This is a genomic window from Bradyrhizobium sp. CCBAU 53415 (genome assembly GCF_028128735.1).
GTDB lineage: Bacteria > Pseudomonadota > Alphaproteobacteria > Rhizobiales > Xanthobacteraceae > Bradyrhizobium.
Genome location: NZ_LBJF01000001.1, coordinates 570,268 through 627,938, shown reverse-complemented (window position 1 = coordinate 627,938; position 57,671 = coordinate 570,268). Strand labels below are relative to the sequence as shown.

General features: G+C 60.9%; 51 protein-coding genes, 1 tRNA gene and 1 riboswitch (1 of these 53 running past the window's edge). Of the genes, 28 read left to right on the top strand and 24 right to left on the bottom strand.

The annotated features are described in order from the left end of the window. Both XH87_RS02895 and XH87_RS02890 read left to right on the top strand, forming a co-directional pair. A protein-coding gene (locus XH87_RS02895) for a hypothetical protein (protein WP_271586093.1) crosses the window boundary here: on the top strand, positions 1-680 show its 3' portion. The gene continues 391 nt to the left of window position 1, outside the view; only the last 680 of its 1,071 coding nucleotides appear in the window; its start codon lies off the left edge, out of view; the stop codon is at positions 678-680. Positions 681-1,198: 518 nt separating this feature from the next. After that, entirely contained in the window at positions 1,199-2,296 is a 1,098-nt protein-coding gene (locus XH87_RS02890) for a hypothetical protein (RefSeq protein ID WP_271586092.1), read from the top strand. Positions 2,297-2,403: 107 nt separating this feature from the next. Here the strand turns inward: XH87_RS02890 and XH87_RS02885 are convergent, their stop codons facing one another. The 5 genes from XH87_RS02885 to XH87_RS02865 form a co-directional block, all read right to left on the bottom strand. Beyond that, entirely contained in the window at positions 2,404-3,435 is a 1,032-nt protein-coding gene (locus XH87_RS02885) for a glycosyltransferase family 2 protein (RefSeq protein WP_271586577.1), read from the bottom strand. Between the two features lie 83 nt (positions 3,436-3,518). After that, a complete protein-coding gene (locus XH87_RS02880) occupies positions 3,519-4,802 on the bottom strand; it encodes a glycosyltransferase family 4 protein (protein WP_271586091.1) in 1,284 nt (427 codons plus the stop codon). Between the two features lie 27 nt (positions 4,803-4,829). Beyond that, a complete protein-coding gene (locus tag XH87_RS02875; RefSeq protein ID WP_271586090.1) occupies positions 4,830-6,287 on the bottom strand; it encodes a lipopolysaccharide biosynthesis protein in 1,458 nt (485 codons plus the stop codon). Between the two features lie 39 nt (positions 6,288-6,326). Further along, on the bottom strand, positions 6,327-6,980 hold the full coding sequence (locus XH87_RS02870) for a PIG-L deacetylase family protein (protein WP_271586089.1): 654 nt from the start codon (positions 6,978-6,980) through the stop codon (positions 6,327-6,329). Continuing rightward, complete coding sequence (locus XH87_RS02865) at positions 6,977-7,774, bottom strand: sugar phosphate nucleotidyltransferase (RefSeq protein WP_271586088.1); 798 nt, start codon at positions 7,772-7,774, stop codon at positions 6,977-6,979. Before XH87_RS02865 ends, XH87_RS02870 begins: the two co-directional genes overlap by 4 nt. Before the next feature lie 242 nt (positions 7,775-8,016). Between XH87_RS02865 and rfbC (XH87_RS02860) the strand changes: the two genes are divergently transcribed. Together rfbC (XH87_RS02860) and XH87_RS02855 are read left to right on the top strand one after the other, a co-directional pair. Beyond that, positions 8,017-8,595, top strand: coding sequence for a dTDP-4-dehydrorhamnose 3,5-epimerase (gene rfbC / locus XH87_RS02860; protein ID WP_271586087.1), 579 nt, complete (start codon positions 8,017-8,019; stop codon positions 8,593-8,595). A 59-nt stretch (positions 8,596-8,654) separates the two neighbouring features. Continuing rightward, entirely contained in the window at positions 8,655-9,998 is a 1,344-nt protein-coding gene (locus tag XH87_RS02855) for an NAD(P)H-dependent oxidoreductase (RefSeq protein WP_271586086.1), read from the top strand. A gap of 621 nt (positions 9,999-10,619) precedes the next feature. Here the strand turns inward: XH87_RS02855 and XH87_RS02850 are convergent. The 5 genes from XH87_RS02850 to XH87_RS02830 all read right to left on the bottom strand — a co-directional run bounded on the left by XH87_RS02850 (position 10,620) and on the right by XH87_RS02830 (position 16,230). After that, positions 10,620-11,672 carry an NAD-dependent epimerase/dehydratase family protein gene (locus tag XH87_RS02850; protein WP_271586085.1) on the bottom strand — a complete coding sequence of 351 codons (1,053 nt, stop codon included), beginning with the start codon at positions 11,670-11,672 and terminating at the stop codon, positions 10,620-10,622. 188 nt (positions 11,673-11,860) lie between these two features. Beyond that, entirely contained in the window at positions 11,861-12,862 is a 1,002-nt protein-coding gene (locus XH87_RS02845) for an NAD-dependent epimerase/dehydratase family protein (RefSeq protein WP_271586084.1), read from the bottom strand. Between the two features lie 232 nt (positions 12,863-13,094). Then, positions 13,095-14,357 (bottom strand): UDP-N-acetyl-D-mannosamine dehydrogenase, encoded by a 1,263-nt coding sequence (gene wecC / locus XH87_RS02840; RefSeq protein ID WP_035711047.1) that lies wholly within the window; start codon positions 14,355-14,357, stop codon positions 13,095-13,097. Next, entirely contained in the window at positions 14,350-15,474 is a 1,125-nt protein-coding gene (gene wecB, locus XH87_RS02835; protein WP_271586083.1) for a non-hydrolyzing UDP-N-acetylglucosamine 2-epimerase, read from the bottom strand. The genes wecC and wecB overlap by 8 nt, the downstream gene beginning before the upstream one ends. Before the next feature lie 3 nt (positions 15,475-15,477). Beyond that, positions 15,478-16,230, bottom strand: a complete 753-nt coding sequence (locus XH87_RS02830; RefSeq protein ID WP_271586082.1) for a WecB/TagA/CpsF family glycosyltransferase — start codon at positions 16,228-16,230, stop codon at positions 15,478-15,480. 231 nt (positions 16,231-16,461) lie between these two features. On the opposite strand from XH87_RS02830, the gene XH87_RS02825 reads away from it, so the two are divergent. Next, a complete protein-coding gene (locus XH87_RS02825) occupies positions 16,462-17,367 on the top strand; it encodes a glycosyltransferase (RefSeq protein ID WP_271586081.1) in 906 nt (301 codons plus the stop codon). 22 nt (positions 17,368-17,389) lie between these two features. Here the strand turns inward: XH87_RS02825 and XH87_RS02820 are convergent, their stop codons facing one another. From XH87_RS02820 to rfbC (XH87_RS02800), 5 genes are read right to left on the bottom strand one after another with little or no spacing between them, the layout of a single operon-like run. Further along, positions 17,390-18,559: a hypothetical protein gene (locus XH87_RS02820; protein WP_271586080.1), complete on the bottom strand. Its 1,170-nt coding sequence runs from the start codon at positions 18,557-18,559 to the stop codon at positions 17,390-17,392. 54 nt (positions 18,560-18,613) lie between these two features. Further along, on the bottom strand, positions 18,614-19,489 hold the full coding sequence (gene rfbA / locus XH87_RS02815) for a glucose-1-phosphate thymidylyltransferase RfbA (protein ID WP_035711037.1): 876 nt from the start codon (positions 19,487-19,489) through the stop codon (positions 18,614-18,616). Further along, positions 19,398-20,384, bottom strand: coding sequence for a dTDP-4-dehydrorhamnose reductase (gene rfbD, locus XH87_RS02810; RefSeq protein WP_271586079.1), 987 nt, complete (start codon positions 20,382-20,384; stop codon positions 19,398-19,400). The genes rfbA and rfbD overlap by 92 nt, the downstream gene beginning before the upstream one ends. Positions 20,385-20,392: 8 nt before the next feature. Beyond that, on the bottom strand, positions 20,393-21,451 hold the full coding sequence (gene rfbB / locus XH87_RS02805) for a dTDP-glucose 4,6-dehydratase (protein WP_271586078.1): 1,059 nt from the start codon (positions 21,449-21,451) through the stop codon (positions 20,393-20,395). A gap of 14 nt (positions 21,452-21,465) precedes the next feature. Beyond that, positions 21,466-22,023 carry a dTDP-4-dehydrorhamnose 3,5-epimerase gene (gene rfbC / locus XH87_RS02800; RefSeq protein WP_271586077.1) on the bottom strand — a complete coding sequence of 186 codons (558 nt, stop codon included), beginning with the start codon at positions 22,021-22,023 and terminating at the stop codon, positions 21,466-21,468. A gap of 342 nt (positions 22,024-22,365) precedes the next feature. Between rfbC (XH87_RS02800) and XH87_RS02795 the strand changes: the two genes are divergently transcribed. The 3 genes from XH87_RS02795 to XH87_RS02785 all read left to right on the top strand — a co-directional run bounded on the left by XH87_RS02795 (position 22,366) and on the right by XH87_RS02785 (position 28,440). Continuing rightward, entirely contained in the window at positions 22,366-24,687 is a 2,322-nt protein-coding gene (locus XH87_RS02795) for a Wzz/FepE/Etk N-terminal domain-containing protein (RefSeq protein ID WP_271586076.1), read from the top strand. 100 nt (positions 24,688-24,787) lie between these two features. Then, positions 24,788-26,800, top strand: coding sequence for a hypothetical protein (locus XH87_RS02790; RefSeq protein WP_271586075.1), 2,013 nt, complete (start codon positions 24,788-24,790; stop codon positions 26,798-26,800). A 173-nt stretch (positions 26,801-26,973) separates the two neighbouring features. Then, positions 26,974-28,440 (top strand): exopolysaccharide biosynthesis polyprenyl glycosylphosphotransferase, encoded by a 1,467-nt coding sequence (locus tag XH87_RS02785; protein ID WP_271586074.1) that lies wholly within the window; start codon positions 26,974-26,976, stop codon positions 28,438-28,440. A gap of 70 nt (positions 28,441-28,510) precedes the next feature. Here the strand turns inward: XH87_RS02785 and XH87_RS02780 are convergent, their stop codons facing one another. Continuing rightward, positions 28,511-28,882 (bottom strand): H-NS histone family protein, encoded by a 372-nt coding sequence (locus XH87_RS02780; protein ID WP_271586073.1) that lies wholly within the window; start codon positions 28,880-28,882, stop codon positions 28,511-28,513. Positions 28,883-29,596: 714 nt separating this feature from the next. Here XH87_RS02780 and XH87_RS02775 point away from each other — a divergent pair. After that, entirely contained in the window at positions 29,597-29,986 is a 390-nt protein-coding gene (locus tag XH87_RS02775) for an H-NS histone family protein (RefSeq protein ID WP_035711021.1), read from the top strand. 884 nt (positions 29,987-30,870) lie between these two features. On the opposite strand, the gene XH87_RS02770 is transcribed toward XH87_RS02775, so the two are convergent. Then, positions 30,871-31,254 (bottom strand): hypothetical protein, encoded by a 384-nt coding sequence (locus tag XH87_RS02770; protein ID WP_271586072.1) that lies wholly within the window; start codon positions 31,252-31,254, stop codon positions 30,871-30,873. A gap of 1,289 nt (positions 31,255-32,543) precedes the next feature. Here XH87_RS02770 and XH87_RS02760 point away from each other — a divergent pair. Both XH87_RS02760 and XH87_RS02755 read left to right on the top strand, forming a co-directional pair. Then, a complete protein-coding gene (locus tag XH87_RS02760; protein ID WP_050991079.1) occupies positions 32,544-32,768 on the top strand; it encodes a hypothetical protein in 225 nt (74 codons plus the stop codon). A 1,150-nt stretch (positions 32,769-33,918) separates the two neighbouring features. Next, positions 33,919-34,077: a hypothetical protein gene (locus XH87_RS02755; protein ID WP_244429638.1), complete on the top strand. Its 159-nt coding sequence runs from the start codon at positions 33,919-33,921 to the stop codon at positions 34,075-34,077. Positions 34,078-35,016: 939 nt separating this feature from the next. On the opposite strand, the gene XH87_RS02750 is transcribed toward XH87_RS02755, so the two are convergent. Both XH87_RS02750 and XH87_RS02745 read right to left on the bottom strand, forming a co-directional pair. Then, positions 35,017-35,178 carry a hypothetical protein gene (locus tag XH87_RS02750; RefSeq protein WP_271586070.1) on the bottom strand — a complete coding sequence of 54 codons (162 nt, stop codon included), beginning with the start codon at positions 35,176-35,178 and terminating at the stop codon, positions 35,017-35,019. A gap of 387 nt (positions 35,179-35,565) precedes the next feature. Then, on the bottom strand, positions 35,566-35,709 hold the full coding sequence (locus XH87_RS02745; protein ID WP_193374155.1) for a hypothetical protein: 144 nt from the start codon (positions 35,707-35,709) through the stop codon (positions 35,566-35,568). A 501-nt stretch (positions 35,710-36,210) separates the two neighbouring features. Between XH87_RS02745 and XH87_RS02740 the strand changes: the two genes are divergently transcribed. After that, complete coding sequence (locus tag XH87_RS02740) at positions 36,211-36,918, top strand: hypothetical protein (protein WP_271586069.1); 708 nt, start codon at positions 36,211-36,213, stop codon at positions 36,916-36,918. A gap of 718 nt (positions 36,919-37,636) precedes the next feature. On the opposite strand, the gene XH87_RS02735 is transcribed toward XH87_RS02740, so the two are convergent. Beyond that, a tRNA-Gln gene (locus XH87_RS02735) sits at positions 37,637-37,711 on the bottom strand. A 259-nt stretch (positions 37,712-37,970) separates the two neighbouring features. Between XH87_RS02735 and XH87_RS02730 the strand changes: the two genes are divergently transcribed. Then, positions 37,971-39,749, top strand: coding sequence for an acyl-CoA dehydrogenase (locus XH87_RS02730; protein ID WP_271586068.1), 1,779 nt, complete (start codon positions 37,971-37,973; stop codon positions 39,747-39,749). A gap of 48 nt (positions 39,750-39,797) precedes the next feature. Here XH87_RS02730 and XH87_RS02725 read toward each other — a convergent pair whose 3' ends face one another. Then, positions 39,798-41,039 (bottom strand): MFS transporter, encoded by a 1,242-nt coding sequence (locus XH87_RS02725; protein WP_271586067.1) that lies wholly within the window; start codon positions 41,037-41,039, stop codon positions 39,798-39,800. A gap of 226 nt (positions 41,040-41,265) precedes the next feature. Between XH87_RS02725 and XH87_RS02720 the strand changes: the two genes are divergently transcribed. From XH87_RS02720 to XH87_RS02680, 9 genes are all read left to right on the top strand, one after another. Next, positions 41,266-42,024: an enoyl-CoA hydratase-related protein gene (locus XH87_RS02720; RefSeq protein WP_271586576.1), complete on the top strand. Its 759-nt coding sequence runs from the start codon at positions 41,266-41,268 to the stop codon at positions 42,022-42,024. A 291-nt stretch (positions 42,025-42,315) separates the two neighbouring features. Then, positions 42,316-43,977 carry a bifunctional metallophosphatase/5'-nucleotidase gene (locus XH87_RS02715; protein ID WP_271586066.1) on the top strand — a complete coding sequence of 554 codons (1,662 nt, stop codon included), beginning with the start codon at positions 42,316-42,318 and terminating at the stop codon, positions 43,975-43,977. A gap of 134 nt (positions 43,978-44,111) precedes the next feature. Next, a complete protein-coding gene (locus tag XH87_RS02710) occupies positions 44,112-45,041 on the top strand; it encodes a histone deacetylase family protein (protein ID WP_271586065.1) in 930 nt (309 codons plus the stop codon). Positions 45,042-45,114: 73 nt separating this feature from the next. Continuing rightward, positions 45,115-45,366, top strand: a complete 252-nt coding sequence (locus tag XH87_RS02705) for an exodeoxyribonuclease VII small subunit (RefSeq protein ID WP_271586064.1) — start codon at positions 45,115-45,117, stop codon at positions 45,364-45,366. 612 nt (positions 45,367-45,978) lie between these two features. Next, on the top strand, positions 45,979-47,907 hold the full coding sequence (gene dxs / locus XH87_RS02700; RefSeq protein ID WP_271586063.1) for a 1-deoxy-D-xylulose-5-phosphate synthase: 1,929 nt from the start codon (positions 45,979-45,981) through the stop codon (positions 47,905-47,907). A 196-nt stretch (positions 47,908-48,103) separates the two neighbouring features. Continuing rightward, on the top strand, positions 48,104-48,658 hold the full coding sequence (locus tag XH87_RS02695) for a nucleoside 2-deoxyribosyltransferase (protein ID WP_271586062.1): 555 nt from the start codon (positions 48,104-48,106) through the stop codon (positions 48,656-48,658). 27 nt (positions 48,659-48,685) lie between these two features. After that, positions 48,686-49,420, top strand: a complete 735-nt coding sequence (locus tag XH87_RS02690) for a TlyA family RNA methyltransferase (protein ID WP_271586061.1) — start codon at positions 48,686-48,688, stop codon at positions 49,418-49,420. Continuing rightward, the gene (locus XH87_RS02685) at positions 49,413-50,660 is read left to right on the top strand and encodes a class I SAM-dependent RNA methyltransferase (RefSeq protein ID WP_271586060.1); all 1,248 of its coding nucleotides are present in this window, start codon (positions 49,413-49,415) and stop codon (positions 50,658-50,660) included. Before XH87_RS02690 ends, XH87_RS02685 begins: the two co-directional genes overlap by 8 nt. 93 nt (positions 50,661-50,753) lie before the next feature. Then, positions 50,754-51,833 carry an Acg family FMN-binding oxidoreductase gene (locus XH87_RS02680; protein ID WP_333909165.1) on the top strand — a complete coding sequence of 360 codons (1,080 nt, stop codon included), beginning with the start codon at positions 50,754-50,756 and terminating at the stop codon, positions 51,831-51,833. Here the strand turns inward: XH87_RS02680 and XH87_RS02675 are convergent. Continuing rightward, positions 51,830-52,429 (bottom strand): hypothetical protein, encoded by a 600-nt coding sequence (locus tag XH87_RS02675; protein WP_271586059.1) that lies wholly within the window; start codon positions 52,427-52,429, stop codon positions 51,830-51,832. The two genes, XH87_RS02680 and XH87_RS02675, sit on opposite strands and share 4 nt — an antisense overlap. Positions 52,430-52,537: 108 nt before the next feature. Between XH87_RS02675 and XH87_RS02670 the strand changes: the two genes are divergently transcribed. Then, positions 52,538-52,753 (top strand): hypothetical protein, encoded by a 216-nt coding sequence (locus XH87_RS02670; protein ID WP_271586058.1) that lies wholly within the window; start codon positions 52,538-52,540, stop codon positions 52,751-52,753. Between the two features lie 4 nt (positions 52,754-52,757). On the opposite strand, the gene XH87_RS02665 is transcribed toward XH87_RS02670, so the two are convergent. Both XH87_RS02665 and XH87_RS02660 read right to left on the bottom strand, forming a co-directional pair. Beyond that, on the bottom strand, positions 52,758-53,393 hold the full coding sequence (locus tag XH87_RS02665) for a hypothetical protein (RefSeq protein WP_035710993.1): 636 nt from the start codon (positions 53,391-53,393) through the stop codon (positions 52,758-52,760). 165 nt (positions 53,394-53,558) lie between these two features. Next, complete coding sequence (locus XH87_RS02660; RefSeq protein WP_271586057.1) at positions 53,559-54,428, bottom strand: DUF1194 domain-containing protein; 870 nt, start codon at positions 54,426-54,428, stop codon at positions 53,559-53,561. Positions 54,429-54,704: 276 nt separating this feature from the next. Next, a riboswitch (Fluoride riboswitch) is annotated at positions 54,705-54,782 on the top strand. 109 nt (positions 54,783-54,891) lie between these two features. On the opposite strand from XH87_RS02660, the gene XH87_RS02655 reads away from it, so the two are divergent. Genes XH87_RS02655 through clpS form a run of 5 tightly spaced genes read left to right on the top strand, consistent with a single transcriptional unit; the run spans position 54,892 to position 57,638 of the window. Then, on the top strand, positions 54,892-56,100 hold the full coding sequence (locus XH87_RS02655) for an MFS transporter (RefSeq protein ID WP_271586056.1): 1,209 nt from the start codon (positions 54,892-54,894) through the stop codon (positions 56,098-56,100). 10 nt (positions 56,101-56,110) lie between these two features. Then, positions 56,111-56,509 (top strand): fluoride efflux transporter CrcB, encoded by a 399-nt coding sequence (gene crcB / locus XH87_RS02650; RefSeq protein ID WP_244429642.1) that lies wholly within the window; start codon positions 56,111-56,113, stop codon positions 56,507-56,509. A gap of 6 nt (positions 56,510-56,515) precedes the next feature. Continuing rightward, positions 56,516-56,944 (top strand): fluoride efflux transporter CrcB, encoded by a 429-nt coding sequence (gene crcB / locus XH87_RS02645; RefSeq protein WP_035710985.1) that lies wholly within the window; start codon positions 56,516-56,518, stop codon positions 56,942-56,944. Positions 56,945-56,946: 2 nt separating this feature from the next. Continuing rightward, positions 56,947-57,288, top strand: coding sequence for a DUF190 domain-containing protein (locus XH87_RS02640; protein ID WP_035710982.1), 342 nt, complete (start codon positions 56,947-56,949; stop codon positions 57,286-57,288). 44 nt (positions 57,289-57,332) lie between these two features. Beyond that, a complete protein-coding gene (clpS, locus tag XH87_RS02635) occupies positions 57,333-57,638 on the top strand; it encodes an ATP-dependent Clp protease adapter ClpS (RefSeq protein WP_035710980.1) in 306 nt (101 codons plus the stop codon). Positions 57,639-57,671 lie beyond the last annotated feature (33 nt).

The following is a 57,671-nucleotide window of genomic DNA, read 5'->3' as shown; positions in this document are numbered from 1 at the left end:
CAGCGAACACCAGCCTGATCAACTCGAAATTCGATGGTCTGAATCCAGGCGGTCCGCAAAATAGTGTCATCAGCGGTACACCGTCCTCCTCCAATCTGCGCATCGCCAATTGCATCATTGACGGCCTGAGCGGGGGCGGACGCGCAGAATTCCTGATCGAAATGGAAGGGCCCGGCCTCACGATCGAATATTCGTGGCTGAAGAATTCCAACTCCGACCTGATCGGCCGCCATGGTCGAAGCGGTGGCAATATCATCATTCGATACAGTGTTTTGGAACAGGCCGGCATGGGCGGCCCAAGCACCCACGGAGACTATCTGCAGGTTTACGGGCCGACCGTGGAAGAGACCCGCATCCTTTACAACACCGCGGTCCAGAATGGCGGCAGGACCCAGGGCTTCATTGCCGACAACACAAAGTCGGGCGAATTTGCCGGCAACACTCTGATCGGCAGCGTCAGCTATTGGATGTCCGTCTCCGGTCCGGAGACCGATGCCGCCAATCTGAGCGAGACTTTTTCCACGCACGACAACTATTTCGATGTGACCAAAGCCCTCGGCTTTAACTATCCGGCAGCGGGGCCGAACGACCGCTACCCAAAGACCGTCTTCATAAACAACGTGAACATGGTATCTGGGCAAATCCTACAGGATTCCACCAGATCGAAGTTGAGACCGTGACACCCGTGACTTCGGACGCCTCTTGGGCCATCGGATGTCGCGGCTAGGCCTTCAAAATGGGCTTCCGCTTAAGGCGGCGGAGCCAGCAATGATCGGCGCGGGACAGAGCGGGCAGCAGGCCGGCTCGCCATGCCGGTGAACGTGTCTTCTGCCCCGAAAGGCCGCCAGGGGTGCTCCGTGTGCGCATGCTTCTTCGGAGGCGTTCTGGCAACGTCTTCGCTTTGGCAAGATTATGGCGGCAGCAGCATCGCACCGCACCCGCTAAGAGCGAGATTAACTATCTAACTAATGATTTCCGGAATATTCATTTAAAGTGGACTCTTTTAAATAAGTTTATTAAATGGTATCGAGATTTACTGAATACCGGGAGTTCAGGAGCGATTCGACTCGGCTCGGCCTAGGCTCTGCTACCGAGACGTTGGTCGTCGCGACAGACGCGTCGTCAATGCATCCTACACGCAACCCGCAGCGCTCATCCAACGGCAGCGGCGGCTTATCGGAGCAAAGGAGCGGTTCCTATGACGTTGAGCGCTGACGACTGGGTGGAGGTCCGGAGCAAGGAAGAGATCCTGGCAACGCTGGACAAGAACGGCCGATTGGAAGAGATGCCATTCATGCCGCAGATGTTCCAGTATTGCGGTAAGCGCTTCAAGGTTTACAAACGTGCGCACAAGACGTGTGACACGGTCAACCCGGTCGCCGGGCGGCGGGTGCCCGATGCAGTTCATCTCAGTCTCCGTTGCGATGGCAAGGCATATGGTGGTTGCCAGGCGGCGTGCCTACTCTTCTGGAAGGAAGCATGGCTCAAGCCGATCAAGGAACGCACCACGTCCGCTATCCCTCGCAGTGAGGACGCCCGCAACGATCATGCGGCAGTGATCAGCGGCTGCTCGGAAGAGGATGTGTTGCGGGCAACACATGTTCAGCGGCCAGGCGAACCAACGATATATCGCTGTCAGGCGACTCAATTGCCCGATTTCACCGCGCCGCTCGCAAGCTGGGACGTCAGGCAGTATGTTGAAGACTATACGTCGGGAAACGCGGGGCTTGGGCGAATATTCGCTGGCTTCGCATACCTTGGCTGGTACCACCTTGCCTTGGCGAAACGGAGAAGGCTGGGACGGCCTGCGCGCTGGCTGTATGACCAATTCCAGAAGCTTGTGGGTGGTCTGCCCTACCCTCGAAAGCTCGGCACCATTCCCTACGGTCAACGAACACCGGTCGCCGACCTGAATCTCCAGCCCGGCGAACTTGTTCGGGTGAAATCGTATGATGAGATCCTGGCAACACTCGAAGGATCGAGAAACCGGGGCATGTTTTTCGATGCCGAGCTCGTCCCCTATTGCGGTGGCACCTATCGGGTCCTGGACCGGGTCAGCACCTTTATCGATGAGAAGACTGGTATACTGACGATGATGAAGACGCCTGCCGTCATTCTGGAAGGCGCGTGGTGTCAGTCACGTTTCAGCAACTGCCGTATGTTCTGCCCGAGAGCCATCTATTGCTGGTGGCGAGAGGTTTGGCTGGAACGCGTTGCCGAGCCACCGGCAGCGATCGCATCGCGAAGAGACGTCGGTAGCCAATCCGACGGGGCCAAAACCCTCGAAGGCGCTTGAAGAGGGTTCTCGGTGCAGCTTTCGAAACACTGCTCTGCCGCCTACATTCCGACGCGGCGGCGAGCGGACGTTGGGTCCGCTCACCCGCGGGAGGCCGGCGATCGATCCTACGATTCTGTCCGGCTGGAATATCCGCGGGTCTCGGGACGTCGCACAGAACTGGTCTTGATGCGCCTCAGAACCTTCTCGGCAGTTGCCTTTGGATTCAAAGCCAGATCAAGGAATTTGGCAGCAACCGCGCCGGCAAATCTCTGGCCATAGAGAGAATATCCCAGTTTCGCCAACCCTGCCTTATGCAGTTTCCAAAACTCGCTATCCCGTAAATTGAAGAACGACTCCGCGAGCACCTTGTAGTAGTCCGATAGCTGCTCCTCGGTCCTGCGTTCCAGTTCGGTCTGTCCCAGAAAGATCGGGCCGAATTCAAGCAAAATTCTGAGACGATCCAGGAGCTGGCTGTTCATCGCGCGAACTCTTGCAGTGATCGCTCCATCGTGGATTCGTTCGTAGGAGAGAATCTGGTGAACGAAACCGAGGTCGCTGCGTCTCAAGCAATTCAGGCACGCCTCGAGGTCGGCGCTCGGAGCCGCCCCCGGGAAGAATGCGGGTTCCGATCTAACGAGAGACGCACGATACAACACGAGTGAGGGCGTAAAGAACGCATCGATCGAACCAAGGAGGAATAGCCGGGCTGCCTCGTGACCATCGATGATCTCCTCGTCCAGAGGCATATGCCCCCAGCGGAGACCATCTGCGTTGATGGCATAGGAGCTCACAATGCCTGTCGATGGATGGCGCTCGGCGACATCGACCAGCTTCGAAATGCATTCGGGGTACATCCAGTCGTCGCTCGACAGCAACTTGCAATACTTCGCATCGGCCGAGATCGATCGGAATGCCCTGTTGTGGTTTTCTATGGCCCCGACAAACTCCTTGTTTGTCTGGACCCTGATCTGCGGGTGGTTCCGGGCGTACCCCAGCGCAATCTCGAGAGTTCTGTCCGTGCTGCAATTATCCACGATTGTGTAATCCCAATTTCGATAGGTTTGGGCCAATACACTCTCGATGCACGCATGTAGATACTTTGCCCCATTGAAAACAGGAGTGACGACACTCACGTGTGGTGGTAGAGACTGTTGCATCACCGGACTATCTATCACTCGGCGAGACTTAATAGAGCAACTGGCTCAGCGTGATTGCGCAGGCAACGGTCCGCGCCCACCGTTCATCGGGAAGCACTACGTTGTTGTTGATCGACCATCCGGGCACGAGCGGCATCGAGCGCCTGGCGCGCCCGCCTTGCTACGGCGGCCCAGGAGTGCTCGTCTCTAACGCGACGCTGCCCCATCGCACCCATCCGGCTGGCTTCGCCTGGGTTATTGATCAGATGCAACACACAGTCTGCCAACTCCGCCGCATCACCAGGCGAGATCAGAAGCCCCGTGACTCCGTCTTCGACAACATCGCGGATGGCGCCGATCCGACACCCGATAACTGGCGCGCCGGCCGACCACGCCTCGAGAAAAACGATGCCAAAGGACTCGGCACGGGATGGATACAAGACGACGGAGGCCGAAGCGAGTAATGCCTCCTTCTGTGCCTCAGTGACGTCTGGCAACCAACGCAGATCATACCCCTGCGTCGCCTGAAATGCAGCTCGGCGCAGATCGGGGGCCTCTTCGGTCGTCTTGCCAGCGATGACAACCTCAACCGAGGGATGGTGCGCCCAGATCGTCGGCAGTGCGGCAATCACTGTGTCGAGGCCCTTACGAGAAGTCAGATGTCCGAGGTAGACGATCCGCGGCTTCTGGCCATCGGCTCCCGATGCCTCCGTCCGCGCTGCGCAGGGTAGCTTGAGATCGACGCCGGCGCCGACAATGGTAATCCGATCGTGGGGTACACCCAGGCTTTGGACATATTTGGCTTCATAGGCGGTGTTGGCGGCGTAGCCGGCCGCCTGTCCGCATGACCTTGTAATGCTCGAACGATCGAACGCCCATCGGTCCTCAGGATGAATGGCTCCATGCAACACAACAGGCACGCGGTGCCTCTGCCCCCACCCCACGAGTTGATGCATGTGCCAGTATGGGAAGGAAGAGGCGTACACGCAGGTGGGAGCGATCTGTTTCAGGGTCTCGAGAAGTCCGCGCATCAGGGGACCCAGATAGAGATCCCCAATGCGCTCAGCGCCAGGAAGCCCTAAGCGGTGCCCGGCCGCCTGCGCGAACCGGCTGATGTTGCTTAGCCACCAATAAGTCGGAAGCCGATGCACGCGTACCCCTCGAATGTCTTCAATGGGCGGTGCACTCGTGCGCTCTGCATGCCAGTTCCGAAATCCCTTCGGACCGAGTGCATTAGTGGTGACGACATGAACTTCGTCACCGCTAGCCGCAAACTGTTCGGCCAGATTCTGAATTAGCACCGCCGTCCCGTCGATCGCGGGGAAGTAGGTCTGGGCAACGAAAACGATGCGCTCGGCCGGCGCGCTGCGGTCTGCTGAGGCAACCATCCTGCGGGATCCACCTTCAAAAACTGCTCACCTCATGGAATAGCCGCCCTTCAGCTCACGAAAGAGGCCGAAGTAGAGCGTCTTCTGTCCCATGAAAAACAAAAGCACCCAGGTATAAACGGCGGCAATAACGCCGCCTCCAATCAGAAGCCTCCAGAAATGCGAGTTCAATTCGTCGAGATAATACTGGACTGCGAAAGCGACCGCCGCTGCCACTGCGGCGGCGACCAGCGGACGGCCCGCCGCCACGAGTAGATCCCGTGGAGAGATCTGCGTTCCATGCAGGCACCAAATTATGTGTGGGACAAGCCACAACGTCATTGACGCCGAATACGCGAACGCCACGCCGCGAGGCCCGTACGGCAATCCGATGATGTAGGCCGCGATGACCAGCGGAGCAATCACGAGCGCGATCTTCAGGCTCCGCATCTGTAGCCCGATCGAATAGAGCAGCCATGCCATCGGGTTAATGATGCCGAAGATCAGTATAGTCGGTGTCAGAAACCGGAAGATGACCGCAACTTCCGTCCACTTCGGACCGAGAAGCAAGCCCACTATATCTTCGACGAAGACCGCGCAAAAAATGGTGATAGGTAAGGTGACTGATAGGACTAGGGTATATCCCTTTAGAAAGTAGTTCCTCAACCGCGCGGGCTCGTTCTGGATTCGAGACAATCCGGCAAATGCAACTCCCCCGATTGCCGCGTTGAGCTCTGCGGTGGGGAGATTCACGAGCCGGTAGCCCCGCTCATAAATGCCGAGGGCGTCGCCCCCCCAGTATCGGCCCAGCAGCAGCTTCTCGAAATTGTAGGCTACATAGACGACGAGACTGTTCAGCGTAACAATTCCGCCGAATCTCAGCATGCTGCCCACTCCCGGGGCTCGGCGGGGCAATCCCGGAATCCATCCGCCGGCCACCCAAACGCAGACGGCATAGACGGCAGTCGAAACCAACGTCATTCCCAGAATGGACCAATATGCCAGCCCGCCAATCGCCATGCCGATTCCGGCCGCAACGCTCACCAGTTGCGAAATCAATTCAATGATGGCCAGACTCGTGTACCGCAGCCGACGCTGCAGAAGCGCAGAATGCTGCACTGCTAGCGACGTCAAGACAAATCCCCCGCTCATTGCCACAGTCAGCCAGAGCAATCGGGGCTCGTGATAGAATATCACGAGAGCTGGTGCAGTCGCTGCGCAAAGCGCCGCGAGTATCGTTCCGACCAACAGGTTGATCCAGAACAGTGTGGAGATCTGGTCCTCCGTAATGCTGTCGCTTTGCACCGTCGCAGAGGATAGCCCGGCAGTCATGAGGAGCTGAAAGACTCCCGTGACGACGGCCGTCATGGCGACCAATCCAAAATCCTGCGGATCCAGCAGGCGCGCCAAGACAGCCATAGAACCAAGGCGAAGAACGAAATTCGCTGCTTGGCCGCCGAGCTTAGCCAGGCCACCACGAACGATCATCCCCTTCAAGTTCTGCATTTCAATCTCCGCAGACGCTCCAGCCCGGCAATGGATGATTCAGGCAAGTGCAAGCTTTCTCGCCACAAAAGCCTCTGCGTAACCGTCTGGCGCCCTGCACTCCATTCCCCTGAGACGCGCCAAGCCGCGAAAGGTCTCCGCATCGAACCACTGTTTGGAGCGCTGGGTACCGAAGTGAGAAATGAGCAGATCTATCTTGCGCTGAATTGCAGCCGCGGAGATGGGCACATAGAAGTTAGGCCTTCCCATATCGCCATCCCACTTCGGAATCTCGTACTCAAGAATGAGATGATCGCGAAATGTATTCCAGGTTAGATGGGCGACCTTGCGATGGTCCTGATGTGCGTCCTCCTGTCGGTGCGTGAGGATTACGTCGGGCCTGACGCGATCCTTCAACGCTTCGAACCAGTTCTTGATTTGCACGCCCTGCTCCGGAAAGAAACCATCGCGAAACTCCAGAGTTTCGATCCGATGAGTCGCGCCTGCAGCCAGAAAGTCGGCGGCAGAGGCTTTCGCTTCACGCTCGCGCTCACTCCCACCACTGAGCACGCACCAGTGAACATCAAGGCGAATGCCTTGATCCATCAAGCTCAGAAGTGTTCCTCCTGCACCAATCTCGATGTCATCTGAATGTGCGCCCAGACATAAGACTGACAGGCGCTCTCCGGCCGTCGCGAGCTGAAGTCCTTTCATGAAGCCGCCTGCGTGCGCGCTTCGGTAACAACCTTCCAGGGCATTTCGCCCCGCTCGATCATCTCCTCGAGAACCTGCCGGTCCCGCAGCGTATCCATCGCGCGCCAGAAACCTTCGTACTTGTAAGCCATGAGCTTTCCAGCTTCGATCAGGCGATTGAACGGCTCCAGTACGAGCTCCTCGCCCTCACGTATGTAGTCGAAGATCTCCTTCCGGAAAATGAAGTAGCCCCCGTTGATCCAGATCTCGGACTGCTGACTGGACCGCAGGCGCTTGACGGCGTCTCCGCCGTTGAATTCAGCAAGGTGAAAATTGAACGGCGGATGCACGGCAACGAAGCATCCGACCATCTTGCTCCTCTTGAACCGCTCGATTATTTCGGGCAACGGCGCGTCGGTCAGACCATCACTGTAGTTCGCGAGAAAGATGTCCTCGTTCTCGACGAGCGGGCGCACCGCCATCAAACGCTGACCGATGTTTCGCCAAATGCCGGTGTCGACCAGCGCCACCTGCCAGTCCGGCGGCTGCTCGCCGATGACCTCGACCTTCCTGCCGAAGTTGGAAACGACGCAATCGCTGTGAGCCCAGCGATCCGAGTTCAGGAAATACTCCTTGATCGCATTGGCCTTGTACCCGAGACACAGTACGAAATCGCGGTGACCATACTGACTGTAATATTGCATGACATGCCACAACATCGGGTGTTGGCCGACGGGCACCATGGGCTTCGGAATGCTTTCAGAATATTCCCGGATGCGGGTTCCGAGTCCCCCACAGAACAAGACAACCTTCATGGCCAGCGCTTCCCATCTTTCCGGCCGACCGTTTCGGTCGCCACAGATCGCCTAAAGCGGCTACTACAAGTCTCGCGGTTTAAATACATAAATCAAAATATTCAATAGCGCGCATTTTATATTGCGGGTATTATTAATCAATGATTTTTTTAAAACCGTTTTGAATTTATTCTCTTGCACGCTATCATTGCTGATATTGCAGCACATTCGAACGCCGGCGGCACGATTATGGAGGAACCCGGGTGATTATAACCGAAACCAGGCTTAAAGGAGCCTACATTATCGATATTGAACGCCGGGAGGATTCGCGCGGCTTTTTTGCGCGAGCTTTTTGCCAGCGAGAGTTCAGGGCCCTCGGCCTCAATCCAGTCATTGCGCAGGCGAATATCGCGTCAAATGTCCGGCGCGGAACCCTGCGCGGCATGCACTTTCAGTTTCCACCGGCCGCGGAGACGAAGCTGGTTCGTTGCACGCGGGGCGCGATCGTCGACATCATCGTCGACCTGCGACCGGAAAGCCCGACCTACCTGCAACATGTCGCCGTCGAACTGAACGAGACTAATCAGCGGGCACTCTACGTGCCGGAACGTTTTGCTCACGGTTATCAGACTCTCGTCGACAACACCGATACCAGCTACCAGGTGGGTGAGTTCTATGCTCCCGAGGCGGAGAGCGGGCTGATGTACAATGATCCCAAGCTTGGCTTGACCTGGCCGCTTCCGGTTTCCGTGATTTCGGAGAAGGATCAGCACTTCCGCTTGCTCAACGAGGTCGAACCCGAACTGAAAGGGCGGATGGAGCTCGCCGGCATCGAAGGTTGACGCCGACAGCGCGCTGCTCGCAGCCGTCTACCGATCCCCTCCAGTTGAAAGACGCCACGATGATACTTGTCGATCACGCACTGCAAGCCCGTCATGCAGCCGGAAAGCCGATCCGTGTCGGCCTGCTCGGCTCGGGCTTCATGGCTCAAGGGCTCACCAATCAGATCAACAACAGTGTTCCCGGAATGCGGGTGGTAGCCATCTACAGCCGAAAGCCTCGGCGCGGACATGACGTGTTCGGCTATTCCGGCCAGACCGGCGTGGTTGACGCGGACAGCCAGGGGCGGCTCGACAGAGCCATTGCCGCCGGCGTTCCGGCGGTCACCGAGGACGCGTTTCTGCTCGCCAGATCGGATCTGATCGACGTGATCGTCGACGTGACCGGATCGGTTGAGCTCGGGGCCCAGGTCGCGCTGGAGGCCTTCAAGCACCAGAAAACCGTCGTCCTCATGAACGCGGAGATCGACGCTACGATCGGACCGATCCTGCAGGTCTATGCAAGGAAGTACGGCGGCTTCCTGTCCGCATGCGATGGCGACGAGCCCGGCGTGCAGATGAACCTGGTTCGATGGGTTAAGGGGCTCGGCCTGATCCCGCGCGTTGTCGGCAACATCAAGGGACTGCAGGATCCGTATCGCAACCCCACCACGCAGAAGGGATTTGCCGAGCAATGGGGACAGAACCCGGCCATGGTGACCAGTTTCGCCGACGGATCCAAGATCAGCTTCGAGCAAACGATCGTGGCCAATGCCACTGGCTTCAAGGTGAGATCACGCGGCATGTCGCGCGGGCTGGAGTATCGCGGCGACGTCATGAAGATCGGCACACTCTACGACATAGACGAGGTCCGCGCCCTGGGCGGAATCATCGACTATCTCGTCGGCACACCGCTGACCAAGGTCTACGTACTGGCCGAGCACACCGATCCAAAGCAACAGAAGTATTTGAACCTGTATAAAATGGGCGAAGGCCCCCTGTATTCGTTCTTCACACCATATCACCTCGTTCATTTCGAAGTGCCGAACTCGATTGCCCGTGCGTTTCTGTTCAAGGATTTGGTCGCCCCTCCGATCGCCGGTCCGGTTGTCGAGGTCTGTGCAGTCGCCAAACGTGATTTGGAGGCGGGCGAGGTGCTCGATGACTATGGAATGTACATGACCTATGGCGAAGCCGTGAACTCCGAGGAAATGAGCCAAATGCAATACCTGCCTGAAGGTCTCGTGGAGGGTTGCAGGTTGCGGCACGCCGTCAAGAAGGATGCAGTCCTCACCTACGCGGATGTGGATCTGCCGCCAGGCCGCGTGGCCGACAAGCTGCGTGCAGAACAATACAAGCACTTCAACGGACACACCTGGCTTGAGCAACGGATCACCCGGGACGCCTCGCTCGCTCTCACGGCGTGAACAGCTGGATGACGACCACGTTCGCCGAGCCGTGCCACGCGGGACTGCGTACGCACCGCGAGGAGGTCCGCGCGCCCGCCCTACGCGTTGATCCCGAGCGACCAGGTCTCTCCACGAAAGCGCGATGAGATTTGGGTGAATCGTCGTCGCGCTTTAGGTCTTTGTTTGAGCATGATCTTTTCGGAAAACCGCTTCACACTTTTCCGGATCATGCTTTAATGTTCATTGCGCCCGCCTCGCCTGACGCGATCGGCGGCTGCATCCAAGCCATTGCGCGTCTTCCCAGCTTGATCCCAGGCAGTTCAATGTGCCGAGCAGGTATGCTCAGGCATGAAAGCGGCAACATCTCTGGAGCAGCCCCGAAGATCGAGCAGGCGCGCGCCCCCGAAATATTCGCACCAGGGGATTTGTGAGCGCGCGTCGGTCAGTCGGCCCACAATTCCTGCCATGAAGTGGCCGGTTGCGAGCCGCAGCACTCCGGGGCCCGCCGCGCTTGCCGAAGCTCGGCCCGAATCCGGCCAGCCAGCGCGGCGCCTGCCTCAGCGAAACGCAGAGCTCAACCGCAGCATGAGCGCGCCGATTCCCCGCTCACCGGCTTTTCGCCGCCAGGGAGCCGGCCGCTCACGACACCGCTGCAAGCTGCAGTCTCGATTGGCGCAGGTCGCCACCGAGAATTCTCTCCGCCAGCAGCTTCCGAATATGGCCGATCCGTTGATATCGCGGCCCTTCGAACTCCTCCAATGTCAGCTTTGACGAACGATAGACCCTGTAGAGCTGCTCGGCGCCCATTCGCGCGTCCCAGCGCGGCTGGAATCCCGGCAGCTCGCGCCGGATCTTTTCGAAGCTCACTCGGTAGGATCGCTCATCTGGACTCGCATCCTTCGCAAACTCCACCGTGGAATTCGGCACCACACTCGCGACGATCTCGGCAAGATCCCGAATTCGATAATTGTGAGCAGTCTGGCCGACATTGAATGCCTCATTGAAAACGGATTCGGCTGGCGCCTCCAGTGCGGCAATGAAAGCTCGAGAAATGTCCTCGATGTGGACGATCGGCCGCCAGGGCGAGCCATCCGATTTGAGGTGAATTCGTCCTGTCGTGAACGCCCATGCGACCAGGTTGTTCAGGACAATGTCGAAGCGCAGCCGCGGCGAGACTCCGTATGCCGTCGCCGGCCTCAGATACACCGGGCAAAACCCGCCGCCGGCCAACGCCGAAATATCGCGTTCGGAGGCAACCTTGGATTCTCCGTAGGCCGTCACCGGATTGAGCGGGGCTGTCTCATCGATCATTTCCTCGCCGGCTTTTCCATAGTTGCTGCAGGACGAGGCAAACACGAAGCGACCCACGCCGGCGTGTTTCGCAATCGAGGCTATCCGAACGCTTGCGCGATGATTGATCTCATCCGTCAGTTCCGGCCTCAGATTGCCGAGCGGATCGTTGGAGAGCGCGGCGAGATGCAGCACTGCGTCGAAGCCAACGAGATCCGCAACCTCCGCGTCTCTGACGTCCTTCCGGATGGTCGGGACCTCGAGAATGCTACCGCCGGCGGCGTATGTGCACCGCGAGTAGATATCGCTGTCCATTCCAGTCACCTCGTGACCGGCATTCACCAGCATCGGCGTCAAGACCGTGCCGATGTAGCCAAGATGACCTGTTACAAGAACTCGCATTGCCATTCTCCATCGCACTCAGTTTCATGGACGAAACATTGCCCGGCTTCCGTGTTTCGGCAGCGTTCTCTCGATTCCGGCGCCTCGTCCTATCGAAGGACCGCCTCGAGCACGCAAAGTACGGTGCCGGGATGGCCGCTCGTACAGCTTCCGCTTCTTCGCGGGAGCTTGCGGCCCAGAAAGGGAAGTCATGAAGCCAGAGCCTGTCGTTGCCGCGTGCTCGCAAGTCCTCGTTCGGAGCGCCACCATTTCACGAACTCCGTCAGTCCGAGCTCGAGCGGCACTGTGGCTTGGAAACCCAGCAGACGTTCCGCCTTGCCTGTCGACGCCACTCGGCGCGGGACAGGGTTGATCGAGTGCTCGGGCGCGATGTGCGGGAGCACGCCGTTGTGACCCATCACGGAAGCCAGGGCCGAAGCGAGCTGCACAAGGCTTGTTTCGATGCCGCTCCCCACGTTGAACACCTCGTCACTGACCTTTGCCCTCGCAGCAAGGATGGTTGCGCGTGCCGCGTCGCGGACATGAACCAAGTCCAAGGTCTGCTGGTCATGCGCAACTATCACCGGCGGCGTTCCAGCCTCTACTTCCTCCATCCAGCGGATCAACATCTCGGCATATCGATCGTGTACGTCCATTCGGCTGCCATACACGTCAAAGTATCTCAAAGCGATATAATCGAGCCCGTACATATCGTTATAGGCGCGGAGCAAGCCTTCATTGCAGAGCTTCGCCGTTCCACAGACCGTACGGTTTCCATAGGGGCTCTGATGCTCCGTTGTCGGAAACTCCTCCGCCGCGCCGTAAACCGAAGCCGAAGACGCGGCGACGAACTTCTCGACGTCATACTTCACGCAAAGTTCGAGCAGTTCGAAGGTTCCGTTCACCATGACTTCCATGGCAAGACGCGGTTCGGCCAAACAATGGTCACTGCACGGTGCGGCGTGGTGAAAGATGATGTTGGCTCCCTTTACCAGAGCTTCCACCAACTTGGTGTCGCGCAAGTCGCCGCGGACCAATCGTACCGGTCCTCGGTTGAGCGACTTCCTGAGATTCTCCGGTCGGCCGGTCATCATATTGTCGAGCGCGACGATCTCGATGCAGCCTTCGTCGCAAAGCAAGTCGACGATATGCGACCCGATGAATCCGGCACCTCCGGTAACGAGAACGCGCTTGCCCTTGAGATCCATCATGACCGCTCTCCTGGTTCTAGGCTAATCGGCCATGTCGAGGCATCACATCCTGAAATGCCGCGATCGCAAAGCGTTGCTCGAAAGCGCCTGCTTCGGGCCCCGATGCAGGCTGCTCGTGCCGGATGGCACGCGCGGTCGCAACGTCGATTTGCGATCCCACCGTCTGGGCTTTCGCCTTCAAGTCCAGGAAAGGTATCAAATCGGCAACCTCGCTTCTGGAGGGTCGGCAGCTTCACGTCCGCGCAGGCATATCTTGCCATATCCCCCGAGTGTCGATGACATCGAGATGACGGCGTTCGGCCAGCGGAACCATCTTGAATTCGTCGTGATCGACCAGGAGAAGGGCGATCTCGCACGTGCGCAGCGCTTCGTCTATGTTCAAGAAGCCGGGCCGGTAGTCGGCAAGTTCCGGCGGCAACCGCCGCAGATTCGGCTCGACGAACTTGATACGCTCCCCGTACTTCTTCGCGAGGTGCAGTGCGATCTCCATCGCAGGGCTTTCGCGCAGATCGTCGACATTCGCCTTGAATGTCAGCCCGCAGCAAGCCACGCTGGCGTAAGGATGATCGTCGATCAGGGCCTCGGCGCGTTCAATAATGCTTTCCGTCTTTGCAATGTTGACCTCGCGGCTCGCCCGCATGAGGCGCGCCAGGTCCGGCGCCGAGTCGATAATGAACCACGGATCGACGGCGATGCAATGACCGCCCACACCTGGTCCCGGCCGCAACACGGTCACGCGCGGATGACGGTTGGCGATATCGATGACCTCCCAGACATTGATGTCGAACCTGTCGCAGATCAACGAGAGCTCATTGGCAAATGCAATGTTGGTGTCCCGGAACGCGTTCTCCGTGAGCTTGACCAACTCGGCCGTGCGCGCGGTGGTTGCGACGCAAGCGCCCCGAACGAACATCTTGTAGAAGCGCTGAGCCCGCCGGGTGCAGGCAGGAGTCACTCCCCCGATGCATCGGTCATTGTTGATGAGTTCACTCAAGATCCGCCCGGGCAACACGCGCTCCGGACAATAGGCGACGTAGACGGCACCATCCTCATGACCGTTGACGCCAATTCTCAGATCGGGCCTGTGTTCGCTGATCCGCCTGGCGATTCCTTCAGTGGTTCCGATGGGCGAGGTCGATTCGAGAATGACGAGGTTACCCGGTTGAAGCAGATTCAGTATGGTCTCGACCGCGGCATTCACGTTCGACAGATCCGGACGGTTGCTTTCGTCAATCGGTGTGGGCACCGCGATGATGAAGACGTCGGCGGGTTGCGGTTCACTTGATGTCGTCAACGCCCCGCTCGACACCACTTTGGAAACGAGACCATCGAGGTCTGGCTCTGAGATGTGAATGGCTCCCGAGCCGACCGTCCTGACCACATAGTCCTTTGTGTCTACCCCGACCACCTGGAGGCCGCGGCTGGCTATCAGCGCGGCCGTCGGCAAACCGATATAGCCAAGTCCGACGACGGTCACTTTCTGGAATTCAGGCATCAAGAAGCACCTTCACGATCCGCTCGCTCGCCCGCCCGTCACCGAAGGGATTGTGGGAGCGAGCCATAGCCGAATAAGTCTCATCGTCGTCAAGAAGACGAAATGTTTCGTGGACGATCCTGTCGTAGTTCGCTCCGACCAGTCGTGCGGTCCCGGCTTCGACGCCCTCTGGACGCTCCGTCGTCTCGCGCATCACGAGGACAGGCTTTCCGAACGTCGGCGCCTCCTCTTGCACGCCTCCCGAGTCGGTCAGCACCAGATATGATAGCGACAGAAGGCTGACGAAATCGGTGTACTCCTGGGGAGAAATGAGTGCGACGCGCGGATGATCGGCGAGCCGGCTCGCAAACACGTCGCGAACGTTCGGGTTCGGATGAACCGGAAGTACGACGGCAACGTCCTCCCTGCTCAAGATCGTCTCGAGTGCATTGACGACGTTGAAAACTCCCCCGCCGAAATTCTCGCGGCGATGGCAAGTGACCAGGATGATGCGGCGGTTGCCGTGGCGCTTCTTGATTCCGTCCCATCGGGACGAGAGCTGCGGATCGGCTTCGACCATGGCCTTCGCGAGGATCAGCGCGTCGACGACAGTATTTCCAGTAACGTGAATGCGATCCTTGGAGACGTTCTCCGCCCGCAGCGCTCTCGCCGCCCGCTCGGTCGGCGCGAAATGCTGATCGGCGATCGAGCCGACAATCTTGCGGTTCACCTCCTCCGGCCAGGGCGCGAAGATATCTCCACTTCGCAGTCCCGCCTCGACGTGCGAGACCGGGATGCGGTGATAGTACGACGCCAGCGCACCTGCCATGGCCGTCGCAGTGTCACCCTGGACAATCACTCTGGTGGGCTTCACCCTCTCCAGAACTTCTCCGATCTGCGCCAATAGCCGGCCGGTCAGATTATCGAGCGTCTGATTCACCGTCATGACGTCGAGATCGAAATCCGGGACCACCTTGGCCACCTTGAGAACCTGGTCGAGCAGCTCCCTATGCTGCGCTGTCGCGCAGACCGTGAGGGCGATGTCCTTGTTCGCTTCCGCCTTGAGCCGATTGATCACCGGAAACAGCTTGATCGCTTCAGGCCTGGTTCCCAACAGGATGAGAAAATGCTTTCGCACGTCTCACCCTCCGATCCGGCGTGCCCCGGGGGGCAGCACACTGTACATGCCGGGCGCCCGTCGAAACGCCTGCCGCGCGAAGGCTTGCGTCAAGATTCCCGCAAATAGCGTGTTCGTCCTGGCATACCGCCACCACATCCGTCTGGGCTCCTGATAGATGCGATACAGCCATTCGAGGCCGAATTGCTGCATGCGAATGGGAGCTCGCAGGACCGAGCCCGCGAGAACGTCAAACCCGCCACCCACGCCCATGATGAACGGGACGCCGAGCTCGTCGCGGTGAGCCGCAAGAAAGCGTTCCTTCCGCGGCGTGGGCATGCCGATGAACAGGCAATCGGCGCCACTGGACCGAATATCGCGGACGACCTCGTTCTCCTGCTCGCTGGAAAAATACCCGTGCTTGATCCCGGCAAAGACAAGCGAGGGATGCTCGTCCCGGACACGCTGCGCCGCCTGTTGCACGACGGCGGGTGTGGCTCCAAGAAAATACGGTCGGAAGCCCTCTTGCGCGCACACTTTGAGCAGTTCGCCGAGTAGATCCACGCCGGTCACTCGCGACGTTGCCGGGAGACCGAGCGCTCGCGCTCCCCAAAGGATACCCATGCCGTCGATTCCGACGATGTCGCTGCTGGCGACATCGGCGGCAAGCACCGGATCGGAGCGCATGTTGACGAGCTTCGCGACGTTCAGGGCCACATGCTGCAGACGTTGACGGTTGCGCATGGCCTTGCGCGCGAGGTCGACGGTTTCTGCCATGGTCAAGATATCGATGGGGCACCCTAGAAAGTAGGCACGCATGGGTTCCTCCCCCGGCCGAAATTCGCCTTCGGCGAAATATCGCCTTCCAATTGAACTTAAATAATATCTAGATAATAATGCCCGCGATTTTATTTGCAAGTTATATTGATATTATATTGTGGCTTAAATACCGGGCAGACGGCGCGCGTCGACCGCCGAAGCGCAGCCACCGACGACGGAGAGAATTAAATGACGATTAAACGCACACGGATCTCGGTCGTTGTTCCACATTTAAATCAACCCGGCGCACTGAAGACTTGCCTGGCGAGTCTCGATGCGCAGAGCATTCCCCGGGATTGGTTCGAGATCGTTGTCGTTGACAACGGCTCCGTAACCTTGCCGACCGACGTCGTCGCTCAATATCCGGGCGTACGACTGTTGCGCGAGGCGCGGCCCGGGCCGGGCCCGGCGCGCAACACCGGCGTTGCTGCCGGGAGCGGCGAGGTGCTCGCCTTCATCGACGCCGATTGCAGGGCACATCCGGATTGGCTGAGCAGCGTATGGCGCTCACTGCATTCGCTCCCGCCGGGGACAGTGCTCGGTGGAGACGTCCGCATCTGGCGGGACGCAAAGCCACACCTGGACGCCATCGCGGCCTACGAGAGCGTCTTCGCCTATCGCTTCAAGCTCTATATCGAGCGCGACGGCTATTGCGGCACGGGCAACATGGCGATGTTTCGTCGGGATTTCCATTCCGTCGGCCCGTTCGCAGGGATCGACGTGGCGGAGGACATGGAGTGGGGACAACGCGCGCAGCGTGCCGGGCTTCGATTTCGGTACATCCCGGAAATGATCGTCTTCCACCCGGCAAGGAGCTCTCTCCGGGAGCTATATGTCAAGTGGGACCGGCAGCTCCTGCACTACCGCAACATGGCCGACGGCAAGCCGGCATGGAGATTGCGCTGGATTGCGCAGACCCTGCTTGTCCTGGCTTCGCCCGCTCCGGGCATCATCACGATCTTGGCCAGCGACCGGCTCTCCGGTATCGGAACCCGGACCAAGGCGATTGCGGTCATGTGCGCCGTAAGAATGCATCGGGCTATCACGATGCTGTCGTTGCTGCGCAATCGGCGAGCCGTCGCCTGGAATCGCTAGCACGACATTCGTGCCCGCAGCGTCAGGCCGGTACGGGTATCTTGCCAAAGGCCGCGTTGTGGGTCAGTTCGAGCAGGTCAGCTCGCTGGCCAAACGACCACAATATCCAACCCAGTTCGTAGCTACGGCATTCCAGCCGAAGTCCAACGCCGGAACTTTCGATTAGTACGGCGTCGCGTCCGGAGTAGGCGTTCTTGATTGCACGCAGCATCCTCGGCACTCTCGTCGTCAGCTCCTGCTTTCGAATCTGAGAGCGGATGGACAGCCCGAGATCGGGCACCAGCATCGAGCGACGAAGCTGGTTCTTGCCCAGGACCCAATTGAATCCCTTGATCAAGGCATTCCGCGCCCCTGGAACTCGATAGCGCTCCGCCCACTCCAGCAGCGCCGGAGCCATGCCGTACTGGTGCACCGAGTAGACTTCATAGAAATCGAGCACGCGGCCCGCGGCCGCATCGAAAAACCAGGGCCACTCGCCGTCGGGCCCTTGAAGCGCAATCAACTTGCGCACGCAGGCATCCGCGTTGGCGAGCGCGGATGCCTCGCCTGCGAACTCGCCATAGTGATAGCACGCAATTGAGAGATAGATTTGCGTTGCGAACGAAGCGAAGCGCCGCCGAAATCCCGATGCTGCATCGAAGAACAGCCCTGATCCGCTGGAGAATCGCTCCTCGAGAAAGCGATACAGCGGAGCGGCAAAACGCACCCACTCCTTGTCGCCGGCCCTCGCCTGAGCCACCACGCCCGTCAACAGCATACCCAAATCCTGGGCCCGAAACGACTCCCATCCCGACTGATCGCTCAAGAGCGCCTTCACTTGGCGCCTCACCTGCTCGGGTAGCTCGAACCCGAGTTCTGCGGAAGCCCAAAGTGCCATTCCCAGTGCATATTTTGGTACCGAGAGGGCCGTGAGCTCGTCCGCATTCCGATGGAATGTTTCCGATAGATTGATGCCCCCGGGAACGTCCCTGATCCTCGACATTCCGAGCAGAACGTTGAGCGTGTAGAACACATCGCTGCGCCGCAAGGACTCGTTTGGCGAAGCCCGTCCGTCCAGATGGTAGATATGTGACCAGCAGCCGTGTTCAGGTAGCCAGCACCGCTCCAATCCCCTGAGCGCATAGCGCACCAGCGGGGAATTCTGCGAAAAATCGGGCATCAAGGTCCCGCTCTTGATAGGGCTGATGTTCATCGAATAACCATGAGTTAACTCGTTTCGACGTCTGCGGACGATTCAGCCCGGTGCTCAAGTCACGAGAGACCCGATCTCGCGCAAATACTGGCCGTAGCCACTCTTCTCCAGCGGCCGCGCCAACTCTTCGATCTGGTCACGGTCGATGAAGCCCTGCCTCAACGCAATTTCCTCGAGACACGCAACCTTCATCCCCTGACGCTTCTCGAGCGTCTGCACGAACATCGCCGCATCGATGAGCGACTCCACTGTCCCGGTATCCAGCCAGGCGAAACCCCGCCCCATCCGCTCGACATGAAGCGCCTTGGCGGACAGATACCGCATCTGCAGATCGGTGATCTCGAGTTCGCCGCGCGGCGACGGCTCGATGCGCCGCGCATAACGTACGACGTTGTTGTCGAAGAAATAGAGGCCTGTGATCGCCCAGTTCGAGCTCGGCTGCCTCGGCTTTTCCTCGATTCGCAGTGGGCTATCGCCCTCGTCGAACGTGACGACTCCGTACCTCTCCGGGTCTCGTACATGGTAGGCGAAGACGGTTGCACCTTCCTCACGCTCGGCGGCCCTTGCGAGCAGTTCGCTCAGGCCGTCGCCAAAGAAGATGTTGTCTCCGAGCACCATCGCAACGCGATCGTTCCCGATGAAGTCGGCGCCAACAATGAACGCATCCGCAAGACCAGCGGGTCGGGGCTGCTCCGCATAGCTGAGCCTGACCCCCCATTGACTGCCATCCCCCAGCAAGCGCTCGAACTGACACCGATCGGAAGGCGTGGTTATGATCAGAATCTCGCGCACGCCTGCCAACATCAGCGTTGACAACGGATAGTAGATCATCGGCTTGTCATAGATGGGCAGTAGCTGCTTGCTGACCGCTCTCGTGATTGGATACAGTCGAGTTCCGCTGCCGCCAGCCAGCACTATTCCTTTCAGCATCGATTCCACCTTCCGCGAGTTGGTCGAGACAGGTTTCGAGAGAGCAACGCCATGACGGCAATCGAATGCCCAGGACGCGTTCGGCCCTGGACGAATCGAGGCGCGAATTCCGCGGCCGTCGCGCGGCCGTCTGGTATTGTTCGCTCGTGATTGCCTCGAGCTGCGGCACTCGGAATCCTCGATGAGCGAGCAAGTCGAAAATCGCTTCGGCGAAGCCATGCCAGGTCGTCTCACCTTGTCCAGCAAGATGAAAAATGCCGGCCATGGCTCTACGATCGTGGGTCAGCAGCCGTCCCGAGAGCTGAAGGATCGCCGACGCAAGGTCGAGCGCGGATGTTGGATTTCCGTATTGATCCTGGACGACTCTGACGATCGGTTGCGCTTCACGGAGCCGCAGCATCGTCCGAACGAAGTTGTTGCCATAGGGACTATATACCCAGGACGTGCGAATTACGGTTGCGAGCGGGTGAGCGGCCAGAACGGCAGCCTCGCCGGCCAACTTCGACGCGCCGTACACATTCAATGGCGCAGGAACGTCGCTCTCCTCGTAGGCCTCCGACTTTGTGCCGTCGAAGACATAGTCGGTTGAGATGTGGATGAACGGTATATTCATTTGCCATGCCACATCGGCCAACGCAGCCGCGGCGTCGCGATTGATGTTGAACGCTCTTGCTGCTTCCGATTCTGCCAGGTCCACCGCCGTGTAAGCGGCCGCGTTGATTATCAACGACGGTGCGAGCGGATCGATGGTTCGGCGGAGTTCCCCATGAGCCTCCAGATTGAATTCGCCGCGTCCAAGCGCGACCACGGGCATGCTGTGCAGCACTGCGAGGTCATGAAGACACCTTGCCAACTGACCATTGCGACCAGCAATCAAAACGGGCCTTTCGGTCATTTGCAGCCTCAATGTTGTGTAGCAAGGAGCCCCAGACGCGAGCCGTCATAGATCCCGCTGCGGGCATGCTCCCACCACGAGCGGCTCTTGAGATACCATGCGACGGTTTCGGCCAGCCCCTGCTCGAACGTCCTCGTGGGCTGCCAGCCAAGCTCACGACGAGCCTTCGATGCGTCAATCGCGTAGCGGATGTCGTGTCCCGGACGATCTGGCACGAAAGTAATCATCGAACGTCTCGCTGCCGGACCGGGATACAGCCTGTCGACGACGTCGCAGATCTGGGTGACGACGTCGAGGTTGGAGCGTTCGCTATCGCCGCCGAAATTGTACTTTTCGCCGGGCTTGCCTTCCAACAGAAGCGTGATCAGACCTGCCGCATGATCTTCAACATGCAGCCAGTCGCGTACGTTTCGACCGTCGCCGTACACCGGCAGCGGCCTGCGCTCGAGCGCATTGAGGATCGTCAAAGGGATGAGTTTTTCCGGAAACTGAAACGGCCCGTAGTTGTTCGAGCAATTCGACACCATTACCGGCAGACCATAGGTCTTGAACCATGCAAGCGCGAGATGATCTGAGGCTGCCTTGCTTGCCGAGTAGGGCGAGCTCGGCCGGTAAGGCGTTTCCTCCCGGAAGTAGTCGGCGGGCCCGAGTGAACCGTAGACCTCGTCCGTCGACACGTGAATGAAGCGAAACCGCTTTCGTCGCGGCGGCGAGAGGCCGTCGTAGTATTTCCTGGCTGCTTCCAACAGCGTGTAGGTGCCCACGATGTTCGTCGCAATGAAAGCCGCCGGACCGGTGATCGAGCGGTCGACGTGACTCTCGGCTGCGAGGTGAACGACCGCGTCAGGCTGGTAGCTGCTGAACACGAAATCCATGGCTTCGCGATCGCAGATATCCTGCTGCTCGAACAAATAGGACTTTAGCCCCTCGATGGGCGCCAACGAGGCTGGGTTGGCCGCATAGGTCAGCTTATCGACATTGATCACTGTAGCGCCCTTCTGCAGCACCAGGCTGCGGCACACTGCAGAGCCGATAAATCCCGCTCCCCCGGTCACCAAAACGCGCATCCGACCGCTCTCCGTCACTCAAAAACGGCTGCAAGCTGATCCAACCCGGGCAGCGACCTGTCTTTTGGCGACACCTGGGCTTCATCTGTCGTTACCGGCCAATCGATCTCGAGTGCCGGATCGGCCCAATAGAGCCCCGCGTCATGGCTTGGTGCGTAGACTTGGTCGACCTTGTAGAACACGACGGTCTCGGGTTGCAGCGTGCAGAAACCGTGCGCAAAGCCTTTCGGGACAAGCAGTTGCTCGCCCGTCTGGCTGTCCAGCTTGACGGCTACATGCTTTCCGAAGGTCGCCGACGAACGCCGAAGATCGACCACGACATCGAGAATCGCGCCGCTCAGCACGCGTATCAGCTTGGCCTGGGCGAACGGCGGTCGCTGGAAGTGCAAGCCCCGGACTGTCCCGGCCTTGGCCGAGCTGGATTGATTGTCCTGAACGAAATCGACGAGAATGCCTTTTTCTGCGAACGCAGATCGCTGAAACGTCTCACAGAAGTATCCCCTAGCGTCGGAATGTCGATCCGTATGAATCATTTTAATATCCGGGATATCCAAACACCGTACTTCCAGCATGGAAACGTCCTCCGGCACCCATTCAAGCGCTCGTCCGTCGTTGAATGATCGGATAGGCCCGGCACGCTTCTCACATTCACCATGAGCTTCGACGGACCACGCATTAACAAAAGAATTCAGACCTAATTTAATTACATCCAGCGGGTGCCTTCCGGCGCAAGAACTGCGCCGGCGAGGCTGGCAAAACCGCCCTCCCGCGACGACCGTCAAATTAATACTCGAATAACATTTAATTTGGCAATCAGATTTTTCTCATATATATTCAATTAATAAATCGCGAACCAAAACGCTCGCGCATGCGGGCGGCCAATTCGACGCGCCCCGCGACCAGACAGGTACCCGATGCTTCAGAGCAATCTACAGACCGACAGAACACGTTTGACTCTGGGCGGCCAGGCCCAGTCGAACCAAATCAACGGCGGGGGAATCGGCGATCTCGTCAAGTTCGTGATCGTCTTCTTGAGACGCCGATATCTCATGATCATCGTCACCGCGGCTCTCGTATTCGCTGCTGCACTGCTCTACCTGCGGTTCGCGCCCCCCACCTACACCGCTCAGGTACAAATCCTGCTGTCGAATCCCCGGGCTCAATTCGTTCAGCAACAGTCACTTCTTCCGGAGCCCGTCGTCGACGCGACCCAGATCGAAACGCAGCTGCAAATGATAAGGTCGCGGGGAATTGCAGCGTCAGTCATAACGAAGCTGGATCTCGCCAACGATCCAGACCTCACCGGTTCGCGGTGGTCGTTCAGCTCGCTGCTGCAGCGCATTCGAAACCGCGGCCAGCAGCCAGAGCACGATTCGAAGGCTGACACGCTCAAGGAAGGCGCGGTTGCCGCGTTGATGAATAGGCTCGCCGCGTACCGGATCGGATATAGCAAGATCATCGAGGTCAGCTACAGTTCGAGCAATGCGGATCGCGCGGCGGAGATCGCCAATGCCGTCGCCAATGCGTACATCAACGACCAGATGAATGCCAAATTCGAGGCCACGCGAACGGCAGCCAGTTGGTTGCAGGAACGTCTCCAGAACCTCAATGAGCAAGCACTGACGGCCGAACGCGCCGTGAGCGCATATAAGTCCCAGAACAACATCGTATCGACCGGCGGAAAATCGATTGACGATCAGCCCGTCAACGATCTCAACGCCCGAGTGGTAGCCGCCCGAACCCAGACCTCCGATGCGCAGGTCAAGTTCAACCGCTACGACGCGATTCTGCGCGCCAACGCAGCCGGCTCATCCACCATCAGCGCTCCTGACGCGGCGAGCGCCGATGTGCTCCAGAGCTCGATCATCACTACGCTGCGCCAGCAGTATCTCGAATTGTCGCGTCGCGAGGCCGATTGGTCGAACCGGTTCGGCCGGGATCATTTGGCGGTTGTCAACCTGCGGTCCCGGATCCGTGACATTCGCACATCCATCCTCGAAGAGGTCAAGAGGCTCGCCGAAGCCAGCAAGAACGAACTGGAAGCTGCCCGACAGCGGCAGCAGGAGCTCGAGAAGCAACTTGCTCGGGCCGTCTCGCAATCACGTCTGACGAACTCCGCAGAACTGACCATCCGGGACCTGGAAAGCCGAGCGAAGAGTCTGCGCGCCATGCATGAGGCGTTTCTGCAGCACTCCATGGGGGCGACTCAGCAGGAGACATTCCCGATTGCGGAAGCACGGGTGATCTTTCCCGCCTTTCCGCCAGAGCGCAAGAGCAAGCCCAAGGCAAACCTGGTGCTGGGCTTCGGCCTGGCCGCCGGACTCGCACTCGGGATCGGCCTGGCCCTTCTGAGAGACGTCATGGACAGAGTTTTTCGCACCTCTTCGCAGGTGGAGACCGCACTGGAGCTGCCGTGCCTGTCGCTGGTCCCCTTGCTGTCGCCGCCCAAGGCGCAGAAGTCGACCGTCCGGTCGCAGCAATCGGAGGAAGATCTGCGATCACGCACGATTTCGAACGTCCCGACCCTTCATAGAGCTGTCGTCGGAATGCCGCTCTCCCGCTTCACGGAAGCCATCCGTTCGATCAAGCTTGCTATTGACCACACCCCCGCGAAGGCCTCCAACCAGGTGATCGGAATCACGTCGGCACTGCCAAATGAGGGCAAGACGACGGTTGCAGCCTCTCTCGCTCACCTCATCGGACATAGCGGAAAACGGGCTATTGTAGTCGATTGCGATCTTAGAAACCCTTCACTTTCCGCGGCCATGGCTCCGAAAGCTGCATTCGGATTGCTCGAGGTGGCAAACGGAAAGCGTTCCCTCGAAGAGGCGCTGTGGCACGATCCCAGAACCAATCTCGCATTCTTGCCGGCCGTCCGGCGCGGACCCCTGCTTCACACGAGCGAGATCCTTTCCGCCCAGAACATAAGCAAGCTGTTCGACAGTTTGCGTCAGACCTATGACTACGTCATTGTGGATTTCCCCCCACTCTCGCCTCTGGTGGATGTGCGCGTCACTGCGCCGCTGATCGACTGCTACGTTCTTGTCGTCGAATGGGGACACACGAAAATCGATGTGGTCCAACATGCCTTGCATACCGCGCCGACCATCTCCGATTCCTTGATCGGCGTCGTCCTTAACAAGACTGATATGAGGTCGATGGCACGGTACGACGCTCACCGAAGTGATTACTACGATGACAGCCACTACATCAGATATGGCTTGTCGGACTCTTAGGATGACTTTCTCTGGCATACGTCGGGCCTAACGATGGAGTCAGCGCCTTCTGCAACATGCTCTCCGTTCTTGGGCGGGTCAGAGTCAGAGATGGTGTAAAATGGTTATCCAGTCCACGATGCTCGCTGTTCCTGCGGCCATTGCTGCGGCTTTCGCCGTGATCGAGGACCTACCGGGTCCAGCGGTGCTATCGGCCGTCCTTGCGGCCGCTATGCTGGCCGTCGGCCTCTTTTCCACGTCGTCGACCCTCGCCGGATTCGCCAAGCTTCTGCGGCCCCTCTTCATTCTGGCTCTCGCCGCACCGGTGCTTTGGATCGCCTTGCAGGTTGTCCCGATCCCGCTCCGCGGTCTCGGAAATCAGATCTGGGCGACAGCGTCGGCGGCCCTGGAACAACCTCTCGAAGAGAGGTTCTCGGTTGACGTACGCGAGACGATACTGGCGCTTTCACACTACAACGTTGTCCTCGCTTCCGCCCTGGTCACCGCAGTCGTTGCTCTGGACAGGCAGCGCGCCGCGCAGGTCCTCTACGTCCTCGCATCGGTCACCGCCGCGATCGGCATATTTTCGATATGGAGAAAGAGCGACCAGAGTGGTTCCCTGCCCGCCGAACACGTCTCGACAGGCTCGACCGCGGCGGCGCTTGGTGTCCTTCTCTCCACTGCGATGGCTATCCGTGCGGTCGACCAGTTGTGGCAGCCCAGACGGCCTCCTCGCTTGCCAGCGGGGCCGCTCGCCATTCTTATCTGCGCAATTCTATCGTTGATCGTCTCCCTTGCGGCAGTCGTGCTTTGTAGCGGCTCCACCGCGCTGATTGCGGTTCTGCTCGGAGCGACCACCATCCTCACGGTGGTCGCTATTCGCAGATGGTTCTTTGGCCTGTGGGGCAGAGCCGGCGTTTTCGCGACCGCAGCCATGTTGTTCGTCTCCAGCTTCGCCTTCATCCCGATCAATCGGAATGCCGACCTGACGATGGCCTTGTCGACGCAAACCCGGGCAGCAACCGAGCGGATGCTGCAGGACATTCACCCGATCGGGACCGGTGCAGGCACGTTTGTTGCGCTTCTGCCGATTTATGGGGACTTTGGCATGCTCGCAATGCACGAACGGCCGACCGCCGCCGCGGAGATCGCTGTCGAAATGGGACGCACGTTCCTCTGCGGCCTGTTGATAGTCGCCATCATCAGCACCTGCATCCTGTTCGGGCGCGCCTTGTCTCGCAAACACGCTTACCTATACCCAGCCCTTGGCGCAGGCGCTTCCGTTTCGTTGACGATACTCGCCTTTGCCGAAAACGGCCTTTTCGATCTATACGCTTCGCTGCTGATCGCGGCGGTTTACGGCCTAGCTTTTGCCCAAAGCCTGTCCAGTACAGTTCGCGATGCGGAGTCCATCGAGTTGCGGCAGCTCAGGCAGGCAGCCGGCGACCGAACCACGGCGGCGCGACGAATTCCGTCGGCCATCTTCGCTTCCCCGTGGACTCTGACCCGCGTTGCCCTGACAATGATCGGGCTGCTGTTGGCTGCGCAAGCCGCCTGGATGCTCTCGCAAAGCTGGCCTTTTGGTGATCGCCGTTCAATTATACCGGTTGCCGGTTCGAACGAAGCCTGGATCTCAGCGCTCCAATCCAAGCGCGAGACTGTCACGACGACCTCCGGATTCACTGCAACTGCGCGCCTCAAGTCTGACAGGGCCACAGATCCGCAGACCATCGGCCAATCCACGGACTTGGGTGCTCTTGCTGCAGTGCTGAAATACTCGCCCCTTCGAGGCGACATTTGGCTGATGCTTGCAGCGCTGTCGAAGCAGCACGCGGCGACACTTGACGCGACAAGCTTGCTCAAGATGTCCTACTACACCGCACCAAACGCGCTGGATCTCATTCCGTTGCGGCTTTCCGTTGCTCTCGGCACAGATACTGCAATCAAGGAACCCGAGCTTCGAGATCTCATCCGGCACGACCTCAAAGTTGCCGTTACCGGCCGGCTTGCGCTCCGGCCAGCCATCGCCGCCGCATACCAGTCGGCATCGGCTGACGGCAGGGCGTTTGCCGAGAGCTCGATTTCGGAGCTCGACCCGGGGTACGTCCAGAAGTTGCGATCGAGAGGCCCATAGCCTTTACGGCAGCGTGCCGCCCGACGGTCGCGTCCAGATCGACCCCGATCCGATGTCGCGGTCACTTTAACGACGCCAATTAAATTCATTTATTCATACGAATTAATTTGATTAACATGAATTAGTTTATGGTATATTAATTTCAGACCGACTGCGCTCTCTGTAGATCAGCTATGAATTTCATCAATCGGCATATCGGCGACCATGAGAGCGATCTGACTCTCGTCAACCCACCCTCGTCCATTGCCGACGAAGGCAAATGGCCAGTCCGGTACGACTCGATCGAAATCGTAGCGATCTGCGCCGATATCGCGACCATTCTGTTCGCCGGCTTCCTGTCGGCGCTTCTGTCAGCCGCCAGCCCGACACCAGGCGGCCTAACCCAGGCATTCGCCTACGCAGCGGCAGCATCGGTATCCTTTGTCTACATTCTGAAAGGCAGGGGACTGTATCGGCCAACCGAACTCCTCGTACTCCGAAGCCAAGTTCGCGCGATTTGCCTCACGTGGATCCTGTTGCACGTCCTGGCCGCCGCTGTGGAAATGCTCAATGACAATTCACACTTCTTCCGAGGTTCCGGCCTCCTGTTTGCCGCGCTCGGCCTGGCATCCTTGATTGCGCAACGGTGCGTCACCAGAACACTGCTGATAAAATGCTTCAGTGGCAGAAGGTTCGCTCGGACGAATCTCGTCCTGCTCACCGATCAGCCGTCTTCGACTCATGCTGGTCTGTCGGAGACTCTTTCGGCGCTCGGCTATTGCGTTAAGGGCCGCTTTGGCTTGCCTGCGGTCGGCTCGGACCCTGGTTCCAGAAAACGAATCAGCTCCCGCGTCATTGAGCACATTCGTAATTCCGAAGTGGACAAAATCGTGCTGGAGGCCAAGCCGGAACGATGGGCCGACCTTCGTGCCTTCATCTCCGACCTGAGGGTACTACCATTCCCGATCGTGTTCATCCCGGTTGGCGCTGCTTCCGAACTGCTTCGACATCCGACACGGAGCTTGGGAAGTGCCGCTTGCGTGGAGATCCAGCCCGGCTCCCTCACCGCAATCGAGCGCGCAAGCAAGCGAACGCTCGACATCATCGGTGCAGGACTTGCCTTGACGGTCTGCGCACCATTTCTCGCGATCGCTGCCGTCGCAATCAGGTTGGATTCCCCCGGCCCGATTCTTTTCAAGCAACAGCGATGTGGCTTCAACGGCCGAATATTCTCCATCCGCAAGTTTCGAACAATGCATGTGCTCGAGAATGGGCCTGTCGTCGTTCAGGCTACACCTCTCGACCCGCGCATCACCAGGGTCGGCAGATGGTTGCGGCGAACGAGCTTCGACGAGTTGCCGCAATTGCTGAATGTCCTCGACGGGAGCATGTCGCTGGTAGGCCCACGCCCCCATGCCGTGATCCATGACGGACAGTTCGACAAGCTCGTCCGAAAGTACGCCTTCCGACGCCGAGTGAAACCGGGATTGACAGGATGGGCTCAAATCCATGGCTGCCGAGGACCAACGCCGACGGCGACCACGGTTGAGAGACGTGTGGAGTACGATCTCTGGTATATCGACAATTGGAGTCTTCGGCTTGATCTCGAGATCCTGCTCCGGACTCCCCTTGAGGTTTTGCGGGGCCGCAATGCCTGTTGAGTTGCATTACTCCTGGCGGCCCGGTAGTCGCTTCTCAGCCACGTGAACCGAACGGCGCAATCGGATCAAATCACGCCCGCTGCCGAACCCTCGAATTTGCTTCGCCCAATCGGAATTCCTCGATCTTGCGGCCAGACTTTATGGCCGCGACCAGCCATCGTGGCCGCTTTCCCCGACCCGACCAGGTTTCGGACGTCTGAGGATTCCGGTATTTCGGAAGCACTCGCGGATAATTGCGCCGGGGCTTTCCGGTGCGCGACATCTCCGGTCCCGTCGAAGAATTGGCCAAAGCGCCCATTCCGCCCCCGAGCACCGCCAGCCGCTTCTCCAGTTCCTGCTTTTCAGCCTTAATCCGGGCTGATAAAATTGCGCTGATTTCCTCATGAAGCGACCAAAGATCGTCAAGGGACATTGCTTCTAGTTCAAGCTTCCTAGTCGTCATGTTAGCATCCTATAATTGCGCCCATCTGATACTTCCTCGGCTGATTTATCAAGTCCGAGCGTCAGTTTTCCTGGAAAAAAATGTATGGAACCGACCCGAAATCGTGTTCCACTTAACTAAGTAACCGGCGCCGATCAAGACGAAAAAATAGATTATCCCGCGACATTTAACTGCAGGAGAGTGAGATGGCGTCGCCAGACGTGCAGACCCGTCCGCACACAAGCGATCATTCTAAAAATGAAGAGATGAATTGCGCGGCCGTAAGTTCAATCTACCGATGCCGCACTCTCAACGAGCGTACCCGGCGGCCTTTCCCTCTCCTGGGGAAACTTATTGTGATGCGCCCTTCCGTTCGCAGCAACTGAAAGCGAATGGCTTCGATGTCGCAGAGTGCACGCCGTCGAAGCTCAATTTGTTCTTTCAAAGCCCGAACGTCGGCCAATGCAGCAGACGGAACGACAAACCGGCTGATCGAACTCGCGAGACGCCTGAGAGGATAATCGACAACATCCATTTTGATCTATCTACCTGCAATCATTTTCGTTTGGCTAATTAATAAATAATCCTCGCAATAATTATTAAATAGTATACTGTTTATTTATTACCGCGTCAATTGAAGCGCTGACTTCGGTCCATCGTTTCATTCGCCACTCGAACAAGGGACACTCGAAAGGTCGGGACGATGAGTCGGGCGTCAGGCAAACGGTGACGAGAATGCTGCATCGGCAAGATCTCGAAGCCATGGATTTTGAAGAACTTTGGCTCCTCCACGAGGAGCTGACGAAGATACTTGCCGAGAAGATCACGGCCGAGAAGCGGGAACTCGAAAAGCGCCTTGCGCAACTCAACCAGCCGGAGCAGTTCGCCGAAGCTGAAAGCGGCGCCGCCGAGACCGGAACGGGCCACCCGCCGCGTCGCAAATACCCGAAGGTCGTGCCCAAATACTTCAATCCACTCCAGCCGACGGAGACTTGGTCGGGACGTGGTAAACAGCCTCGCTGGTTGGTTGCCGCGCTCCAATCAGGGCACACGCTCGACGAGTTCAGGATTCGCGAGAACGACGAATCGTCCGAGCGGAATGCTGGCGGTCGAGGGCATTCCTAGCTCTGCGCAACTGCAGAGACGCCGGTTGCCTGAAATGCCGGCCCAACGCTCCTGTGACCGTCGCTGGTGCCACCCCAGACATGGGGGGCAAGCTCCTTCCAATCCAGGCCCCGATGGAATTCCCCAGGTCGCGCAACTCGACGAGATGCCGAAGATCGAAGTCGCCGAGCCAATGGCCATAATCTGGAGACCGGTCATGGATGAGCGGGCACGCTCGGTGGGCGTCGGGACGTACACGCTCCCCCGCCCAAACGGCGCGGGCCCCGTTCAGAAAGACGATCCAGCCTGCAAAAGAAGAATTGGCTCCGCGCATCCGGAATGGGACCAACCGCACCGGAACGCCGTCGAGACCACCGTACTGTAGCGATGCAAATCCGCATCAGCGGGCGAAGATGCCCCGGCAGCCTCCGTTCAGAATGGCAATGAGATCCCTGTTACGCCGCCAGTTGACTGCCCTCGCCTGCTACAGTCGGAGAGATGTTCAGAACCTGTTCTCCCAGAAAGCTCGGCCGCGCGACCGGCCGGCGAGCTTCCAGTAAATACCGGTAAATTTCTCGATCAGCACTCCGCTCCCTCAGAACGCGTTCCTTTTCCAGTATGCTCGCTAATTCCGCGCGCATTTGGGCCAACTGCTGTGCAGCCGAGGCGGAGTTGTGCTTATGAATTGATTCCCACATCGTCTCCTCCGACCGAAAAATTCTAAAGAATTAGCTTACGTCATCACCGACAATTAACAACATATTTTATATCCTCGCCATATAATAAAAACCCGTTTCGCGTTCGAACCGAATGCGGCCATTCGGATACCAAGAAGGCACCACGCATCGAAGCGATGGCAGGGGGCAGGGTCACCGAACGAGGCCTTGCTGCGGCCCGGCACGTCTTCAGTTGCACTGCCCCGGATGAATGACCGCGAAGAAATAAAACCGCCCGAGAGTCGCAAACCAGACTGACAGCGCCAGATTCAATTTGCACATTAACTTCGACAACGAACATTCAACTAGTGATGAACGGGGAGCGAAGCCAGTGATCGAGTTAGCCGATTGGCCCATCATGGGCAGCACGATCGTTTTCGTCGCGAGGCACAATTCTGCACCTGTTCGGATCGGCCCGCTTTCAATGGCACCCAAGGAGCTGCCGAGCGCGGTCGCATAATCGATACTCACGCTGCCGAGCCGAAGTCCGGCAGCATCCAGGGAATCGCTCAGGCAGCGATCCGACCGGTTGGAGAAGCGCCGTCGCGAGCACGCCGCCCTTTGCTCGACCAATCGACCCTCGGTGCGCGATGCCCCCCCAAGTAACCCGCACTGACGACGACGCACTCCAGCCGGCTGGTTCTCTTCGCTTCAACAACGAATGAAGTTTTCAAGGGAGGTTCATTTGGGTATGGTGATGGTCAAATGCCCGCAGACTGGTCGCGTGATTCCCACCGGTATCACGTCCGACCGTGAGACTTTCCTGCGGAGCGTTGTGTTTTATGGCAATACTCATTGCCCGGACTGTCGTGCCAATCACCACTGGTTCGCTCGCGAGGCCTGGGTGGAGGAATCGGTCGTCCGGTCGAACTGAGTGGCAGCGCGCGAGTTGGGGCGGACGCTCTTATCTGGCACCACGCTTGCTGAATTCGGCTGGAGCGGCGTTGCTGCCGACAGGCACCGGCTCGATGTGAGCCCAGCCTCGCGAGATCCCTGATGATGGAGCTATCAGTCCTCACCCGTGTCATGCCGCATGCATTCATCAAATGGTTGTCTTGAAGAAGGTCTTCGAAGAGACGTTCGAAAATATCTCCACGTATTGTCGTAAAGCGAACTGACGGTCTGACGATCCCTCGGCTAGTTCTACCGAGTCAAAGCATGATCAGGGTCAAGTGCGCAGCGGCTTTCCCTCGCGACAAACACGGAACGCGTTTTGCGCGGAGATCATGCCTGAACAACAACCAAAAGCGCGATGACGATCCATCCTGGTCGCATCGCGCTCTTAGATGTCACGCTCGCACGTCATCACAAGTCAAGGTTCCCGTTGCGGATCCAGCAAGGACGTTTGGGGGGTACCGTAGTGAGTAGTGGGGTTTGCAGCCGCTTGGCTGTTCTGCGTCACACAGCAGTCGCACTCGTTAGCCTGCTTGCTCAGTTGGAAGGGCTTCGAGAGAGAGTACGAAGGGCGGAAGCGCGAAGCTCCAGGAAAAGACGGAGATCGGGCTCGGCGTCGCGGACGCGAAGGCCCCGGTCCGGGACGAATTACCGCACGCGGATCCAATCCTAGCGCGGCGTTCCGGATGCCATTGCTCTACCGAGCCACACGACCGCCGGCGACACACCGCTGCCGATCATGTATTCCACCTGGACTGGACTTGTCCTTCTGGTCCTGCGCATCTCGTTTATCAAGGCGTCGGTGCAACGGAGCCGGGCAGTCGCGCATGCGATGGACGATCTGAAAACAAAAACGCAAGCTGCCTGCCCGCCGAAGCGGGCCGCTCAAAAATTGATTATTCGACATAATAATAATTACTCCCAAGCAAATCGGAAAATAAGCTTGAGAGAATAAATGGGAGGAGTGGATGGAGACCGTACGCCGCTTGCGCGCGATGGCGCTGTTGTGCCGACAGACTTCTGCGCACTATCCTGATCGAAGCTGGAGGCTTCTCGCCGAGGCTGAGTTCTGGGAGCACTTGGCCAATGACACCCTTCGTCGGCATGTCGAACGATGCACGGCTGACTCCTCGCTGCCGCCAATCGAAGACAATCTGAATACCGCCGGATCGAGCGCGCCCATCACTGCGTAGCGCTTCGTTGATCGCCCTTTGCCAGATGGATAGCCAACGAGGCGTCTCATGGAGGATCGGGCTCCGCTGGCATCTTGCCGCTTTGCTCTCCTTGACCCCTGACACCCGGCTCCGCAGGTTCTCGAGCGCTGCAAGCCCGGAGGCGAGAGCCGAAACGCACTGATGCAAAACGACGAATGGTCGTGCACCCCGCCATCGTTGCTCGTCACGGCCCCTCGGCCAAGCCTCGGCTCGTCGCCGCAGAGGCTTTTGGCGGAGCACCTGTTTTGATCGCCCTAGAGAATGTGAACCAAGGTAAGCCAGACCGCGACAGCGAGACAAACAGCAAGGCCGGTATAAGGCAGAGCTAGTCTCATCGGAATCCCCCTCGAAAAGAGGTCAGTGAGAATTGACGCTTGTTGAGACGCTGGTGTCTATGACGAGCCTGAGGTTGTTCCTTCTTGCGGGGCGGCCGTTCTGTCGTCTGCCTCTTACTTCAGCCTCTGCCAGGTTGATAAGCCTGCGTAGCCGCTGGATCTCCAGCATTATATCTTTCAGCTTCTGACCTTCCAAAGACACCCGCTGGAGACGCGCGCTATAAGCATCCATTGGCCCCTCACAATATAATAAACAACATGAATTAAGCCCCCATGATATTCCCGTTCCGCGATTGTGGAAATGGCCTATTTCACACTTCGCGATCAGCAGGGCTCGATGATGGCGCTCGAGGCCTGGTGCCTCGCCCGCCGAGCACCAGGCCGGCGCCGTCCCAAAGGCTGGACTTCAAGGCACTCACGCCAACCTCAGTTCCAATTACCCGGCAACAGGTCTAGCGGCCCGCAATTGGGGCAGCGACAGCATCTCTGCATCGGGCGAGCGCTCGTCGACTTTGCCTGGTTTGTTTTTACCGTCCGCAGATTCCAGCGGACTCCGCGGGGCGCGCCTCTGCTCCCATCCCCAGCCTCCCAAATACCTTCACAGATAGTGGGTCGTCGTCCAACCTGCCCGCTTGGCGGACAGTCGTTGCGCCCGCCCCGATCACGGTTCGTGAGCGCCCTTGGCCAGTTTCCGGATGGGGAAAACGGTCGATGGGTCAGACCGTCTGCATTTTCCGAATCGCGTCTCTGTGCTCGCTCTCGCTGGTGGTTTCGGATCTTGCGGGTACACACGCGTGAGCCATTTCCTTTCCATGCTTCTGCTTGCCCTCACCCTGACCCTGACCTTGTGCTTCGGGGTGGCGGCCTGGCGCCTGTCGGCCGGCAACGACGTCGATATGGTTACGACGATCCAGCATCAGGAGTACGGCTGGAGAGCCAGGCCGAACAACTGAAGGTCGTTGCGTTCGCCCCGCGCCTGCGGCTGGACCGGGCTTTAGGATTATATAGATTTAAATTTCCATCCGATTTATTATGCTGAAAGTTCCTAGAGATGAACTGGCATCCGATCGCCGATCGGGGGGATTCCGATTCGAAGTCTTTCCGGCCCGGTGCCCCGGATCTCAAAACTCCGATTGGGAGATGTATTCGCAATTGTACCGGTCACGACAATGTCCATACCGCGCCCCTTGTTCTCGGCCGCGGTGCGGACCCGAACGAGCTCCGATGTGGTGCAAACGAAAGCGATGCAAAAGCCGCTTACAATCGAGGGTACGATCGAGAGCGAATTTACGATCGGTTCTCGCATCGAGGTGAAGCCTTCAGCCGGGCCGCGGTTGTGCGGCAAAACCGGAACGCTGATTGGTGCCGGTTATCACCCCAAGAGTCTCCGTGTCAGATTGGATGGCTCGAAATTCCCAATTACCCTTCACGTTAGCTACGTTGCAATTGTCAAGTGAATGGTTCTGATCGATGCCGCGGCGGCCCCGCGCATCTCGGACGACGATCGCAGCCCTGACACCCGAGCGAAGGCCTGCGCGCCGGCAGGTCCGCGCCGTCTTGACAGCCGGTACGCGCCGCATCCAACGGAAGGGAATTGATGGGGGCGGAGACAACCTTTCGAAAGGAAAGTTCTCACGATGAGGCCCACCAGCCGTCCGGGAAAGGCTCTAGTGGCTCAGGAACGTCATTGTCGTTCGCGAGCATGCGAACGGGCGGCTCGAAACGTGGGTCGACACCTCGGGATGTGCTCAAGGCCGGCTTGTTCAACCGGCCGCTATGGTACTCGACGATGCTGTGTGGAAGGCTCGGAGCTGCCGACCAAGCAACCGTCCATCTTCGCGCGGCAGCCTGCCCGGCATGATCGCGATCTTTCTCCATGCTGCACCTCTCGGTTACAGGCCACTGCCGAGCGAACTTGAAATCTGAGTTGTTGCCGTGCTCGCACGTTTGTGGGAGCTACGGAACTCGCGGCCCGAGACGAGCGCCGCGAAAATAAAAGCCAGCACGCTTGCGGCGGCCAACGACCAAAGGGCAATTGCGATCTGCTTCTGCATGACCAGCGACAATCGAGGGGATAGCCTCGCTTCTTCAACCCATCGTCCAACGAGGCGGGCACGCTCAATCCGACACTTCTCACCGGAGCACTCGGAGAAACGGCTCCTGCGTCCTGGGGCTTAAGCGGGATGCTGGAGTCGTCTCTTCCGAGATCCTTGTGCGTTCGTCCGGCACAATTGACTTATCATAATCCAATATTAAATATTAATCCATATTAATTATGGTTCTTTCGTGCATTTAATTATTTAAATTGGGCGCATCCCTGCGGATGCGGCAGCTTTCGCGCCGGCCATGCCTCGAGGTCCATGCCCATTGCGAGAGCTCGCGGCGGGCGCGGCGTCGTTATCCCGGCGCGGATATAGACCGATCTTGCAGCACTCGGCGGATCAATGCTCTGACTGACGGCTGATCGGGGATTTCGTGTGGAGTAGTCCCAAACGCTTTTCAAGCTCGTCCTTCTTGGCGATGAGCCTCGCAGCAAGAATAGCTTCGACGACGCTGTGGAGGTCCCACAGCTCATCAATGGACATGTCCTTGAACTGCTCCAGATTTATCATCTTCCCGAATCACGTTGCGTATAGGGTGGGCCTACGCCGTGCGAAGTGGCAACTACCTGCGAGTCCGCGGGGAGCGGATATCTGTGAATTCCACTTCCTGTGGCCGCATTGGCGCCCACACGAATGGTCGCCTCACGTGGCGACGATCTTCCGCGACCTGACCATGTTTCCGCCGGCCGGGCGTGGATTCGTACGATCCACATCACAATGATGAGTTGCAGAAGTTGCCGCAGCGACAGCGAACGAATGGGCGACTGCGTCGCGTGCACGGGCGGGATCGATACCGGCGAAAAGCGGTGGTTCGATCAATCGAGCGCGCCGCCTCGTGTTGAACCCAGAAGTGCTGGGCGGCACTATCAATTCGGACGGCAAGACCACAATTAATCCATCACGCTGCCAGATTTAAGTCGCATGCGAGCCCATGTCGCCGCGAAGGCTCGCGCCGGATGGGGGCGCAACACCGGGAGTTTCTCGATGTCCGGTTATTTGCGATTTTGCTTCGCTGGTTGGGTTCTTGTTCTCTCAGGGACACCTGCGCTCTCGAACCCTTTGGCCGAGTTGTTCAATATCACTCCCCGCGAACCCGCTCGAACCTCTCCAGCGCAAGCGGACTGCCTGGGGCGACCTGGCAACTCGACGCCCAACGGCCAGCATTGGGTCTATCGAATGGACGGTCATCGCAGGTGCTGGTTCCTGGCCGAGGGCGTCGCGACGGTGAAGAAGCCCGTTCGTTCTCGCGCAACCAAAGATCCCGTCGCCCGTGTGGACGAGAACGAGACCGCGCGGCGCAGGCGGAGCGCGGTCGTTGATGCGCGTGCTGAGTTGCTGCGCTCCGCGCCGGCCGAGCCGCCTCAGCCATCCGTACCCGAAATCAAGGTATTCGATGCAGCTTCCGAACGCGATGCGGGAGCCGCCCTGACGTCAGCGGCATCTGTCGCCGAACTTCACAGCCGGCGGCTCACGCCCGAGCCCTCCGCGCCGGGCCAAGTCGATGTCGAGCAGCTTCTCGCGGCTGCGCCCGCACCTCCAGCGATCCCGGTGGGCGCGCGCATTGCAGAGGCGCACGACGAGGAGCGCAGTTGGACGGTAACCTGGTTGGGTGTGCTGCTGATGACGCTGGGGGGCTTTTCGATCTTGGGCTCGAGCCGCACGCTTTGGCACACGATAAGACCACGCCACTGAAACGCACTACCCGGCTGCCTGACCGCCGGTATAGCCGAATTGTCACACGTGCAAAGTTCCGCGCGTCTGCGCGTAGTTTGGTACTGCCTGAGACGGACATTCGATTACGATGATGGTCCCGTTTTTAATGGGACGACCATCATGCGGTACAAAGTGTTCGTGGTGGATGGCAGCCGGCGAGTGATCTGCGCCGCAAAGCTCGACTGCATTGACGAGCAGACCGCGAGGCGTCGGGCCGAGCAAATGCATGGTGAGCACGACGTTGAGCTTTGGGAAGGCGATCGACTCGTTGCTGTATTTCGAGGTGCAACGTCGAACGAAAATCGGGGCGACCGCGCTGTCCTGAAACCACGACCCGTCTCACCGCCGAGTTAGGCTGCACATTGTCAGGCGAGCCAGCCCGGCAGGGTGCCGACATGGCGCAGGGGTATGATCGCCGACTTCTCCAATTCAGATATGCGAAGCTCGCGAGCAGGCATCGCAATGTCAGCTCCGAACCGGACGCTCAATCGACAGCCAGTCGCTGCCCAATGGCATTCAGCCACTCAGTTCGCTTTTGTTGAGCGGCTTTCAAAACCCGCAATCGCCGCCATTGGCCTTCGACCACAACGAAACCGGCACAGAATTTCCCAAAAGCGGGAGCAAATGAATTTGCAGATGCGCTCCGAATTCCAATTCGAGTGATGCAATTTATTCTGCAAACTCAGCGCATTGGATATGGCTGGGGCGGGAGGGATCGAACCTCCGAATGGCGGAATCAAAATCCGCTGCCTTACCGCTTGGCTACGCCCCATCAGGTCTTCAGGGGACGGCGGAGGCACGGGCTACCGCAGATTCCCTCAAGTGGTGCCGGTCTATAGGGAGAGGCGCGGCATTTCAACCGCCTGCAGGGGCAAAATACCACAGGCGCCGGCTTGGGGCGGCTTCGCGCTCTATTGTTGAGCCGGCTTTCGACGCCCGACGAAAGCGCCGTTCCGGACCGGCCACTCCCAGTTGAGACCGTCCCCGTTTCGTGAGAATACGGCGCCAATATTTGTCCCCGGGAGTGAGCCATGACCTACCGCGCGCCGATTTCTGACATGCTGCTGTCGCTCAACCATGGCGCGGGCCTCAAGGCCGCAGTGGAGGCCGGCCATTATGGCGATTTCGACGCCGACCTCGCGGCCGCCGTGCTGGAGGAAGCCGGCAAGTTCGCTTCGGACGTCCTGGCGCCGCTCAACAAGGTCGGCGACGAGCATGGCATCAAGCTGAGCGACGGCAAGGTCACCACAGCGCCGGGCTGGCCGGACGCCTACAGGCGCTGGACCGAGGGTGGCTGGAACGCGGTGTCCGGCCCCGAAGATTTCGGCGGCCAGGGCCTGCCGATCGCGATCAACGCCGCCTGCACCGAGATCTGGAGCGCCGCCAACGTCGCCTTCGGCCTCTGCCCGCTGCTGACCGCCTCGGCGATCGAGGCGCTGGACGCCCATGGCAGCGACGAGTTGAAGAGAGTCTATCTCGAAAAGCTCGTCTCGGGCGAATGGACCGGCACGATGCAGCTGACCGAGCCGCAGGCCGGCTCCGACGTCGGCGCGCTGCGCACCCGCGCCGATCGGCAGGCCGACGGCACCTACCGCATCAAGGGGACGAAGATCTTCATCACCTATGGCGAGCACGACATGACCGACAACATCGTGCATTTCGTGCTGGCCCGCCTGCCGGACGCGCCTGCCGGCACCAAGGGGATTTCGCTGTTCCTCGTGCCGAAGTTCATGGTGAATGCCGACGGCTCGCTCGGCGCGCGTAACGACATCTTCGCCAGCGGCGTCGAGCACAAGCTCGGCATGCACGCCTCCCCGACCTGCACCATGACCATGGGCGATCATGGCGGCGCGATCGGCTTTTTGATCGGCGAAGAGAACCAGGGCATGCGCTGCATGTTCACGATGATGAACCAGGCCCGCCTCGGCGTCGGCCTGGAGGGCGTCGGCGTTGCCGACCGCGCCTACCAGCAGGCCTTGTCGTATGCGCAGGAGCGCAAGCAGGGCCGCGCGGTCGGCAAGAAGGGCGACAGCTCGGACGCGATCTTCGTTCATCCCGACGTCAAGCGCATGCTGATGCGGATGCGGGCGCAGACTGCAGCCGCCCGCACCATCTGCTATGCGACCGCCGTCGCGATCGACGTCTCGACGCGCGCCAAGGACCCGAAGGTGCGCGCCGATGCGGCCGCGCGCGCGGCGCTGCTCACGCCGATGGCCAAGGCCTATTCCACCGATATCGGCAACGAGGTCGCCTATCTCGGCGTGCAGGTGCATGGCGGCATGGGCTTCATCGAGGAGACCGGCGCGGCCCAGCACTACCGCGATGCCCGCATCACCGCGATCTACGAAGGCACCAACGGCATCCAGGCGATTGATCTCGTCACGCGCAAGCTCGCGGCCAATGGTGGCGCGTCGGTGTGGGCGCTGCTCGACGAGCTCGCAGCGACCGTCAGCCAAGTCGAGGCCTCCAACGATCCCGGCTTCGGCACCACGGGTGCAAAGCTGCGCGAGGCAATTGAGGCGCTCACGCGCACCAGCAAATGGCTCCTGGAGCGCGTCGCTTCCGCGCCGAACGAGGCGCTTGCCGGCGCGACGCCCTATTTGCAGCAGTTCGGCGCCACGCTCGGCGGCTGCCTGCTCGCCTCCGAGGCGCTCGCCGCCAAGGCCGAAGGCAACGCGGACGCTGCGCGCTACGTCGCGCTGGCGCGTTTCTTTGCCGAGAACATCACGGTGCAGGCACCGGCGCTCGAGCGCACGGTCACGGAAGGCGCGGAGTCGATCGCTGCGGCGGATGCGGTGCTGCTGGGGTAAGCCGGACCTGCTCGCCACGACATCGAATATCGTGCGCGAGCCTTCCCCTTAGCTTGCGGAGATTCGGGCTACGCTCTTCCCCGGCCGCCACAGCACGATGCCCGCCGCGACGAGATCGAGCACGACGCACAGCGCGAACGCCGTGGTATTATTGCCCGTAAAGCTCCGCGCGAGACCGACGATGCCCGGGCCGAAGGCGCTGACGATGCCGCTGATCGATGTGCCCAACCCCATCGCGGCAGCGAAGGCGCTGGAGCCGATCTCGCGCTGGATAATCAATGGCGGAAACGTGATCATGTTGCCGATCGAGAAGCCGTAGACGGCGCAGCATGCCAGCAGCACCGTCGCATTCGTGCTTTGCAGGAGCACGAACAGCGCCGTCGCCTGGCTCGTCATCGACGCCGCACAGGCGAGCCGCGGATCGAGCCGGTCGACGAACAGGCCAAGCGACAGGCGCCCGACCACCGCCATCGCCGCCATGATGGTGACCGCGAGCCCTGCCGCGGAGCGGCCGATCAGCGGCTCGAGAAACGACACCTGGTGGATGATGAAGCCCATCTGCGCCAGCAGCGCCATCGCGATCGGCAGCACCATGGTCCAGAACGCCGCGTTGGCGAGCAGCGCCTTGCGCGAATGGCTCGGTGCGGCCACAGCCCCTGCGATCGGACGTCCGTCCGAGACCGGCGACATCCCGGCGGGCCAGCCGATGAAGGTCACGACCGCCGGCAGCACCAGCACCATCATCACCAGCGTGGCCGCCAGCATGGCCGAACGAAAGCCGATGCTGCCGGTCAGCGATAGCAGCAGCGGAACGAGGATGATGCCGCCGCAGGTCGCGCCGTTGAAGGCAAGGCTGAGCGCGAGCCCGCGGCGCCGCTCGAACCAGGAATTCAGCACGGTCGCGATCACCACGGTCCCCATGCCGGTCCAGCCGACCGACATCAGCGCATAGGCGAGATAGAGCTGCCAGGGCGTCTGCATCAGCGCCAGCAACACGGTCGACGCCCCGAGCGCCGACAGGCCGCACAGGATCAGCGCGCGCAGTCCGACGCGCTCGAGCAGATCATCGGTGAAAACGACGAGCACGGAGGTCAGCAGAAACGAGAAGGTGCTGGCCGCGGAAACCAGCGTGCCCGGCCAGCCATGGGCGCGCTGGAGCTCGGCAAGATAGACGCCCTGGCCGTAGAGACCGAACCCGAACATGAAGAAGGCCATCAGGAAGCAAGCCAGCACGACACGCCAGCCGCGATAGCGCGGTGAGGATTCGTCAATGCGGGTTTCGGCAACCATAAATTGAGCAGTCGGCCAATGGAACGGCGCAAGATCGTGCACTACAACTACTGGTTTTTCAAATGAAACATAGTAGCTAATTGTTGCGGCGCGAGACGGCGACGGGCGCCATGCCCCGAACTCATGGGAAGCCGGCGCCGAAAAGATTGAGGAGCGCATTGGCACGCCTGCGAGATGATGTAGGCTGATGCTTCGCAAGACCCGCGAGCGCGCGCAGGGGGCTCTCATGCCGAATGGCAACATCGTCGTCACCGAAGAGCGTGGAACGCGCGTGATCACCCTGCGCCGGCCGGGCAAGAAGAACGCGATCACCCAGGACATGTACCGGGAGATGAGCCGCGCGATCGACACCGCCCAGAACAATCCTGATATCCGCTGCATGATCATCACCGGTGGCTCCGGCGTGTTCACCGCCGGCGACGACATCGACGATTTCATGCACGCCGACGCCTCGCGCCCCGAGATGCTGTCGAATGGCGCCAAATTCCTCTATTCGCTCGCCCTCAATGCCAAGCCCATCATCGCAGCCGTGGACGGCGCCTCGATCGGGATGGGCACCGTGATGCTGTTCCACTGCGACTACGTGCTGGCCTCGAACGCGGCGACCTTTTCGGCGCCTTACATCCATCTCGGGCTCGCACCGGTCGGCGCGGCCAGCCTCCTGATGCCGAACACCATGGGATATCAGCGCGCCTTCGCGATGCTGGTGATGGGGCGGACCTTCACCGCCGCGGAGGCGCATGCCGCAGGCTTCGTCAACACCGTGGTCTCGCCGGGACATACCGAGGTCGAGGCGCGCAAGGTGGCGCGTGAGATCTGCCGGCTGCCGGCCGAGGCGGTCGCAACCTCACGCAAGCTGCTGCGCGCGCCGCCCGAAGAGCTCACCCGACGCATCGACCAGGAAGGACATTTGTTCGCCGAGCGGCTCAAGTCGGACGAAGCGGTGGCGGCGTTCAACGCCTTCGCGAACCGGAAGAAGCGGTGAGGTGTAAGGCACGGCTCTTACCCTCCCCTGGAGGGGACCTGGAGGGGGAGGATCGCTCGCGCACCGCGCGGGCGGGGTGGGGTGAGCCACGCGAAGACTCTCGCTGACACCTTCAGAGAATTCGCAAAGCTCTCCAGCACCTCGTGCGAGGATAGTCTGTCACCCCGCCCCGGTTCGCATTCCATGCGAACCGACCCGCCCCCTCAAGGGGCGGGTGGGAGCTTGCGGCACGCGCGATGCTTCAACAAAAGGTTTCGTGAAATCTTCGCGCGGTACGACTAATCTGGTTCCATGCGATACGTATTTCCACCCATCCTTGCTGCGCTCGCGCTGACCTGCGCCCTTCCCGCCTCGGCCCAGACCGCCGCGCCGGTCGAACTGCGCGTGCTCGCAATCAACGATTTCCACGGCAATCTACGGCCGCCGCCGGGCGGCATTCGCATCGGCGATCCCGAGGATAGGGCCAGGAAGGTGATGGTGGCGGCCGGCGGCGCCGAGTACATGGCAACGCTCGTGAAGCAGTTGCGCGAGGGGCGCAAGAACACCATCTTCGTCGCCGCTGGCGATCTGATCGGCGCGAGTCCTTTCCTGTCGGCGATGTTCCACGACGAGCCCTCGATCGAGTCGCTCTCGATGATGGGCCTTGCGATCAGCTCGGTCGGCAATCACGAATTCGACGAGGGCAAAGCCGAGCTTTTGCGAATGCAGAACGGCGGCTGCCATCCCGTCGACGGCTGCCAGGGACCACATTCCTTCACGGGCGCCAAATTCCGCTATCTGGCCGCCTCCACCATCGAGACCGCGACCGGCAAGAGCGTGCTGCCGCCCTACGAGATCCGGGAATTCGACGGCATTCCCGTCGCCTTCATCGGGCTGACCTTGAAGGAGACCGCCGGCATCGTCTCGCCATCGGGCATTGCCGGGCTCGAATTCCGCGACGAGGCCGAGACGGTGAACGCACTCGTGCCGCAGTTGAAGGCGCGTGGCGTCGAAGCGATCGTGGTGTTGATCCACCAGGGTGGCGAGCCCGCCGGCGACTACAATGAATGCCCGGGCATTGCGGGGCCGATCGTCGACATCGTCAAGAAATTCGATCGCGCCGTCGACGTCGTCGTCAGCGGCCACACCCACCGTGCCTATGTCTGTGACATCGACGGGCGGCTCGTCACCAGCGGCGACAAATACGGCACGCTGGTCACCGCGATCGACCTCGAGCTGGATCCCACGACGCGCGACGTCGCCAGTGCCAAAGCCGAGAACGTCATCGTCGCCAATGCTTCGCTGGCCAAGGATCCCGAGCAGACCGCATTGATCGACGCCTACGACAAGCTATCCGCGCCGATCGCCAATCGGCCGGCAGGTTCGGTGACGCAGACGCTGTCGCGCGTGCCGAACGAGGCCGGCGAAAGCGCGCTCGGCAATGTCATTGCCGACGCGCAATTGCTCGCAACCCGCGATGCGAAGGATGGCAGCGCTGTCATCGCGCTCACAAATCCCGGCGGCATTCGCACCGACATCGTTCCGAAGGAGAATGGAGCCATAACGTTCGGCGATGTCTTCGCCAGCCAGCCGTTTCGCAACCGGCTCGTCACCATGACGCTGACGGGCAGTCAGCTCAAGGACATGCTGGAGCAGCAATGGCTCGATCCGAAGCGGCCGCGAATACTCCAGGTGTCGAACGGGTTCAGCTATACTTGGGATGCATCAAAGCCATTCGGCGAGCGCATCGTGCCCGAGAAGATGACGCTCAACGGCAGGCCGGTCGAACCTGGAAGCGGCTACCGCGTCACGCTCAACGATTATCTCGCGGTCGGTGGCGACGGGTTCACCGTCGCCAAGCAGGGCGCGGCGCCGCAATATGGCGGCTACGACGCGGACGCGCTGTTCGCGTTTTTCCGCACGCACGGGCCGATCGGGCCGCTACCGCCCACCCGCATCCTGCGTGTGAATTGATCTGGATCAATCCGGCCGGCGCGGGACCACCCTTTGCCATTCCCGGCCGAGCGCCTAGATTGGGTTTTGCATTGCGTTTTGGCGCCGGATGCGCCAACGACGTCAAAAGCCCGCATCCCGTTGAGGCCGACCTGATGAGCACGCTTCTCCTTTCCCACAAGGCCTGCCTCGACCATGTCACGCCGCCGGGACACCCTGAGAGACCGGATCGGCTGCGCGCGGTGGAAGAGGCCCTGTCGCATGAGCGCTTCCAGTTCCTGGCGCGCGAGGAGGCGCCGGAGGGCGATCTCGATCTCGTCACGCTCTGCCACAACGAGCATTACGTCACCGAGCTTCGCCACATCGCCCCGACCAGCGGGCAGGTTTATATCGACGGCGACACATCGATGTCGCCGGGCACGTGGGAAGCGGTGATGCGCGGCGTCGGCGGCGCAGTCGCGGCGACCGAGGCGGTGATGTTGGGCGAGCATCGCAACGCCTTCGTCGCGATCCGCCCGCCCGGCCATCACGCCGAGATCGGCAAGCCGATGGGCTTCTGCTTCTTCGACAACGTCGCCATCGCCGCGCGCCATGCGCAGCGCAAATACGGCATCAAGCGCGCGGCCATCGTCGATTTCGACGTGCATCACGGCAACGGCACGCAGGACATCTTCTGGTCGGACCCGACCGTGATGTACTGCTCGACGCACCAGATGCCGCTGTTTCCAGGCACCGGCGCGACGAGCGAGCGCGGCGATCACGACACCATCGTCAATGCGCCTCTCGCTTCCGAAGACGGCGGCCCCGAATTCCGCTCAGCCTTCGAAAATTTGATCCTGCCGCAGCTGACGACGTTCAGTCCCGAGCTTCTGATCATCTCCGCCGGCTTCGACGCGCATTTCCGCGATCCGCTGGCTTCGCTGAATCTGCGCGCGGAGGACTATGCCTGGGTGACGCGCAAGCTGATGGATCTCGCCGACAAGACCGCCGGCGGCCGCATTGTTTCGGTGCTCGAGGGCGGCTATGACCTGCAAGGACTGAAAGAATCTGTTACGGCGCATGTCGGCGCCCTGATGGGCGCTTGACGCACCCGCCACATTGCGCCCGTAAAACTCTGCTTTCTCTCACGTGAAGCGAATCGGGCAATCGGAAACGGATATGGCCGAAAATACTCTAGTCGACATCTCCAGGCTCACCTTCGAGCGCGCGATCGAGGAACTCGAAACGATCGTGAAGCGGCTCGAGGACGGCAAGGTGCCGCTCGAGGAATCCGTGACGATCTACGAACGCGGCGAGGCCCTGAAACGGCGCTGCGAGGAATTGCTGCGCCAGGCCGAGGCGCGCGTCGACAAGATCACGACCGATGCCAGCGGCCAGGCCACCGGCACTGCGCCGCTCGACGTCCAGTAAGTGAAGCCGGAACTCTCCCAGTCTCCCGACGACGCGGGGCGCCGCGAAATGTCTCCACGGGCGCGCGGGAGTCGCGTCGCTTTCACGACCGCACGGCGCTATTCCATGAAGCATCGCGGTTCCGTACGGGCGAATCGATGCCGTCCACGTTCCGGAACCGGCGGCTGAGGGCGGAAAAGCTCTCATTCAGGCAAAAAAGCCTGCCGAAGAACCGATCAAGGCCGGAACCTCTCATCCCGGGCTACGGTTAACCAATCTGGCCCGCCAGTTGCACCTGCATACCCCCAATCGGTCCGGCGGGTTGGCTTTGGCCCAAGCTTTGGTGTAAAGCTGCGCGGAGTGTGGCTTTTTGCAAGCCTTGCGTGGGCACCGATTACCGACGACAAGAGCTTCAAACTGCTAATGAAATTGGCTTGGGACGGGCGAAGCCGATCTAAGTGACAGGGATCACAGAGACTGAACCGGAGCGCACTTAAGCTTACCTAAGCTTGAAGACGGGGCCTTGCCCCATGCAGGTGGCTCCGACGGTTTGAGGACTCGCGCTGCGCCGATATTGTGCAAACCCATCGCGCACCGGAATGACCTTCCGGCGCTGACAAATTGGAAATCGCCGTGAACGCATACAGTAAGACGCCGCTTCTCGACACCATCCGGACGCCGGAAGACCTGCGCAAGCTCAAGGTCGAGCAGGTTCGCCAGGTCGCCGACGAGCTGCGGCAGGAGACCATCGATGCCGTCTCGGTCACCGGCGGTCACTTCGGCGCGGGCCTCGGCGTGGTCGAGCTCACCACCGCGATCCATTACGTCTTCGACACGCCGCGCGACCGGCTGATCTGGGACGTCGGCCACCAGGCCTATCCGCACAAGATCCTTACCGGACGGCGCGACCGCATCCGCACGCTGCGCACCGGTGGCGGCCTGTCCGGCTTCACCAAGCGCAGCGAGAGCGATTACGATCCGTTCGGGGCAGCGCATTCCTCGACCTCGATCTCCGCCGGCCTCGGCATGGCGGTGGCGCGCGACCTCTCCGGCGGCAAGAACAACGTTATCGCCGTGATCGGTGACGGCGCGATGTCGGCCGGCATGGCCTACGAGGCCATGAACAACGCGGGAGCGATGAACTCGCGCCTGATCGTCATCCTCAACGACAATGACATGTCGATCGCGCCGCCGGTCGGCGCCATGAGCGCCTACCTGTCGCGCCTCTACTCCGGCAAGACCTATCGGACGCTGCGCGATGCGGCCAAGCAGATCAACAAGCGCCTGCCCAAGATCCTCGCCAATCGCGCCAACCGCGTCGAGGAATATTCCCGCGGCTTCATGATGGATGGCGGCACGCTGTTCGAGGAGCTCGGCTTCTACTATGTCGGCCCGATCGACGGCCACAACCTCGACCATCTTCTGCCCGTGCTGAAGAACGTCCGTGACATGGAGACCGGCCCGATCCTGGTCCACGTCGTGACGCAGAAGGGCAAGGGCTACGGCCCGGCGGAAGCTTCCGCCGACAAGTACCACGCCGTCGTCAAGTTCGACGTCGCGACCGGCACCCAGGCCAAGGCCAAGCCGAATGCGCCGGCGTATCAGAACGTGTTCGGCCAGAGCCTCGTCAAGGAAGCGCAGAAGGACGACAAGATCGTCGCCATCACCGCGGCGATGCCGTCGGGCACCGGCGTCGACATCTTCAACAAGGCCTTTCCTGACCGCACCTTCGACGTCGGCATCGCCGAGCAGCACGCGGTGACTTTCGCCGCCGGTCTTGCGACCGAAGGCTACAAGCCGTTCTGCGCGATCTACTCGACGTTCCTGCAGCGCGGATACGACCAGATCGTGCACGACGTCGCGATCCAGAACCTGCCTGTCCGCTTCGCCATCGACCGCGCCGGCCTCGTCGGCGCCGACGGCGCGACGCATGCCGGCTCGTTCGACAACGCCTATCTCGGCTGCCTGCCCAACATGGTGATCATGGCAGCGGCCGATGAGGCCGAGCTCGTGCACATGGTGGCGACCCAGGTCGCGATCGACGACCGTCCGAGTTCGCTGCGCTATCCGCGCGGTGAGGGCCGCGGCATCGAGATGCCGGAGGTCGGTATTCCGCTCGAGATCGGCAAGGGCCGCATGATCCGCCAGGGCAGCAAGATCGCCCTGCTCTCCTTCGGCACGCGCCTTGCCGAATGCGAGAAGGCGGCCGACGAGCTCGCGGCCCATGGCCTGTCGACCACGATCGCCGATGCGCGCTTCATGAAGCCGCTCGACACCGAGCTGGTGCTCAGGCTCGCGCGCGACCATGAGATCCTGATCACGATCGAGGAAGGCTCGGTCGGCGGCTTCGGCTCGCATGTCGCGCAGTACCTGACCGATCAGGGCGTGCTGGACACCGGCATGGTCAAGTTCCGCTCGATGGTGCTGCCCGACGTATTCCAGGACCACGACACTCCGGCCGCGATGTACGCCCGCGCCGGGCTCGACGCCAAGGGCATCGTCGCCAAGGTATTCGAGGCACTGGGCAAGGACGTGAAGGCCGAGACGGTGAAGCTCGCCTGACGGCTGCTTTCTTCACCTCTCCCGCAAGGCTTGCGGGAGAGGTCTGATCGCGAAGCGATCCGGGTGAGGGCTTATTCCTCTGGGGCGTCTTCGTTGTTGAGACATCCTCCGCCCAGCCCTCCCGCGCAGGCGGGGAAGGGAGCAAGGCACCCACTGTGGCTCGCACCTCGATCCAAACTATTCTGGCTTCGCCCCCATGAAGATCTATCTGGCAGGCCCCGACGTGTTCCTGCCGGATGCGGTTGAGATCGGCCGGCAGAAGGCCGCGATCTGCGCTGCACACGGGCTCACCGGCCTGTATCCGCTCGACAACGCGATTGATCTCACCGCTCCCGACGCATCGCGGCAGATCTTTTGCGGCAACGTGGCCATGATGGACGCGGCCGACGCCATCATTGCCAATCTCACTCCGTTTCGCGGGCCGGGCGCCGATCCCGGCACCGTCTACGAACTGGGCTACATGGCCGGCCGCCGCAAGTTTTGCCTCGCCTATTCCAACGACGACGCGGCCTATGCCGACCGAGCCGGCCGCTTCATGGACGTCGTCCCCGAGGACGGACGGCTGGTCGACGCGCAGGGGCTGACCGTCGAGGATTTCGGTCTCGTCGACAACCTCATGATGATCCATGCGCTGGAGGTGCACGGCTGCCCTCTGGTGACGCCGGCCACGAGACCCATCGACGTCTGGCACGATCTTGCCGCCTTCGAGGCGTGCGTCCGGATGGCGGCCGCGCGATTGATGGCTACATAAGCGGTCAGATCGTTCTCCGGAGAGCCGATGTCCCCTGCCCGCAAGCGCGCGGATATATTGCTGGTCGAGCGCGGCCTGTTCGAGAGCCGGGCACGGGCGCGCGCGGCGATCGAGGCCGGCCTCGTCATGGCCGACGACAAGCAGGTTTCAAAGCCGTCAGAGACGATTCCCGAAGATGCGGTGATCCAGGCCGAGCCCGCGCACCCCTATGTCTCCCGTGGCGGCGTCAAGCTCGCCGGGGCACTGGAGCGCTACCCAATCGAGATCGAGGACCATGTCTGCCTCGACGTCGGCGCGTCCACCGGCGGTTTCACCGAGGTGCTGCTGGCGAACGGCGCCAGCCTGGTGTTCGCAATCGATGTCGGCACCAGCCAGTTGCATCCCTCGCTGCGCGACCATCCCAGGATCGTGTCGATGGAAGAGACCGATATCCGGTCCTATGAAGGCAAGCGCCTGCCGGCGCGGCCTGATATCGTCGTCATCGACGTCAGCTTCATCTCGCTGAAGACGGTGCTGCCGGTGGCGCTGTCGCTGGCGGCCGCCCCGATGAGCCTGCTGGCGCTGGTCAAGCCGCAATTCGAGGCCGACCGGAAGCACAACAAGAAGGGCATCATCCGCGACGCCGCCGTGCACCAGGGGATCTGCAACGACATCGCGGCCTTTGCCGCTTCCCTCGGCTGCACCGACATCGAGATATTCCCCTCGCCGATCGCGGGCGGCGACGGCAATATCGAATTCTTCCTGGGCGCGCGCCGTGGTTGAGCGTGTCAGGATCGACCATGTCGGCCATCGCGGTGACGGCGTCTGCGTCGACGCCGGCGAAGCAATCTATGTGCCCTATACGCTCGGCGGTGAGACCGTCGAGGTCGATCACGTCGGGGGCCACCATCCCGACCGCCGCAAGCTGCTCGCGGTGGAGGTCGCAAGCCCCGAACGTGTCGAGCCGTTCTGTCCGCATTTCGGCGTCTGTGGCGGCTGCGCCATCCAGCATTGGGCGGCCGAGCCGTATCGCGCCTGGAAACGCAACATCGTGGTGGAAACGCTGGCGCAGGCCGGCATCGCATGTGAGGTCGCGCCGCTGGTCGACGCCCATGGCGCCGGGCGCCGGCGCATCACGCTGCACGGCCGGTTCGGCACGCATGACATCCTCAAGGTCGGCTTCGCGGCTGCAAGCTCACACGACGTCATCCCGATCCATCGTTGCCCGATCCTCGATCCCGCGCTCGAGGGCGCCCTCGATGCCGCCTGGGCGCTGGCCGAGCCGCTGACGTCCAAGATGCCGGTGACCAAACCATTGGACATCCAGGTCACCGCGACCGCCAACGGCCTCGATATCGACGTGCGCGGCTCCGGCCCGCTGCCGACGCCGCTGATCACGGCGCTCTCGCGCGTCGCCGAGCAGCATCGCCTGGCACGGCTGACGCGGCACGGTGAGCTGGTGCTGCAACGCCTGCCGCCAACGGTGACGATGGGCCGCGCCGAGGTGACGCTGCCGCCCGGCTCGTTCCTGCAGGCAACGGTGGCAGGCGAAGAAGAGCTTGCAGCTCTCGTCACCGAACACATCGGCAAGGCCAGGGAGATCGCCGACCTCTTCTGCGGTGTCGGCCCGTTCGCACTGCGGCTTGCCGAGAAGGCCCGCGTCACGGCCTATGACAGCGACGCCGGCGCCATCGCGGCCCTCGCGAAGGCCGCGCGCACACCGGGCCTGAAGCCGATCAAGGCCGAGCCGCGCGATCTGTTCCGCCGCCCCCTGGTGCCGCCGGAGCTGCGCGACTTCGACGCCGTCGTGTTCGATCCCCCGCGCCAGGGCGCGCAGGCCCAGGCACTGAAACTCGCCGCGAGCAAGGTGCCCGTCGTGATCGCCGTGTCGTGCAATGCCGCAACCTTTGCCCGAGACGCGCGGCTGCTGATCGACGGCGGCTATCGGCTGGAGATGGTGGTGCCGGTCGATCAGTTCCGCCACACGGCCCATGTGGAGCTGGTGGCACGGTTCACGCGGTAGGTCGTCGAGATCCCGACCTTGATTCCGGTCAATCGTCGCAGCCTCAGTTGGCACTAAAAGCGTTCTGCGCCATGGGGACGCGGAGCCGACATTGTGGTTGACCGACGACAATTCATTGCGACCACGCTCGGACTTTCCGCGGTGGCCGTCACCGCCCCCTCTGCGGCAGCGGCGGCGAGGACCTATGACGAGGCGGCGAATACGTCGCGGGCTCCGCTGCAAGCTGCGCCGAGGGATCGCGAGCTCGTGCGCTTTGCCACCCTCGCGGCCAACAGTCACAACACCCAGCCCTGGATCTTCTCGGTTCGCGGCAATGCAATCGCGATTGCGCCGGACTTCACGCGCCGCTGTCCGGCCGTCGATCCGGACGATCATCACCTCTTCGTCAGTCTCGGCTGTGCCGCCGAAAACCTCGTGCTCGCCGCGTCCACGCTGGGCTGGCACGCCGATCTGGCGGTCGACGGCGACCGCATCGTGATCACGCTCGAAGAGGCCCCGCAGGCGGCATCGGCGCTGGCCGCCGCGATTCCGATCAGGCAATGCACCCGCGCTGCGTTCGACGGCAGGCCGGCCGCACCGGAGATGTTGCGCCGGCTGGAGGATGCCTGTCGCGGACCGAACGTCGCCGCGATCCTGATGACCGAACGCGCCGCGATCGCCGGGGTCACCGACTACGTGCTCGAAGGCAACTCGGCGCAAATGCGCGACAAGGCCTTCATGCGCGAGCTCGCCAGCTGGATTCGCTTCAACGAGACGGAGGCACTCGCGACCATGGACGGGCTGTTCTCGCCCGCGTCGGGAAATCCCTCGCTGCCTTCCTGGGTGGCGCGCCCGCTTCTGAAGCTCTTCTTCACCGAGAGCGGGGAAAACAAGAAATACCGCGAAGAGCTCGACAGCTCTGCGGGCGTCGTCGTGCTCGCCGCCGATCGCAGCGACAAGTCGCACTGGATCGCGGTCGGCCGCGCCTGCCAGCGCTTCGGTCTGCAGGCGACCGCGCTGGGATTCAAATATTCCTTCATCAACCAGCCGGTCGAGGTGGCGGCGCTGAGGCGGCAATTCGGGGCGTCACTCGGCCTCGGCGAACGGCGTCCCGACATCGTGATGCGTTTCGGAACCGGCCCGGATCTGCCGAAATCGCTACGGCGTCCACCGGAGCTGGTGATGCAATCCTAACGCCGAAGGCCACCCAAGGCCGGCGACTCGCCGGGCAGCATCGACGAGTTGATGTCACTGTCCGTGCGGCCCGATTGCTGCTGGGTATAGCCGACCCCGAACGACAGGCTGAGGTTGGAGGTCGGCTTGAATTCGACACCCGCAAACCCACCATAGCCGGGTGTGGCGATGGAGGTCAGCGGCGCCAGAGAGCTGCCGATGCCGTTGCCGTAGTTCAACGTGTTGAATCCGGCGAAGAACGTGACGGGCATGCCGGCTGCGGTCTTGACGCTATAGCCGAACTGCGTGCTGTCATAGGAGAGCGCGCTGAAATTGCCGACCGGGCCGGCCTGACTGAAGCCGCTCAAACCAAGATTGCCGCGTTCGCCGCCGACGAAGAAGCCGCTCGCAGAGCTGGTGCGCCAATCCGCATCGACGGCATTGAAGTTCGCGAAGTTGCCGTAGGTGTCGGAACTCTGGCCGGCACCACCGCTGAGGCCGAAAGGTCCGCCGGGGATCCAATATCTCAGCGGCGCGACCTGCGCATGAACCGGCTCTCCGCCGAAGCAGAGCGCCGCGAGCGCTGCAAGAGCACATGAAAGTGCAAGCTTGATCATTCAGATTACCGTCAAGAATTTCGCGACTATACTCTTCGAACATCATCGATGCCAGCGGGGTGACCGCGCCGGTGTCACGGCTGCAGGTCGCCCCCCGGGGAACTGCAGGTGCTGTTTGCACTGAACCGTCGATATCTCATCAACGAAAAGGGCGCACTCCTCGAGACGGCCCGCTTGCCCGAGACGATTCCCCATCTGGTGGAGCAATCCGACGAAATCTGGCGACTCATCGGCGACGGCGGTTTCGCGCAGTCCTGCGCGATCCTGCGGCAATTCGACCAACGGTTGAAGACGCTGACGCAACCCGGCGGGACACCGCCGTGAACGGCTAAGCCGTCTTGTCGACCGAAGACGATGAATCCGCCGGCGGATATTTCGTCACCGGCACCACGAAAGATTTCGTGCCGACCTGGTAGATGACCTTGCCGTTCTGTCCGTCGTCGGTCGCGATCTGCGTCTGTCCGAACATGATGACGTTCTTGTAGACAATGCCGGTGCCCTGGCGGGTGATGCCGTCGGTGGTGACGCTGACCTGGGCTTCGTTGCCGTTGACCGAGAGCACCTTGAAGCTTGCGCTCTTGCCGTTGTCGCTGGAATAACCGCCCCAGCTTCCCATGAGGCGGCTGTCGGAAGCCGGCGGCTCCTGCTTCTCGAGATTCGCGGTCTGCTTGCCAGCGCCCCCGAAGGAAAACAGCATCACCATATTCTTGCCGTCCTTGGTGCCGACCGTGACGCCGCCAAAGGTGATAAGCGTGCCCTGAACCTCGGCAAAGCCGCGCTCGGTGCGCCCGTTGTGAGTGTACTCGACCTGCGCCCGGGCGCCGCGGATGTTCACGACCTTGAAGCCAACGGGCTGGTTGTTGCCCACCCAATTGCCCTTCCAGTCACCGAGCAGAGCACTCTGGCGATACATCCGCTCGTTGACGGGCGAGATCTGGCTGGTGCTCGACGTGACGATGGCCATGTTTGCTCAAAGGCAGGTTCGACAAACCCGCTCTCGTTCGTTCCAGCAATGTCGGAATGCTGGCTGGAAACGGAAGGAAACAGTCTGATTAGGGCCATGCACCGGTTAACGAGCAGTTAAATTCAACTGCCGGATCGGATGGGCAAAAGGTCTCAGCCGGGGACGTTAACGTCCCCAGCGGTCGGACCAGATCTTCTCGCCAATCAGGCAGCTGACGCGCGGCTCCTTGTCGGCAACACGCATCACGGGGCGCTCCGGCGTGCGGCCAGCGACTTCCATCAGCAGCTTGGTGCGAATCGCTTCCTTGAACTTGTCGCGGTCCTTGATCGTGATGACGAAGGAGCCCGGACCTCCGATGACGCAGTCCTCGTAGTAGAAATCGAGATTGTCGATATCCATGGTCGAATAGGACGGCTCCTTGACCATGATCGGCAGGCCGTTGATGACGATGCCTTTCTCCAGGGCGGCATCGCGCGCCACCGTGACCGGACCGCCATTGTTGTTGGGACCGTCGCCGGAAATGTCGATGACACGGCGCAAGCCCCGATAGGGGTCCTCGTCGAACAGCGGCATCGCGAACGTGATCGCGCCCGAGATCGAGGTGCGCGAAGCGCGCCGGATCGGCGTCTTCATGATCTCGGCGGCGACCGCGTCCGCCGTCTCCGGTCCATCGATCAGCCGCCAGGGAATGATGATCTTCTGGTCGCTGGAGGCGGCCCACTCGAAATAGGTCACCGCGATCCGGCCGTTCGGACCCAACTTCAGCGCCCGCAGGAACTCCTTCGACTGGATTGCCTGCGCATAGCCCTCGCGCTGGATCGCGAGCTCGTCCATGTCCATGGAGTAGGACACGTCAACCGCGAGGATCAGCTCGACGTCGACCGTCTGCGCGTCCTTGTCGGCCGCAAGCCGCTGCGATCGAGGTCGACTCTCGGGCGATTCAAATTTGGGTCCTGGTGCCGCGATGCCCGCGACGTCCCCTCCGGCAAACATGCCGGCCACCAGCACAGCCCCGATCGAGAACAGCAAACGCATCGCAGTCTCCCGTCGTATGACGCGATGGTGACATGCAATCGCCTTGCCGCAAAGGCCGAAGATCGCCTGCGCTTCACATTCAAGTCAAGAATTCGCAGGTTCAGAAATCTCGAGATCGGAATTTGAGAGCTTTGCGCAAAGCTGCCGCCGTGCTGCCGCCATCACGCCGCAGGAACACGGCCGGCCCTTGCAGCCTTGGACTCACGACGCGAGAAACCGGAAGGGGACGGAGCGCCCCGCCCACTTGTCCGGCGCGATTTCCATGCTAGGGTTGATCGCATAGATGGGGATGGAGTCCCCCGACAACCGTCCGGCGATCGATGATCGTGATGGGCTGATGACTCCTGCTCAAGGTGAGGCAATTTAGAGCCTCTGCCTTTGGCGGGAGCATGGACATACCCGCCGATGGCGGGTTTTTTGTTGCCTGGTGACGAAGGCCGGCAGGCGAAGACCAGGAGAAGACGTGACGACGACGACACCGAACGCTACGCGCACCACGCTGCCCAGGGGGATCTGGGTGCTCGGCTTCGTCTCGATGCTGATGGACATTTCCTCGGAGATGATCCACGCGCTGCTGCCGCTCTATCTCGTCACCGTGCTCGGCGCTTCCACGCTCACCGTCGGCTTCATCGAGGGCATTGCGGAGGCGACGGCGTCAATCACGAAGATCTTTTCCGGTGCGCTGTCGGACTGGCTCGGGCGCCGCAAGCTGCTCGCAGCGCTCGGCTATGGCCTGGCCGCCTTCACCAAGCCGCTGTTCCCGCTCGCGCCAAGCGTCGAATGGGTGGTGGCGGCGCGCTTCATCGATCGTGTCGGCAAGGGCATTCGCGGCGCGCCGCGCGATGCGCTGATTGCCGATATCGCTCCCGTCGGCCTGCGCGGCGCGAGCTTTGGCCTGCGGCAATCCCTCGACACCATCGGCGCCTTCGTCGGACCGCTGTTGGCGATCGGCCTGATGTGGTGGATGGCCGACAACTTTGCCGCCGTGTTCTGGGTCGCGGTGCTGCCGGCCTTCCTGTCCTTCGGACTGATCGCGTTCGCGGTGAGCGAGCCGGAGCCGGATCCGGCCCGCGCGCCTGCGAAAAATCCGCTCAATCTCGCCGCGATGCGGCAGCTCGGAGCCGTCTATTGGCGCGTCGTCGCGGTTGGAATCGTTTTCACGCTGGCGCGCTTCAGCGAAGCCTTTTTGATCCTGCGCGCGCAGAACATCGGACTCAGCGCGATGTGGGTGCCGGCGGTGCTGGTGCTGATGAACATCGTCTATGCCCTGTCGGCCTATCCGGCCGGCGTGCTGTCGGACCGGATCAACCGCACCGGCCTGCTCGCGCTCGGCCTTGTTTTCCTCGCCGGCGCCGATCTTGCGCTGGCGCTGCTGCCGAGCCTTACGGGCCTCGCGCTCGGGGTCGTGCTATGGGGGCTGCATATGGGATTGACGCAAGGGCTGCTCTCGGCCCTGGTCGCCGATGCCGCACCACCGAGCCTGCGCGGCACCGCATTCGGCTATTTCAACCTGTTCACCGGGCTTGCCTTGCTGGCCGCGAGCGTGATCGCGGGCGCCTTGTGGGACGCCTATGGTCCGGCGGGAACGTTCCTTGCAGGGCTCGGCTTCGCGCTGGTTTCGCTTGTGGGGCTGCTTGCCGTCGGCAACGGTCTGGCGGCAGAGGACAAGTGATGTCGGGGGGCTGTTCACCTTGCTGAGCGGAGCAATTGCGATCGTGATCGGCAGCGCGCTGGGCGGCTGCGCGCGCTATTTCGTCTCCGGCGCGATCGCGCGGCGGCTGGGCGAAACGTTTCCGTGGGGCACCATGACCATCAACGTCACCGGCGCCTTCCTGATCGGCATTGTGGGCGCGCTGGCGACCCATCCGGGCTCGGTCTTCGCCTCACCCGATCCCTGGCTGTTCGCGGTGACCGGGTTTCTCGGCTGCTACACCACGGTGTCCTCGTTCAGCCTGCAAACGCTGACACTCGCGCGGAGCGGCGAACCGCTCCCGGCGCTCGGCAATGTCGTGTTCTCTGTCGGGCTGTGCCTCGCTTCCGTCAGTTGCGGCTTCCTCGTCGCCGACAGCTTTGGAGGGTAGAGGCGAATGAACGCTCCGTCCTCCGCCGATCGCTGGCGTAGCGCGATACTCTACGCCTGGGTTGCCGCGGGCAGCATCGTCGGCGGGCTGACGCGCTATCTGGTCGGGCTCGCGCTCGACACCGGACCGGGCTTTCCCTTCGCGACGCTGTTCATCAACGCCACCGGCTCGCTGGTCATCGGCTTTTACGCGACCCTGACCGGCCCCGACGGCCGCGTGCTGGCACGGCCCGAGCACCGACAATTCGTCTTGACCGGGTTCTGCGGCGGATACACCACCTTCTCGGCCTTCAGCCTGGAGACCTTCCGCCTGCTCCACGGTGGCATGAAGTACACGGCGCTCGCCTATGTCGCGACGTCCGTCATCTGCTGGCTGGTGTCGGTATGGGCAGGGCATATGATGGCCAGCCGCTACAATCGCTTGACAAGGAACTGATCATGCAAATCCCCGCTCAGGCTGTTTCGCTCCGGATCTTCATCGGCGAGAGCGACCACATCGACGGCAAGCCCCTCTGTGAAGCGATCGTGATGACCGCGCGCGAGCGACACCTGGCCGGCGCCACCGTGCTGCGCGGTCCCATGGGATTCGGCAAGTCGAGCCGGCTGCACACTTCGAAAATCCTGCGGCTGTCGGAAGACCTGCCCCTGCTGATCGAGATCGTCGACAGCGAGGACAACATCAACGCATTCCTGCCAATCCTCGATGGCATGATGTCGAGCGGGCTGATCACCTTGGAGAAGGTCCAGGTCCTGCAATATGGTGCGAAGGCCGCGGGTTGATCGCTCCAGCAGGGAACCCGAGCCCGCCGTGTCCAGGAGGCGGAATGAACGACGCCGTCACCAAGCCGAAAACCAGGGCGAAGACCAAGGTCGAGCGGCCGCGGCTGCACAAGGTCATCCTGATCAACGACGACTACACGCCGCGAGAGTTCGTCACCTTGGTGCTGAAGGCTGAGTTCCGCATGACCGAGGATCAGGCCTACAAGGTGATGATTACCGCACACAAGCTCGGCGCCTGTGTCGTCGCCGTATTCACCAAGGACGTCGCCGAGACCAAGGCCACGCGCGCCACCGACGCCGGCCGCGCCAAGGGCTATCCGTTGCTGTTCACGACCGAACCGGAGGAATAGCGATTCGTCGTGCGGCGATGAACGACATTCAGC

What these genes read in the sequence shown, in the direction of transcription:
- XH87_RS02890 (WP_271586092.1), top strand. Translation starts at nt 1,199, where the DNA reads ATGACGTTGAGCGCTGACGACTGGGTGGAGGTCCGGAGCAAGGAAGAG.
- XH87_RS02885 (WP_271586577.1), bottom strand. Translation starts at nt 3,435, where the DNA reads ATGCAACAGTCTCTACCACCACACGTGAGTGTCGTCACTCCTGTTTTC.
- XH87_RS02880 (WP_271586091.1), bottom strand. Translation starts at nt 4,802, where the DNA reads ATGGTTGCCTCAGCAGACCGCAGCGCGCCGGCCGAGCGCATCGTTTTC.
- XH87_RS02875 (WP_271586090.1), bottom strand. Translation starts at nt 6,287, where the DNA reads ATGCAGAACTTGAAGGGGATGATCGTTCGTGGTGGCCTGGCTAAGCTC.
- XH87_RS02870 (WP_271586089.1), bottom strand. Translation starts at nt 6,980, where the DNA reads ATGAAAGGACTTCAGCTCGCGACGGCCGGAGAGCGCCTGTCAGTCTTA.
- XH87_RS02865 (WP_271586088.1), bottom strand. Translation starts at nt 7,774, where the DNA reads ATGAAGGTTGTCTTGTTCTGTGGGGGACTCGGAACCCGCATCCGGGAA.
- XH87_RS02855 (WP_271586086.1), top strand. Translation starts at nt 8,655, where the DNA reads ATGATACTTGTCGATCACGCACTGCAAGCCCGTCATGCAGCCGGAAAG.
- XH87_RS02850 (WP_271586085.1), bottom strand. Translation starts at nt 11,672, where the DNA reads ATGCGAGTTCTTGTAACAGGTCATCTTGGCTACATCGGCACGGTCTTG.
- XH87_RS02845 (WP_271586084.1), bottom strand. Translation starts at nt 12,862, where the DNA reads ATGATGGATCTCAAGGGCAAGCGCGTTCTCGTTACCGGAGGTGCCGGA.
- wecC (WP_035711047.1), bottom strand. Translation starts at nt 14,357, where the DNA reads ATGCCTGAATTCCAGAAAGTGACCGTCGTCGGACTTGGCTATATCGGT.
- XH87_RS02830 (WP_271586082.1), bottom strand. Translation starts at nt 16,230, where the DNA reads ATGGCAGAAACCGTCGACCTCGCGCGCAAGGCCATGCGCAACCGTCAA.
- XH87_RS02825 (WP_271586081.1), top strand. Translation starts at nt 16,462, where the DNA reads ATGACGATTAAACGCACACGGATCTCGGTCGTTGTTCCACATTTAAAT.
- XH87_RS02820 (WP_271586080.1), bottom strand. Translation starts at nt 18,559, where the DNA reads ATGAACATCAGCCCTATCAAGAGCGGGACCTTGATGCCCGATTTTTCG.
- rfbA (WP_035711037.1), bottom strand. Translation starts at nt 19,489, where the DNA reads ATGCTGAAAGGAATAGTGCTGGCTGGCGGCAGCGGAACTCGACTGTAT.
- rfbD (WP_271586079.1), bottom strand. Translation starts at nt 20,384, where the DNA reads ATGACCGAAAGGCCCGTTTTGATTGCTGGTCGCAATGGTCAGTTGGCA.
- rfbB (WP_271586078.1), bottom strand. Translation starts at nt 21,451, where the DNA reads ATGCGCGTTTTGGTGACCGGGGGAGCGGGATTTATCGGCTCTGCAGTG.
- rfbC (WP_271586077.1), bottom strand. Translation starts at nt 22,023, where the DNA reads ATGCTGGAAGTACGGTGTTTGGATATCCCGGATATTAAAATGATTCAT.
- XH87_RS02795 (WP_271586076.1), top strand. Translation starts at nt 22,366, where the DNA reads ATGCTTCAGAGCAATCTACAGACCGACAGAACACGTTTGACTCTGGGC.
- XH87_RS02790 (WP_271586075.1), top strand. Translation starts at nt 24,788, where the DNA reads ATGGTTATCCAGTCCACGATGCTCGCTGTTCCTGCGGCCATTGCTGCG.
- XH87_RS02785 (WP_271586074.1), top strand. Translation starts at nt 26,974, where the DNA reads ATGAATTTCATCAATCGGCATATCGGCGACCATGAGAGCGATCTGACT.
- XH87_RS02780 (WP_271586073.1), bottom strand. Translation starts at nt 28,882, where the DNA reads ATGACGACTAGGAAGCTTGAACTAGAAGCAATGTCCCTTGACGATCTT.
- XH87_RS02775 (WP_035711021.1), top strand. Translation starts at nt 29,597, where the DNA reads ATGCTGCATCGGCAAGATCTCGAAGCCATGGATTTTGAAGAACTTTGG.
- XH87_RS02760 (WP_050991079.1), top strand. Translation starts at nt 32,544, where the DNA reads ATGGAGACCGTACGCCGCTTGCGCGCGATGGCGCTGTTGTGCCGACAG.
- XH87_RS02750 (WP_271586070.1), bottom strand. Translation starts at nt 35,178, where the DNA reads ATGCAGAAGCAGATCGCAATTGCCCTTTGGTCGTTGGCCGCCGCAAGC.
- XH87_RS02745 (WP_193374155.1), bottom strand. Translation starts at nt 35,709, where the DNA reads ATGTCCATTGATGAGCTGTGGGACCTCCACAGCGTCGTCGAAGCTATT.
- XH87_RS02740 (WP_271586069.1), top strand. Translation starts at nt 36,211, where the DNA reads ATGTCCGGTTATTTGCGATTTTGCTTCGCTGGTTGGGTTCTTGTTCTC.
- XH87_RS02730 (WP_271586068.1), top strand. Translation starts at nt 37,971, where the DNA reads ATGACCTACCGCGCGCCGATTTCTGACATGCTGCTGTCGCTCAACCAT.
- XH87_RS02725 (WP_271586067.1), bottom strand. Translation starts at nt 41,039, where the DNA reads ATGGTTGCCGAAACCCGCATTGACGAATCCTCACCGCGCTATCGCGGC.
- XH87_RS02720 (WP_271586576.1), top strand. Translation starts at nt 41,266, where the DNA reads ATGCCGAATGGCAACATCGTCGTCACCGAAGAGCGTGGAACGCGCGTG.
- XH87_RS02715 (WP_271586066.1), top strand. Translation starts at nt 42,316, where the DNA reads ATGCGATACGTATTTCCACCCATCCTTGCTGCGCTCGCGCTGACCTGC.
- XH87_RS02710 (WP_271586065.1), top strand. Translation starts at nt 44,112, where the DNA reads ATGAGCACGCTTCTCCTTTCCCACAAGGCCTGCCTCGACCATGTCACG.
- XH87_RS02705 (WP_271586064.1), top strand. Translation starts at nt 45,115, where the DNA reads ATGGCCGAAAATACTCTAGTCGACATCTCCAGGCTCACCTTCGAGCGC.
- XH87_RS02695 (WP_271586062.1), top strand. Translation starts at nt 48,104, where the DNA reads ATGAAGATCTATCTGGCAGGCCCCGACGTGTTCCTGCCGGATGCGGTT.
- XH87_RS02690 (WP_271586061.1), top strand. Translation starts at nt 48,686, where the DNA reads ATGTCCCCTGCCCGCAAGCGCGCGGATATATTGCTGGTCGAGCGCGGC.
- XH87_RS02675 (WP_271586059.1), bottom strand. Translation starts at nt 52,429, where the DNA reads ATGATCAAGCTTGCACTTTCATGTGCTCTTGCAGCGCTCGCGGCGCTC.
- XH87_RS02665 (WP_035710993.1), bottom strand. Translation starts at nt 53,393, where the DNA reads ATGGCCATCGTCACGTCGAGCACCAGCCAGATCTCGCCCGTCAACGAG.
- XH87_RS02660 (WP_271586057.1), bottom strand. Translation starts at nt 54,428, where the DNA reads ATGCGTTTGCTGTTCTCGATCGGGGCTGTGCTGGTGGCCGGCATGTTT.
- crcB (WP_035710985.1), top strand. Translation starts at nt 56,516, where the DNA reads ATGAACGCTCCGTCCTCCGCCGATCGCTGGCGTAGCGCGATACTCTAC.
- XH87_RS02640 (WP_035710982.1), top strand. Translation starts at nt 56,947, where the DNA reads ATGCAAATCCCCGCTCAGGCTGTTTCGCTCCGGATCTTCATCGGCGAG.
- clpS (WP_035710980.1), top strand. Translation starts at nt 57,333, where the DNA reads ATGAACGACGCCGTCACCAAGCCGAAAACCAGGGCGAAGACCAAGGTC.